At 33.7% G+C, this 57,671-nt stretch carries 40 protein-coding genes (1 of these 40 only partly in view); 17 read left to right on the top strand and 23 right to left on the bottom strand.

What is annotated here, in order from left to right:
* Nucleotides 1-4: 4 nt before the first annotated feature.
* The 9 genes from BLV91_RS14015 to BLV91_RS13975 all read right to left on the bottom strand — a co-directional run bounded on the left by BLV91_RS14015 (nucleotide 5) and on the right by BLV91_RS13975 (nucleotide 14,682).
* Nucleotides 5-997: a hypothetical protein gene (locus BLV91_RS14015; protein WP_091434375.1), complete on the bottom strand. Its 993-nt coding sequence runs from the start codon at nucleotides 995-997 to the stop codon at nucleotides 5-7.
* Between the two features lie 238 nt (nucleotides 998-1,235).
* Nucleotides 1,236-2,402: an RES family NAD+ phosphorylase gene (locus BLV91_RS14010; RefSeq protein ID WP_091434373.1), complete on the bottom strand. Its 1,167-nt coding sequence runs from the start codon at nucleotides 2,400-2,402 to the stop codon at nucleotides 1,236-1,238.
* A 195-nt stretch (nucleotides 2,403-2,597) separates the two neighbouring features.
* Nucleotides 2,598-3,347 carry a DUF2971 domain-containing protein gene (locus BLV91_RS14005; protein WP_091434370.1) on the bottom strand — a complete coding sequence of 250 codons (750 nt, stop codon included), beginning with the start codon at nucleotides 3,345-3,347 and terminating at the stop codon, nucleotides 2,598-2,600.
* Nucleotides 3,348-3,722: 375 nt separating this feature from the next.
* Nucleotides 3,723-4,322, bottom strand: coding sequence for an REP-associated tyrosine transposase (locus BLV91_RS14000; protein WP_091434368.1), 600 nt, complete (start codon nucleotides 4,320-4,322; stop codon nucleotides 3,723-3,725).
* A 111-nt stretch (nucleotides 4,323-4,433) separates the two neighbouring features.
* Entirely contained in the window at nucleotides 4,434-7,646 is a 3,213-nt protein-coding gene (locus tag BLV91_RS13995) for a hypothetical protein (RefSeq protein WP_091434366.1), read from the bottom strand.
* A 408-nt stretch (nucleotides 7,647-8,054) separates the two neighbouring features.
* A complete protein-coding gene (locus tag BLV91_RS13990) occupies nucleotides 8,055-8,552 on the bottom strand; it encodes an endonuclease V (protein ID WP_091434363.1) in 498 nt (165 codons plus the stop codon).
* Nucleotides 8,553-8,554: 2 nt separating this feature from the next.
* On the bottom strand, nucleotides 8,555-8,914 hold the full coding sequence (locus tag BLV91_RS13985; RefSeq protein WP_091434361.1) for a hypothetical protein: 360 nt from the start codon (nucleotides 8,912-8,914) through the stop codon (nucleotides 8,555-8,557).
* 14 nt (nucleotides 8,915-8,928) lie between these two features.
* A complete protein-coding gene (locus BLV91_RS13980; protein WP_091434359.1) occupies nucleotides 8,929-12,501 on the bottom strand; it encodes a hypothetical protein in 3,573 nt (1,190 codons plus the stop codon).
* Nucleotides 12,502-14,682, bottom strand: a complete 2,181-nt coding sequence (locus BLV91_RS13975; RefSeq protein ID WP_091434358.1) for a hypothetical protein — start codon at nucleotides 14,680-14,682, stop codon at nucleotides 12,502-12,504.
* Nucleotides 14,683-15,269: 587 nt separating this feature from the next.
* Between BLV91_RS13975 and BLV91_RS13970 the strand changes: the two genes are divergently transcribed.
* Nucleotides 15,270-16,139, top strand: coding sequence for a leucine-rich repeat domain-containing protein (locus BLV91_RS13970; RefSeq protein ID WP_091434356.1), 870 nt, complete (start codon nucleotides 15,270-15,272; stop codon nucleotides 16,137-16,139).
* A 56-nt stretch (nucleotides 16,140-16,195) separates the two neighbouring features.
* Here the strand turns inward: BLV91_RS13970 and BLV91_RS13965 are convergent, their stop codons facing one another.
* The 10 genes from BLV91_RS13965 to BLV91_RS17045 all read right to left on the bottom strand — a co-directional run bounded on the left by BLV91_RS13965 (nucleotide 16,196) and on the right by BLV91_RS17045 (nucleotide 27,552).
* The gene (locus tag BLV91_RS13965; protein ID WP_091434354.1) at nucleotides 16,196-18,037 is read right to left on the bottom strand and encodes a hypothetical protein; all 1,842 of its coding nucleotides are present in this window, start codon (nucleotides 18,035-18,037) and stop codon (nucleotides 16,196-16,198) included.
* Nucleotides 18,038-18,040: 3 nt separating this feature from the next.
* Nucleotides 18,041-18,214, bottom strand: coding sequence for a hypothetical protein (locus BLV91_RS17050; protein ID WP_175514016.1), 174 nt, complete (start codon nucleotides 18,212-18,214; stop codon nucleotides 18,041-18,043).
* A 227-nt stretch (nucleotides 18,215-18,441) separates the two neighbouring features.
* The gene (locus BLV91_RS13955; protein ID WP_091434350.1) at nucleotides 18,442-19,389 is read right to left on the bottom strand and encodes an NAD(P)H-dependent oxidoreductase; all 948 of its coding nucleotides are present in this window, start codon (nucleotides 19,387-19,389) and stop codon (nucleotides 18,442-18,444) included.
* A 67-nt stretch (nucleotides 19,390-19,456) separates the two neighbouring features.
* Nucleotides 19,457-20,047, bottom strand: a complete 591-nt coding sequence (locus tag BLV91_RS13950; RefSeq protein WP_091434349.1) for a Crp/Fnr family transcriptional regulator — start codon at nucleotides 20,045-20,047, stop codon at nucleotides 19,457-19,459.
* A 355-nt stretch (nucleotides 20,048-20,402) separates the two neighbouring features.
* Nucleotides 20,403-21,614 carry a putative phage abortive infection protein gene (locus tag BLV91_RS13945; RefSeq protein WP_091434346.1) on the bottom strand — a complete coding sequence of 404 codons (1,212 nt, stop codon included), beginning with the start codon at nucleotides 21,612-21,614 and terminating at the stop codon, nucleotides 20,403-20,405.
* Between the two features lie 48 nt (nucleotides 21,615-21,662).
* A complete protein-coding gene (locus BLV91_RS13940) occupies nucleotides 21,663-22,316 on the bottom strand; it encodes a hypothetical protein (protein WP_091434344.1) in 654 nt (217 codons plus the stop codon).
* Nucleotides 22,317-22,538: 222 nt separating this feature from the next.
* Nucleotides 22,539-23,468, bottom strand: coding sequence for a hypothetical protein (locus tag BLV91_RS13935; RefSeq protein WP_139262344.1), 930 nt, complete (start codon nucleotides 23,466-23,468; stop codon nucleotides 22,539-22,541).
* Between the two features lie 280 nt (nucleotides 23,469-23,748).
* Nucleotides 23,749-25,014, bottom strand: coding sequence for a hypothetical protein (locus BLV91_RS13930; RefSeq protein ID WP_091434340.1), 1,266 nt, complete (start codon nucleotides 25,012-25,014; stop codon nucleotides 23,749-23,751).
* Between the two features lie 395 nt (nucleotides 25,015-25,409).
* The gene (locus tag BLV91_RS13925; protein WP_091434338.1) at nucleotides 25,410-26,615 is read right to left on the bottom strand and encodes a hypothetical protein; all 1,206 of its coding nucleotides are present in this window, start codon (nucleotides 26,613-26,615) and stop codon (nucleotides 25,410-25,412) included.
* Between the two features lie 721 nt (nucleotides 26,616-27,336).
* The gene (locus tag BLV91_RS17045) at nucleotides 27,337-27,552 is read right to left on the bottom strand and encodes a transcriptional regulator (RefSeq protein ID WP_175514015.1); all 216 of its coding nucleotides are present in this window, start codon (nucleotides 27,550-27,552) and stop codon (nucleotides 27,337-27,339) included.
* Between the two features lie 699 nt (nucleotides 27,553-28,251).
* Here BLV91_RS17045 and BLV91_RS13910 point away from each other — a divergent pair.
* From BLV91_RS13910 to BLV91_RS13895, 4 genes are all read left to right on the top strand, one after another.
* On the top strand, nucleotides 28,252-31,275 hold the full coding sequence (locus BLV91_RS13910) for a SusC/RagA family TonB-linked outer membrane protein (RefSeq protein ID WP_091434334.1): 3,024 nt from the start codon (nucleotides 28,252-28,254) through the stop codon (nucleotides 31,273-31,275).
* 10 nt (nucleotides 31,276-31,285) lie between these two features.
* A complete protein-coding gene (locus tag BLV91_RS13905) occupies nucleotides 31,286-32,695 on the top strand; it encodes a RagB/SusD family nutrient uptake outer membrane protein (RefSeq protein ID WP_091434333.1) in 1,410 nt (469 codons plus the stop codon).
* 383 nt (nucleotides 32,696-33,078) lie between these two features.
* The gene (locus BLV91_RS13900) at nucleotides 33,079-35,754 is read left to right on the top strand and encodes a S9 family peptidase (RefSeq protein ID WP_091434331.1); all 2,676 of its coding nucleotides are present in this window, start codon (nucleotides 33,079-33,081) and stop codon (nucleotides 35,752-35,754) included.
* A gap of 351 nt (nucleotides 35,755-36,105) precedes the next feature.
* Nucleotides 36,106-36,549, top strand: a complete 444-nt coding sequence (locus BLV91_RS13895; RefSeq protein WP_091434329.1) for a hypothetical protein — start codon at nucleotides 36,106-36,108, stop codon at nucleotides 36,547-36,549.
* A 281-nt stretch (nucleotides 36,550-36,830) separates the two neighbouring features.
* Here the strand turns inward: BLV91_RS13895 and BLV91_RS13890 are convergent, their stop codons facing one another.
* From BLV91_RS13890 to BLV91_RS13875, 4 genes are all read right to left on the bottom strand, one after another.
* Nucleotides 36,831-37,100 carry a DUF6520 family protein gene (locus BLV91_RS13890; RefSeq protein ID WP_091434327.1) on the bottom strand — a complete coding sequence of 90 codons (270 nt, stop codon included), beginning with the start codon at nucleotides 37,098-37,100 and terminating at the stop codon, nucleotides 36,831-36,833.
* An 88-nt stretch (nucleotides 37,101-37,188) separates the two neighbouring features.
* The gene (locus BLV91_RS13885) at nucleotides 37,189-38,721 is read right to left on the bottom strand and encodes a MauE/DoxX family redox-associated membrane protein (RefSeq protein WP_091434326.1); all 1,533 of its coding nucleotides are present in this window, start codon (nucleotides 38,719-38,721) and stop codon (nucleotides 37,189-37,191) included.
* A gap of 652 nt (nucleotides 38,722-39,373) precedes the next feature.
* Entirely contained in the window at nucleotides 39,374-40,294 is a 921-nt protein-coding gene (locus BLV91_RS13880; protein ID WP_091434324.1) for a helix-turn-helix domain-containing protein, read from the bottom strand.
* Between the two features lie 53 nt (nucleotides 40,295-40,347).
* A complete protein-coding gene (locus BLV91_RS13875; protein WP_091434323.1) occupies nucleotides 40,348-40,731 on the bottom strand; it encodes a DUF7793 family protein in 384 nt (127 codons plus the stop codon).
* 223 nt (nucleotides 40,732-40,954) lie between these two features.
* Here BLV91_RS13875 and BLV91_RS13870 point away from each other — a divergent pair, with 223 nt between their 5' ends.
* The 12 genes from BLV91_RS13870 to BLV91_RS13815 form a co-directional block, all read left to right on the top strand.
* Nucleotides 40,955-43,486, top strand: a complete 2,532-nt coding sequence (locus BLV91_RS13870; protein ID WP_091434322.1) for an aminotransferase class I/II-fold pyridoxal phosphate-dependent enzyme — start codon at nucleotides 40,955-40,957, stop codon at nucleotides 43,484-43,486.
* Nucleotides 43,487-43,729: 243 nt separating this feature from the next.
* Nucleotides 43,730-44,563 carry an RteC domain-containing protein gene (locus BLV91_RS13865; protein WP_091434320.1) on the top strand — a complete coding sequence of 278 codons (834 nt, stop codon included), beginning with the start codon at nucleotides 43,730-43,732 and terminating at the stop codon, nucleotides 44,561-44,563.
* Between the two features lie 376 nt (nucleotides 44,564-44,939).
* Complete coding sequence (locus BLV91_RS13860) at nucleotides 44,940-45,218, top strand: helix-turn-helix domain-containing protein (RefSeq protein ID WP_091434394.1); 279 nt, start codon at nucleotides 44,940-44,942, stop codon at nucleotides 45,216-45,218.
* A 113-nt stretch (nucleotides 45,219-45,331) separates the two neighbouring features.
* A complete protein-coding gene (locus tag BLV91_RS13855) occupies nucleotides 45,332-46,270 on the top strand; it encodes a hypothetical protein (protein WP_091434318.1) in 939 nt (312 codons plus the stop codon).
* Entirely contained in the window at nucleotides 46,254-46,913 is a 660-nt protein-coding gene (locus BLV91_RS13850; RefSeq protein WP_091434316.1) for a P-loop NTPase family protein, read from the top strand. Before BLV91_RS13855 ends, BLV91_RS13850 begins: the two co-directional genes overlap by 17 nt.
* Before the next feature lie 175 nt (nucleotides 46,914-47,088).
* A complete protein-coding gene (locus tag BLV91_RS13845) occupies nucleotides 47,089-47,742 on the top strand; it encodes a hypothetical protein (RefSeq protein ID WP_091434392.1) in 654 nt (217 codons plus the stop codon).
* Between the two features lie 246 nt (nucleotides 47,743-47,988).
* Nucleotides 47,989-50,700 (top strand): class I SAM-dependent DNA methyltransferase, encoded by a 2,712-nt coding sequence (locus BLV91_RS13840; RefSeq protein ID WP_091434315.1) that lies wholly within the window; start codon nucleotides 47,989-47,991, stop codon nucleotides 50,698-50,700.
* A gap of 70 nt (nucleotides 50,701-50,770) precedes the next feature.
* Nucleotides 50,771-51,694: a hypothetical protein gene (locus BLV91_RS13835; RefSeq protein WP_091434313.1), complete on the top strand. Its 924-nt coding sequence runs from the start codon at nucleotides 50,771-50,773 to the stop codon at nucleotides 51,692-51,694.
* Nucleotides 51,695-51,753: 59 nt separating this feature from the next.
* Entirely contained in the window at nucleotides 51,754-52,578 is an 825-nt protein-coding gene (locus tag BLV91_RS13830; protein ID WP_091434312.1) for a BRO family protein, read from the top strand.
* Nucleotides 52,579-52,746: 168 nt separating this feature from the next.
* Entirely contained in the window at nucleotides 52,747-54,687 is a 1,941-nt protein-coding gene (locus BLV91_RS13825; RefSeq protein ID WP_091434311.1) for a DEAD/DEAH box helicase, read from the top strand.
* On the top strand, nucleotides 54,680-55,873 hold the full coding sequence (locus BLV91_RS13820) for a GIY-YIG nuclease family protein (RefSeq protein ID WP_091434309.1): 1,194 nt from the start codon (nucleotides 54,680-54,682) through the stop codon (nucleotides 55,871-55,873). The genes BLV91_RS13825 and BLV91_RS13820 overlap by 8 nt, the downstream gene beginning before the upstream one ends.
* Nucleotides 55,874-55,939: 66 nt before the next feature.
* Nucleotides 55,940-57,671, top strand: partial view of an SIR2 family protein gene (locus tag BLV91_RS13815; RefSeq protein ID WP_091434307.1) — the 5' portion only. 1,343 nt of this gene lie beyond the right edge of the window; only the first 1,732 of its 3,075 coding nucleotides appear in the window; its start codon is at nucleotides 55,940-55,942; the stop codon falls past the right edge of the window.

Below are 57,671 nucleotides of genomic sequence, written 5' to 3'. Positions count from 1 at the left end.
AATCCTAATTAGGAACATATACTGAAATACCATCATTTATAATTTGCAAATTATAATTGGCAGCTAATAAATTCTTCTCCGTAATTTCTTCAACTGGGAAGAATGTATTAAGTCGTCTATATGTGGAAGCACCTCTTACTTTTTCTCCTGTGTATATAATATGATCTTGACCATTAATTTGAAAAGCAATTGTATTTATAGATTTTCCGTATAAAAGATTTGAATCACCTATTATTGATAAAATCTCTTTAATCTGAGTACTTAGGATACGTGGTTTAAACATCTCGTAATGAAAAGATTTTCTCGTATCAAATTGTTTTAGAACTTGTGCATAATGCCTGTTTAAAATATGAATTAAACTATATTCATTGAATTCTATTTCTGTACCGTTAATTTCTGAAATGAAGTCTTCCGAATTTAAAGCTTCAAAAATTTCAAGTGCTACACAATATAACCACTTTGAATGTAAAACTATTGCATTTTCTTTTGCAATATAATTTGCGGAATAAATTCCTTGAATGTCATTCTTATACCTTGGTAATTTTCTAAGCTCTTTTAATTCTTCTCTTGCTTCTTTTGCAGATTGATGAAGTAATTCTTGTGCATGAACAGTCGTCCTAACAACAGCTTTCCATTCATTCGCTTTCCTATTCAAATAAAATAAGTCCTTTTTGATTTCTTTTCTTTTTACCTGATACTCAATATTCCTTACAGGCTTATACATTTTACTTTTTTTAAATCCATGTATATCTCTAGCGTAAACTAAATACAGAAACTTGAATTTTGGATTATCACAACATTCATAATCTTCTATAATTCCATCATCTAATATGGAATATTTAACGCCCATATAGAAAAATTCCTTTTCATGTTCTGAAAGAAATTCTCCCCCAATCGCTCTAGTTTTTAAAACTTCAAATATTTGTCTTGTTCTAATTTGCTCCGCTATTGGATTTGCGTTTGGATTAATTTCAAGTTCATTTATTAGAAAAGCCATATATGTTTATTGTTATTACGCAATGTTGGAAATGCTTGTTGCAACGTCAGTTCATCTCAAAACCTCCAAACAAACTTTATTTTGTTAACTAGAAAGTAAATATATATGATTTAAACTACAATTATTTCTCTTTTTACAACTAACTCCCGTTCCGTTCAACATAGGTTTCATTGTTCATGCTGCGCACGCAACGAAACCCTTGCTGTTACCTGCAGTACTTTTTTTATCTTTATCTTTTTCATTTTTCATTTTTAAAATCTAGAAAATTATCAGTTTCATATTCAACTTCTTTACATTCAAAATTTATTGATGTTATTTTTAGTAATTTTGAACTATCGTCTACATAAGCAAATTTGCTTGGCTCAAAGGCTACCAAATTGTAACCATTTGAAACGGAACTATTGAATAAAATTCCATCAAAACCAATTTGTCGTATGATATCAGAAATAAATTGGGTAACTAAATAATTTTCTTTTTCTTCAGGAAGAATTGGAATAGAAAGTTCTTCGGATAAGTCTTTTAATATTTTAAATAATTGTAGTTGTTTATTATCATTAAAATATTTTACTAAATCGACAAATCTTAAATCTGCAAGCATTAAGTTTTCAATATTTTGAAATTCACCAACCGATACATAATGACCTGGATGCGGTCTGATTTCACCCATTGCAGTTTCCTGATTAGATGCTAGATATAAAAAAGCGACTCCTTGTCTGTTAGCTCTGCCTGCAGTAGTTTTTAAAATTGGGGGAGAAGAAAGTTGCTCTTTAGAATATGGAATTTTAGTACTAAATGAATTTAAACCAAAACCAATTTCTTCAATTTTTTCACTGTAGCCAATTCTTGCTCTATTAAAAGTTTGTCGGATATTAAGATTAAATTTTAAATCTTCTAGAAGTCTAGTGAAAGTTTTTTTTGCTTCTTCTTCTAAATGATAATAATTTTTATTGAGTAATTCTTTTTTATAATGTCTCCAAGTGTGTGATTTTTCATTTTTTATTGCTTCAGCAAACAAATTTCTTTCACCATCATAATGACCACAGTAAATATCAATTTCACTTTCAAAATTATTTAAATCAAATAGATCATATAAAAAATTTTCTATTTCAAATTCTCTCTCATTTTGCTTTTCGAATTTATTAGAAATTATATAGTTCTCTGAGTAGAAAAGTAAAGGCAATTCTTCACCACCCCAATGAGAATTATATTCATATTCTGGATAATGATATCGTATTAAAAATCTACATAAATCATTTATGATAGTTCCTTCTGTAACATTTATGGTTTTATTTTCTAATGTACAAATTGAACAAATCTCATCAGAATCAGAATTGTTTTCAATATAAAATTTTAAATATTTATCTACTGCACAATTTGAACATAAATAATGTGTTTTTTCAACCATAAACTGTATTTTTATTTTGATGTTTACTTTTTTATTTTCGAGGATTATTGCAGGTACGTTCCTCTGGCTTTAAGCAGGTGGGATAGTTCCTAACCAAATGTATTGATTAAAGACTGAACAAACAAAACAAAACAAAACCAATACTAAATTAAGCCTTAAATCCCCACTTGCTTAAAACCCATATTAGTAACAGTATTAAAACTGTGTTTTAATTATGAACTTGGGCATATCATAAAGTTTTGATTTTACGATTCTTTTTTTGAAATGAAGCTTTCGTAGTTCTGTTTTGTAATTCTGAAATTCTTCATAATTAATTCTTGGATCAAAAACGACATCATCAATTATATCTAATGGATTAAAACGATATGGATATAAACTTTCACCCCTCTCAGTTTTAAATTTTGTGTTTATGAGCAATCTTACTTCATTTTCGTGTTTGAAAGGTATTCTTTTGAATAAAAGAGACTGAGTTAAACCTTGACCGCTTGGTTCAATTAGCCAATGTAGAGCATTTTTATCTAAATGTTCTCGCAGTTTGGTTGTAGTATAGTAATTTACTTTCCCTAAGAAGCAACTATAATCATTTATGTCATTTCCAGTGTCCATAAACAATGATTGTAAAAGCTTTCTTGGAGTCGTAGTTATTCTTGCACCGTTATATTTTGGCGAATATATTCTCCACATAGCATCACTTTCTCTAGTCTGCGTCCAGCATTGACCATAAAAATTATCTCTAAAGCCTACACAAATATCTTTTTCATCTTCCATTTTTTGCTGAATGAAAGAAGTCATTATATGATTTTCAAATGGATCATCCCACAATTTTGGGCTTACTAGGACATTACTATGAGTTTTGAATATTTGAAAAAGACGTTCTACAGTTAAGAATCTAAATATTGGACGATCTATATCTTCAGCTTTAAAATTCAAGAAATTTTTTTCCATGATAAATGGTGGCTTTTTGTTTGTTCAGTCTATTTCCTATACTTGTCGTAATCCTTGTCTTTAAATAAGTCGTTATGATACTTTTCTGTTAAGATTTGAATGCTCTTTAAAGACTCCTGATTTTTGAAGAAAAAATCTTTGTCCAAACCGAGTAAATTCATTGTTTCGACACCGATAAATGTACAAAAAGTAAAAACATCACTTAATAATCTTAAATAGTGAGTGAAATAGGCCAATACTTTATCTTCAAACGGTCTACTATTTCTTTCCCCCGCTCTTCGAAGTCTTCTTGAAAGCACGATTGTTGTCGATTATGCTGTGCGAAGTCTCCTGACTTCGTACCCACTCCTATAAGCAGTTCCAATTTTTTCAAAGTCAATATTCATTGTATTTAGTAAAATTATTCAAATTCAAAACATCAACAATAGGAATATCTGCTTTCTCTATTTTTAATAAACCTGTATCAGAAACATAATTACTGGCGCTAGAATAAATGTAATGTGATGCTTTCTCAACAATTCCTGCACGAACAGGATTTAAATGGATGTAATCCAACTTTGACCACATGAATTTATTGCTATAAATTTCTTCAGGATGATTGCCATACTGCCAAAACTGATAATTTTTGTTTCGAGAATGACTTTCGGTTGCTAGTTTAAAGCGTTCCAACATCCATTCTCTTCGACTCTCTGGGTCTGATTTTATCTTTTCGATAATTTTTGTAGCTGTAAATTTCTTAAAATCTCGCAACAAATCCGATAACTCTCCATCGCCAGATTGTACCACCATATGTATGTGATTGCTCATAATCACATATCCATACAAAACCATGGCTTTGTTTGTAATACAGAAATCCAAACATTCAACAACTGTGTCTCTGTAGCTTTTTCTTGTAAAAACATCAATCCAATCAACAACAGTAGCTGTCACAAAATGTGGCAAAGCCTGATCTCTTATTTTATATCCATCTGACATAGCTTTTTATTCAAATATAGCAATTTTTACTACAAATAATTATATGACTTCTCTATTGGAACGGGTACGAAGTCGGGAGACTTCGTACAGCACACCTATATTTAAGAACGTTTAGTTTTCAAAGAACACTTCGGAGAGCGGGGGCATATAAGCTCCCATTTGTGGACGTTTGAAAGAGATTTGTCCACCTAATTCTATATAAGCCCATAAATGAATTTTAGCTGGTCCAAAACTTTTGTTTAAGTCATAATCTAATCTTGCTCCAGCTTGAATTCCTTGCGCCGAAAGCATAATAAATGATTTGGCATTAAAAAGTGTTAATACTCTTGCTGTAATAGGATCTTGCTGCGTACCTAAATTAACATACCACGGTTTTTGATTCTTAAAGAAAAATCCTGCTTCTAATTTAGCATGCAATTTAAAGATGGAACCATTGTCTTTAGGGATACTAAAATCTGCTCCAGCCCCTAATTCCAATGAATTATCTCCAAAGGCAAAAAAGGCAAAAAACGGAGGGTTAGTAGGGTCATCTTCAGCTAGACCCAACTGTTTACTTATGATATTCAAACCTGCTTCAATGTAGAAAACACTAGGTAATGACAACAACATCATGGCTCTCATGGATAAAACATGACCATTATCTGCCGATGTACCAAAAGTGGCTCCTGCTCCTATTGAAAAAGGATTCCCATAATTTAATGATTCTGGTGGTCCACTAAACTTTCTAATATTGACTCCTTTTTTAGGTTTCATGTAATAGTCATACCAACTGTCATCAGCTTTTAATCCTGCGGCTTCTTTGGTTGCTATATATCTGAATCCTAATAATCCTCTGAAGGCTGAAATTGAAATTGGACCTACTGGTATCGGTGTAGGCAAATCAATAGTCGCATCTAATAAAAAAGCTGGATATTTTGGAGCAAATCGCATGCCTACACTACCAGACAAATTAAATCTTGGTAATTTTAGAGACACCTCTCCAGTAAATTCAGGAGAGTTTCCAGGATCTGGTAATGAAATCATTCCATGTATAATAGCTAATGCAGTTTTAGGCGTCGCTGTTCCAGGAATCATCAAATCTACTTCGATAGTTTGTATGCGCAAGAATGAATCTTCATGTCCATCCTCAGTACAATAGTAATACTTTACCCCTTCTCCACGAGCATCCAGTCCTAATGGATTGATACTAATAGCTCCATCAAATCCCCAGAAGTTGTATTTGCGACCATTAATTTGAGTTGCACCAAAGCGAACATTAGACACCGCCATCTTAACCGGCCCAAGATCCAACAATATACTTACTGGCAACGGAATATCCCCACCAACTAGTTCAATATTACCATCACTGTAAATACGTAGTTTTTCGATAATGATTTTTTGGTCTTTGAGCAGCTTTTGCATGATTCCGTTAGTAAACGAAATCTCGCAAGCAGTTCCTATATAAAAATCATCGTCTTGTTTCCCTAACTCAATACTGTTGAATTTAAAATCTACTACGTTAAATAAACTGGCTTCTAGCTCACTCCCTTTGGCAAAGGAAGCCGTGAGATTAAAATCGCCATCTTCATACAAATGTCCTTCGATGCCTATTTCCAAAGGGCCTGTTTTGGCTTTGTTTTTAAACTTTGGGATTTCTAATAGCCCTTTTATATTAGAACCTACAACCTTGTTTTGCTTGAATGTAATATCAAATTTGTTGAAACCTATCCTAAACCCTTTTTCGGCAGAGCCAATTTTTTTCCAAAGTGTGGGAACGCTATCGACAACGTTGTCATTAGGAAAACTGTTGAGATATAATTGATATTCGCTAGCTGAATTAAATGTTTTTACTCCTCCACTTAAAGGGGATAGCTCCGTTACGCTTAAAGGGAACTTGAATGAATAAGGCGGTATTTCTTTAGTTGAAGTTACAGGAAACAATTTCAATTTCAAATCAGCAATACCCAATACTTCAACTTCTTCAATTTTTGACGTTTCTGCATTTTTTTGTAATAAGGTAACAGGGAAAATAATATCAAATTTATCCTCAAAATAATAAACAGGACCTCCCACAACCAATACGGGAATCGTTTCTAGCATAAATGTTCCTGAAATACCACCTGTTCCTATCAATAGATCATAGCCACCTAATCGTAATGTGGTTGATGATGTTCCTTGTACCGCATCATCATGAAACCATCTGGATGGTAAGGTTACGGATAGTGCACGGGCATACACCCCAACAAAATCATTAGGTCTGCCATCGGCATCTGCCTCGGCAATATTTGTTTTTTTACTTAAATCAATTTTTAAAGTATCTAACTGAAGAATCAATCCTGTTTTGCCAATCATAGCATAAGTAGAAGGCATTAATGATCCTCCCATTTCCAATTGGTAGCCAATTCCAGCCTCCGTATCGGCATACAATTGGGCTTGCGCAAATACAAACATGGATTTAGCTGTTGGATCTGCTAAACCTGTTGCTGTATTAATATAATCTGAACCATCTGATTCAACTGGTCTTAAAATATTTTGAGGAAACTCAATACCAGCACTCAATGCCAATGTTGCTTTGGCTTTTGGCGTAATAATTCTTTTAATATGGGCCTCGATACCATCAGGAGCAATGATGTTGTAAAATTCCTGTAGTCGCTGTTTGGTTTCACTTAGATCTGATCTTAAAATGTAAACGGTAAATAATAACAGCGGGATTGAATTGGTAATCCCTGGATTATTATTGATAAGTGCGACAACACTATCAATAGATTGTTCCACACCAGCAGGAAATTCTAATTCCTGATAAGACGGATCCTGCGTAATTTGCTGTAAATCATTAATATCAGCTAAAAGTTGCTCATATTTTGTAATACTATCTCCCGCTTCTACAAAAATATTTAGCATGTGTGCAATAACTTGTTCCTCGCTAATGCGAAAAACATCTAGTCCCACTTTATAAAAATCTTCTATTGAAAAAGAAAAACTGCTGGAGCTAAAGGTTTTTATAAACGCCAAGATCTCCCATTGGTACTCCAGTGTAATAGGAAATGAGGATATAGTAGAATCCCCTCCTGTGATGTCCGGATTCAACACTAATGACAAATCAAACGGTAAAGGAATTTCTAATCTTTTACTCGTAACAATATCAAGGCTATAAAAGGCTGAGTCTCCTCGAACTCCCTTAGAGTATTGCAGGTTTTTATAATGGATATTTTCAAAAATGGCATTCAATCCATTTTCTACAAAGGATAAAAACTCTGGTAAATCATCTACAGTGACGATCTCCGATAGTCGAGGGTAATATCTCGCTGTAGATACTGGAACCGCTGGAATTGGATTAGTTGGCATATTCTATTTGTTTTGACTTTATTATTTTATGATTTGCATGATTAAATTGTAGTCGTATTTATCCTAATTGAGGGAATAAAATAAATAGTCCAATTTGTTTTTCTTAACGATTCATCCTTTGAAAGGACAAATATTAGCAGTAAATTATTCTTTAAAAAATTACTGCTTGGTGGTTTGACTATTGTGTTCTAATATTGTACAGCCTTGTAAAGCAAGGGGATTGCTTTATTTAATATGACTCTTTTAAGAACTTATTAGGCAATAGTATGCTAGAAGAACTTATGGGGTAAGTTCCGGACTGGGGATAAAATGTATGTTTTTTTGGGGAGTAGCTTCACTAAATTTAGGCAAAGCTTTCTTGATAATTGGCTCAAAATTGGGGATTTGAGCCTTAATATTTAATTATTTTTACTCTTTTGTAATTCTGTCCAGTTCTTTTAAAACGGTGGGAATTCTATAGTCGCCTTTCATCTTTTTTATTAAGTTGGTGGCAATATCTAAATCAATACCAATTGATGATACATAAAGAGGCTTTTTACTTTCGCCTCTGAATACTTCTTTGACTGTGTTTTTATTTCTGAAAAAGGAGTTTTTTGCAACACCAATAACTGGTATTTTTTTATCTAAACTTTCCCAGGTATGTCCTCCTAAACCAAAAGTACCACCATCATCAACATATATATGTCCATCGATAATTACTGCTTCAATATCCTTTAAATTAATTTTTTGAAGGATGCTTTCAATGCATGGTAACTCTCTTTTATAAAACTCACCAGATACATAATCCTCGATACCTGTTATTTGATCAACAACTATACTTTGTGGAGTTTCATCTTCGCTATTAAACACAACAGCTACAACTTTAGCTTCGTTTTCTTTGTAATAGACATCTATTGCTAATAACATTTTTAATCTAATTTATACTTAGATACCATTTTCTGGTAATATCCATCGTCTGTTAATTTTCCACCTGCTACTTGATTACCATTGATGTCATATTCATAAAAAGCTAAACTAGTTTCTCCAACAGTTAAGGTTGTTCTAATAAGCTTTTCTTCTTGATTATATTCATTATCCCAACCAATATGACTTCCATTTTTATATTCTTTTTCAAACGCCACACTACCATCAGGATTTCTATCTAGTACCAAATATCCACTATAAAAAACTCCATTATACAAGATTTTACGATAACCATCATCATCCCATCCACCATATTGTACTTGAGTATCATTTAATCTTAACTTTTCAGATTGTTTTAAGCTCATAACCTATTTTTTTTTTAATTTGACATTATCATTTTAAAATCTTTAGTAATAAAGAAACAGTCACCACATCTAGGCATTATTGCTATAGTACTATAATTTTTGTTATAACCTAAAATATCATTAACAATATCATCAGTTATAATTAATCCTTTTTCATTCTGTAATCTCCATAACAATTCGTTTAAAGCTCGTATTTCTGCATGAGTTCCAGGAATATGACCTGTTCTTGATATACTTTCAATATCAATTTTCCATGTATTTGAAATTCGTTTTTCCAAATGTATATTAATTCGTTTTTCTAACCAAGGATGAATTGTTCGAAAGTCTTCTTCTATTTCAAATTTGGCATAAATTGATTTAATTTTATCAATATCAAATAAATTATTTGATATAATAGAATTATCTGTTCTAAACCAATTTTTTTCTTTGATAAAATCATCCATCATTGTTTTATGAATATTATCCCTCAAAATAATTAAATCAGGATAGTCCTTATGAGAAAATCCAGATTTTAAAGTAATTTTCTCTAAATATTTTTTTGACAGACCGCTACTTTTTGTAACTAAAAAATCTTCTTCTACTTTTAAATACAATTTTTTACCATGCTCGTTATAAATAGCAAAAACTTCATCTAAATTAGTATTAAATAAATAATTCCCTTTCGAAATCTGTACATACGCTTTTATATAATTTCTTTCAATTACAAGAAGAGATGGATCCGTTTTAAATTTATTAAAGCTTACAATATTGGTATGAGGATAATCTTTAAAGAAAATTAACTGTTCTTCCTTCGTATATTTATTTAATTCTGCTAATAAATCAGCCTCATCACTATATTTACTCCATGAAAGTATTGCGTCTGGATTGGCTTTTAGATACTGATTGTATAAATCAGTAGATAAATCCCCATATTTACCTAACCATTTTATCTTCTTTGCATTTGATAATGACACAAAATTAGGTCTTAAAATTAAATCGTCATAATACCTTCCCCAATAAGAAACTAACTTTGGTTCATCAACAAATTTAGCAAAATTGGTTGCATCAACATCTCCAAATGTATCCAAAAAATTAAGCTTTCTTTCATAACTTAAAGTTCCCAACACAGGTTTAATACTTGCTTCATCAACAAAACGAATTATATTATTCGTTCTGTTTTGAACACAAATATAGTCTGTAAACTTTGCTTCTGTTAAACCTCTTTCACTTAAACTAATCCAATTCTCAATATACTTACCATTAAGTATATTATCAACTCCTTTACCGCTATTTAATAATTTCCAAAATGCAGGATCATCAATACCCTGAAAATCGTTCCAGAATTTTAATTTTTGTGCATCAGTAAAAAGGGTATTGTATTTTGAAATAATAGTATTAGTTGCTCCACCAAGGTCTAAAGTATTCAATTTATTGCCAAATGTTGTTAATGCAACCGTTTTTTCTCCTTTTAATGTCGTTAAAAGGTTCATCGCATCCAAACTAAGCCCATGAGCTACACCTGAGGGTAACGCCTCAATTGAAGCCAAAACTCTCTCCGCTTCACGAACTGCATGTGCTCTTGCAGCAATTGATACTCCTGCCCCTAAAAAGAGTAGAGGCAATAATACTTTTTGATAGCCTTCTAATATTTTTCTTTTATCTTCATTGTTTTCGGTAGTAATTAAATAAGTATTAATTTGCACTAAAGAACCCGCTGTAAGCGTAAAAACTTCACTACCTACTTCCAGTCCTCTCCATACTTCAACGGCTTTTGTGGCTTCAAGTCCTCCTGTTAAAGCCCTTCCTAGTTGAGTAGTATATTTGAGGTAATGTAAATCAGCCAAAACTCCAGCTCCTCCTGTAAAGTAAGCCAATAGTACATCAGTAGTTAAATCAATTGCTAAAGAAATAGCTGCGTCAAAATCGGCTATGCGGTCAAATTCTTCTATAAAATGAAACAAGAAAGCTGGAATCGTTGCCGTTTTCGGGATTTTTAAATCAAGATTAGCTTCAAAACCTGAAAACAATACCTGCTGGTATAAATGAAAGGAACCAAATAACGTACTTGTTCTGTTATGAATATGGTCTAAATTTGAATCTTCAGTAGTTATTTTATTTATTTTTATGTTTTTACCATTAATCGTAGATTCAAAAAATACTTGTTTACTAAGAAAAGAACTTTCTGAAGAAGAGAATGTTAAATAATTATTTTTATTAAACTCATTTTCATTAAGTACAAAATACCCATTCGGATCAACCCCTTGAAAATTTGCAGTTGCACCTATAGGCGTAACCCCAGGTGGTATATGTCCTAGATTATACTTAGATACTTTCCAAAGTTCAAATACTGCAAAGGCAAAATACTTTCTATTGGTTTGTTCATTAACAAACCAATTCACAAAAGTGTATCTTTCCAATCTTCCATCTGTCAAAGACTCGTATATTGTTTCAAAGTTGGTTTGAGCTCCATTTCCCTTTTCAAGTAAAAAATCTAAAAAATCATTTGCATATGAAGCAGTTATAGACAATACTAATCTTACTAAAAATCGTTGATCATCTTCTTCTAGTTTTCTCCTTAATAACCCTGTAATAGCATTTATAATATAACTGTAAGGTAAAATGCCTAAAGCTGAAGGAGGTAATATTTCTAATAAAAACTGTAATTTTTTGTCTTCAGAACGAAATGCAAGATTTTTTTCTATATAACACCTTTCATAAAAATTGACCAAGCCATTATAATACAAAAGATAATCATTGTAAGTAGAAAATGATGAGAATATTGCATCAAAATCATCTTTGTAGGGGCGTGGATAACCTTCTAATGGTGTATCATAATAATATCCCCAGCTTCTTTTTAAATCAAAAAAAAACTTTTCAAAATCTGGAAGTCCATTATAATCTAAATTACCATTTGATACATCAGTCTCTCTGTTAAATAAATTTGTATTAGTTGCAATTATTGGAATAATATCTTTGTTAATTTCCTTAATTTTAAAAACAATCAAAGTCATTAGTTTTTTAAAATCACTTTTTTGTAGATCACTTATTAGCCAAGAATTTACAAAATCTCCAAAATTCTTTTTATAGAAATAACCACTCGGTAAAGCTGATTCATTATGGAGTTCAACAATACCGTTAACTTCATCAGTATTAATTTTATAACCAATGATTTTTAAATTTTCAAAAATTGTTTTTAAATATTTCCTAACCCCTTTTTGATCTAATGTCCTTTGTAAGTTGAAGGTATATTTTTTATAATTAAAAAAATTTTCAAAAGGTTCATTAAAATCTACTGTACTTACCGTTATTTCTTCATTCTCTGTAGCCAAATTTCTTTCAAAATCATACTTAACTAACAGCTTCATTGTAGGAACAGGCTCAATATTTTGAATATAGTTTAAAAATATAGCTTCATTGTAATAACCTGACAAATCAGGTTTTTTCCTATCTTCCGCTTTAAATTCAGAATGGTGAAAATATCTATAAACCTCATGAGATAAATCAGGAGTTGTAAATTGAACTAAAAACCCATCAACATCAAATATTGGATTATCAAATAAATGTATTCTAATGGGAGTTCCATCTTTTAAAATTGCGATAGTTGTCATCTATAAAACTGTATTAATGTTGAAATAATTTGTACTAAAATCTAAATCTGGCATATACTCACTATACCCTTTACTAAAATGATATTTCCTATCCAAAGAATACACCATAACATCAAGAGTTGGAGTCGCTAGTTCTAGGTTTCCATCTGTATTTTCAGCCACAATGCCTAGTCGGTATTTCTGGTAAGCTATGTTTTCGGGTGAGAGTAACTCATTGCCATCTTCAAAGAGGTCAATCAAAAACAGGCGAGGATTTTTAAATCCTTCGGTAATCAAGGCTTTGATGCTGTTGTTTTCGGCTTTAGTGATTCCTAAAATAATTTTGTTGGGCGTGCTGCCATCCAGCGTTTTTAGTTCCAGTCCCGTTATGGTTTGGATACTGTCTGTAAACAATTTCAGTCCATAATAATACGGCTCTGGTAAGTCGTAAGTTTTGCTTTTGGTCACAGCACCACTGGCTGAAGGACTGGTTTTAGTATCGGGCGTAGTACTTCCTGTGGCAGAGACCGCATTGTTCATCACATCACTAGCTTCAGTAAGATAGGTCACACGGGCTACTGTAGATGTTTCCTCGATTCCTGTTTCAATCACATCATTTACAGTAAGGGTTTGCACTACTGAGAGGCCTTGTTGTTTCTTGTCGTAATACTGGTTAATCAAGTTGAGCTTTCCGTCAGTCATTTTAGAGAAATCGCTACCGCCATTTACTTTTAATAAAGGTTGGGCATTTATTAAGCTAAACACATCATCAAAAAAGTTGGCTTGTCCTTTTTGGATAATCGGTATTCCGTTTTCGTCCAGTAATGTATTGGCTTCATATTCATCACTTACCCCTTGATAGAGTAACAAACTAAGGTTGGCGATGTTTTTACCATCAGCTGTGGCTGGAGTCGTAAGCTGTACCGTGGTAGTTAGTCGGCTGTAATTACCCTCAGCATCGGCAGCTTGTCGCAGTCCATCGGCATTAAAGAAATTATCTTTTTGTGCGTTGGCTATGTTCGCAATTTGTCCGTATAAAGCGGTGTTGTTGTTATTGTCAGTTACCAGTTGTAAATACAAATTATTGTTTGCAATAGGTGTTGATTGTGTTTGGGTATTAATCAAAATCGGCCAGCCATTAGTTCCATAGGTTGCTTCTGTTACTGTATCTACCAACAATCCCGTTTTGAGATTAGTAGTTCCTGTTCCTTCAACTATTTTGTAGTTTCCATAAAAATCATAACTGCGCGTACGGTCTCCTTGCAGGTAGATGTACCAATTGTTTTTTGTCGCAAAATTGTTTATGACATCAGTGTATATTTCCGACCCCTTTTTATCAGTTTTAGTAGCTGCGGCATCAGATACTTTTACTTTGCCATCATTAACATACAAACCATAAAAGGCGGCAATATCAATAAACTGGGTACTTTGTTCGCGTTGCCGTTTTTGTTCATGCACATCTGTAGTGACAATGGTAATTGTAGCTTCGGTGGCACGGGCATACCCCAAATCGAAAACAAATTCACTGTTATCAAAATCCTGTTTATAATCACCATAATCAAGGACAACATCGATGCCGCAATCTCCAGAGGCAAAACTCCCCAATGATTTGCCCATAGCAATTAACGGCAATTCGAAGTCGTCTTTTTCTTCAAAAACTCCTACACCACCTACTGTGGCCTCCACAAATTCCGATTCTTTAAAAAAGAAACTGGAAAGCAGGATTGTCTCATCAATTAATAAAGGATCATATCCTATGTATTTGGCTGTAAAATCAGGTATTGGTCGTATAAGATTACCTTCTTTGTCTTTACGATCGTCATGAAACGCATGAAAATCGGTATTGATTTTATTGATAAAATCGGAAGTCGTTGAGTTTGGTTCGATGATTTTAGGATCAGATTCAACTGTGAAGAAATCACTTCTTTGGAGACCTCTGTATACAAAATACTTAACATTCAATCCTGGAAAAGGTTGTCTGTAGGGACGAAGGATAACGTTTACTTTAGTTGAGCTTCCTGTTTGCGGTTGTATTAAAACCAATCCTTTACAAATAGCAAAGGCTTTTTTTGTTGTATTTTCAGATAAAGTAAAACTTGAAGTTAACCTAAATTCATCAGGCGATTTAGGTCCAAATGATTGTGGTGCGTTTTGTGAAGGAAATCCTCCTGATTCTATGAAAAAATGAGATTGTGTGGCCATATATTGTAGTATGAAATGGTTTGAAAAAAACTTGAGAAAATGTATTATGCCAACCTTATTCTTTTCTTTGGTTGGACAAATATTAACAGTAAATTATTCTTTAAAAAATTACTGCTTAGTGGTTTAACTATTGTGTTCTATTATTGTACAGCGTTGTAAAGAAAGAGGATCTCTTTTTTTTAGATGCGTTTTAGAACATAAATGCTAGGGGACTTATGGGGGTAAGTGTTCCGTACTGGGTATAAAATGTTTTTTTTTTGTGGGGATGATTAGCTTACAACGAGCTATTACTTAGAAGTTTTATAACTTCTTGGTAAATACTGCTTTATTATTATATGACCAACTCCCTTTTGTGAGCATGAATTGTATATCCGAGCTATTGAATAACTGAATAAAACCTCCTACCTCTAGACTTTTTCTTTTGAAAATATTTAGAGATATTTTTGGTAAAAACTAATTTAATTTATAAACTTACATCATAAACTATACTCTTTTTGAGTTTCAAAATAAAATATTCTAAATCACATTAAAGACCAAAAATCTAATTCTCTCAAAATCAGAAAAAACATTCTTACTCTTAATAAAAAATGAAAAACAATACATTCGCAAATAAAAAAAATAGAATTATAATACGATTCGTGATACTTTTTACAGCACTAATAATTAGTCACATAAGCTATAGTTGTTTTAAAGAAAACAATACTCCTCCTGTTTATAGTGAAATACCCGATGCAAACTTTAAGACGTATTTAAAAACAATAGTGCCATTGGCTTTTACTCCCGATAATAAATTCATTTCAAATCATCCTTCTGTTGTTTCTTATGATGAAAGGATAACTGTTGTGGGGAAAAAAATTACTTCTTTGTCTGGTATAGAACATTTTCTTTCTTTGAAAGAACTTGATTGTAAAGAAAATAAACTCACTACTCTTGATGTAAGCAAAAACAAGGCTTTGACAGATCTTTTCTGTGGCTATAACCAACTTACCACCCTTGATGTAAGCAAGAACATGAATTTGACAATAATTGGTTGTTCCTATAACCAACTCACTACCCTTGATATAAGTAAAAACACGAATTTAAAAGAACTTAATTGCGCTATGAATCAGCTCATTACTATTAATTTAGGAAAAAATACTATTTTGAGAAACATTTTCTGCTACAATAACCAACTCACCAATCTTGATATCAGTAAAAACACGAATTTGACAGGGCTTGAATGCTACAAGAACAAACTCACTACTCTTGATGTAAGTAAAAACAAGAGTTTAACAATGCTTTATTGTTACTATAACAAACTCACTTGTCTGGATGTAAGCAATAACAATGGTTTAGTATTCCTTGCCATAGATGGTACTGTCATATGTTGTCATCCTAGTATAAAAGCTTTTAGTAACAGAAGAGGTGAGTTACTCGACCCTTTTTTAATGCGAATAGGCCCATTTACTTGTCCTTAATTCTATATCTCTCCAAAATCTATAACTTCAAAACAATGTTAAATTAAGAAGATGTACTATTTTTTTTCTTTATAAAATTGAAATCTGCTAATATCCGTATCAAGTAGATTCATTTCATTCTTAATAATGTTTAATGAATCTAAATTCTCGTCAGGTTGCTCTTCCATAAAAGCATTAAAATCAATTATAGTTCCCCTAATACCCCATAACGTTTCAAATTCACCAAATACTTTAATTTTTTCCTTAATGCCATTAGCCTTTCCTATAGCTGTTCCTAGGTTAATCCCTCCATATATTGCTGAAATTAAATAATATATATCTAAAAAATCTTGTCCTTTTGTGTAGGGATGGCCAAGAATATTTGATTGATGAGCATCAAATCGTTGTATCTGATCTGCTAAACCCGCACCTAATGTATTACCTGTCAAAGTAAAACCCATACCTATAGCATTATAAATTACACTGAGTACACTTACTCCCTCAATTATTTTAATAATAGGAAAGACTACACCTGCAAAAGTGACTGCTTTTTCTATTAGATCAAAGATATCTTCTGTACTCTCATTTCGGTCAACTAACCAGGGTAATGCAAAAGCCGGGATTGGTATAATACTACCATGAGGTATATTCAACCCCTTAATCTCTTCATTAGCCAAATAAGGTGATACAAATAAAATATCATCAAAGTTCCATTCCTCATCATGCCCTATGGAATTAAATACTTTATATTCTACTCTCGTTAAATAGGGATTATATCGATACTGAATAGCTGATTTAATTTTTATTTTCAAGTTACTTCCATTTATTGTCTCAATTACATATTTGACACCTCTTGTGAAATAACCTGTTCCATTTTCATACTCTGCATCAAGATCATAATACGTCTTTAATGGAATTGTCCATGGTCCAAGCATCTCAAGACCTATTGGATAAAACTGAGATACGGTAAGGCTATCCTTAAATTGCACAACTGTTTTTGTAGAATAAAAGAAATTCATTAATGTTCGTATTAACTCATCATAAAGTTTAGTAGGTAATTTATCTTTGTAAACTTGTAGATTAGTCTTTCCTGTTGATATAGTTGATGTATCTGTAGCAAACATATAATTATATAATGCAGCACCATCATCTTTACTTGTATTATCAATTAGGGAAATAAATAATTCATACTTGTCAGATAAAAAATCAAAAGTTAAATACCAATTTGTTGTAGTAACTAATTTATCTAATATGATTTTTCTATCTTCAAAAGAAAGAGCATATTTATAAATCTTAGGGTCATATAAATTAAACCAATCAAAATTTTCTGCTTTAGCTAGTTCTCTGGCAGTAATAAATCTAGATTCCCAGTCAGAATATGATTCATTTAAAAAACTATTAAAAGAATCATAACTGGAAGCTTCTACTAAAATAGTCATCGAACGAGAACGACTGTAATTTTGATCAATATCAATATTATTGATTGTACTATGCCAATCATTATAAGTTGTAAATTCCTGACTATAAGTATTATCTTGATTGGAAGGAAAAATATATCTCTTAAAAGATTCACTGTCTTCAACATAATCCTGAATAATTGCTGGCGTCATTAATCCCTCAGGATCAATAACTATTTCGTATTTACGATCTGGTCCGGTACCGATCACATCTCCTATTTCAGGATGTTTTCCAAAATATATTTTTATTTCTTTTTTTTCTTTAGATTCAGAATAGTCATTTCCATAGTCATTTACGATACTCTTAATATTAAAACTATGATTACCTGACAATTGTATATATTTCTCTTCTATTGCTTCAATTTTTTCTACATTAGCATCTACTGAAAATTTCACGGTAAATTTTCTCAATGTTAGATACTTAATCCATTCTAATAATTTTGCTACTTCTTTTGCTTTCATAGTTTATAATAAATTAGCTTCGTTAACGATATTTCCTAAAATCGATTTTTCCTCATATTCTGCATATTCTTTAGTAGCCAAGAATTTATGACTAGATCCATATACATAAATGGGAATAGTAGGCATTAAAACAGAAAGTACTCCATCACTATTTTCATAAATAACTGAGCTGCTCAAAATCTAATCCTTTGCTATCAATACTGAAGACTTTACTTGGCCAAGACATATTGCAAGGGTAGCTATATTTGTAATCGCATTCATTGGTGAAAAAATCACCTTGTAAACCAATATATTTCCAAAATTCAAATAGGTGATTTATGGTGTAGTTATTCATAGAATTGTATTTTTAATAGAAGGAGTAATAGTCAAAACTTAATGCTAACTATTACTCCACTTCATAAGATTTATAATGTAGAAGCTGCTATAAATGCTGCTGAATCTTCATAAAATCGATATTCCTTTATTTTTTCATCCTCTATGATACAGAGCTGAACCCATGTACTATTGAAAAGCTTACCAGTGGCCTTGATTTCATGGGAAAAAGTGCCATTAGCCATTACTAGATTGTCTCCAGCAGATGATATATGTTTCAGAGTGAAATCTTTTGTATTGAACAAAGAGGTGATGTTATTCAAAAATTGTTTGGCCCCATCTTTTGTTCTATAAATGCCGTGCAATTGTTCTTTTGGACGTTCTTCTTCTTTGACACTAACGATATAACAATCTGAATGAAATGAGTTTATAACTTGTTCCATATTCCCATTTTGAAATGAGTTGAAGTAATCTTGCACCACTTCCACATTCTGCTTTTTTGTTAGAGGCTGTCCAATAATTAAGGCTTGCATAGCTTTTTTCAACTTAATATTTTCCTGTTGATTTGTGATGACCAAGCCACTCTTGTCAAAATTTTGATCAAAACTGCCTAATGAATATTGTTCCACAAAAAGACCTCCCCATTGTAATACTAGTTTTTCTAAAATTTGAAGATGAGTTTTACCACCTGTTGGGCCGGGAGAAGTACTCAAAAGCAAAACAGGTTTTCCATCAATGAATTTTTGATTGATTCTGGAAAGCCAATCAATTGTGTTTTTTAGAAATGCTGATGGAAGTCCATTGTGTTCAGGTGAAGCTATTATAAACGCATCAGCTTCAGTGAACAATTGAAAGAGCTTCTTTATTGGTTTTGGAATTCCATTTTGTTCAATATCTTGGCTGTAAATAGGGACATCGAATCTTTTTAAATCGATAAACTCAATATTTTGATTAGGGTATTTTCTAATTATCGATTGAACCAGTTTTTCATTAATTGAATTTGGATTATTACTTCCTGTAAATGCTATTATTTTTTTCATTTGTACAATTATTTTAATTTAATAGTACAAACTTAGTCCAGAGGGAAAGTTTAAATCTTAATGTACCTTAAGAAAGGTTTGTTAATACTTTTTTTCTAAGTGAACTCAAAAATTCAGGAGTTATTCCTAAGTAGGAAGCTACCATATATTGAGGAACACGCTGTTCTATATCTCTATAATTTGAGCGAAATTCAATGTAACGTTCCTCTGCCGTTTTACTCATAGTATTAATAGTTCGTTCCTGTAATGAAACATAGGCTTTTTCAAATTTGAATCTAAAAAAACGTTCTATTGCAGGCACACTATTATACAACTCATTTAATTTGTTTTTATGAATTTGGAGCACCTTGCAATTCTCAACAGCTTGAATAAATTGCTTTGCCGGAGTATTAGTTAGGTAGCTGTATAAATCGTTAATCCACCAATCTTCTATTCCGAATTGAATGACATGTTCTTTTGCCTCTCCATCCATATAATAACTTCTGATACAGCCTTCCGAAATAAATCTCATATGCGATGAATGATCGCCCACGAATAAAAGAATTTCTTTCTTTTTTAATTCCACGATAGTAAAACATCCACCAACTATTTCCGCTTCATCGTCTGTAAGTGTTATACTTTTTCTAAAATGCACTATGAGTTTATCAATTGGAGTCATTTCTTTCTCAACTATATTTTAATGTGTTACAACTTGCATATACCAGCCATAAAGTGGCTACAATCCATCCAAATTAGGTCAGCATTGTGCCATAAATGGTTTTTTATTAGGCTATATCAAACTTACAAAATCATTTCTATTATCCTTTACGGTTTGCCGCATTATCAGAAAAAAAATAAAATCTAAATTAAAAAAAATACCTCACAGCATTTTTTCCTACATAGTATTATTCCAGTCTTCAAATCCCAAATCTTAAACACAGTATTTTTTAAACTGCCCCCAGTTCCGTTCAATACAGGTTTCATTGTTCTTATTACTCACGCAAAGAAACTCTTGCTGCTACCAGCTGGCTTTTCTACCAATCTTCAAATTCAAATAATACATCTTTTTCTCTACCATCTTCTGTTCTATATTTTGGAGGTTGTGAAATTAAATCGAAAATCTTGATAAGTTTGAAATCAATAATTATAAGGTCATTATAAATATTGTGGATCATTCTATAATCTGTAAAAAAATGATTTGTTGAATTCTCCCAATTTTTTCCGAAATTTGATTTCCAATTATAAAAAAGCATTGCCTGTTCTTGATTTGAAAGTTGTGCTCGTAGAATTCTCAGATATTTTCTTTTTTCGTTGTAACTTATAAAATTTTCATTCTGTTCTGCAACAAATTTCACAGTTTGGTATAAATGCCTATAGTAATGTGCCAAATATGAAGAATGACCCTGTCCTAATAGAAAGTTTAGATTTATTGCTTTTTTAAAACCTATATGTTTTTCAATTATTGATTTTAATTGTATTAAGTCAGTTGATTTATGCTCATCATTAATATCAATTATAATATTTATAAATTTACTATATTCTTCTTCATCTGGTTTTTTTGAGGTAATCTTTTCATCAAAGCGTAATCCGTGAAAAAATAAGCCATATGCAATATTTATAAGTGAGTCTGGTTTTGATTTTATGTTATATGTTTTTTTAGCAATGAAATAAAGTATTTTTATTTCTTCTAGTAAATATTTAAAAACTTCTCTTCCATTTATTTTAATAACATTAATATGTTTTTCTTTATCAATATAGTAAGAAGTTGTGAGGTTTATCGAGATCTCGCTAACATTTTCTTTATGTAATTTTACCATCTCGTAAAATTGGTTCTCAAATCGCTCTATTTTCCAAATTCTTTCTTGCTCTTTTCTTTCTTCAATTTGTTTCTCAAAAGTTGTAGCAAACTGTTCTCTTTGTTCTTTTGCCTCCTCTTCCTGTTTTCTAAATGTCTTATTAAATTGAATTCTTTGCTCAAGGTTTGCCTTATATTGAATATAAAAAGCTAGAAATGTTAGAATTGCAGCGGCGAGTGCAATGAATGGACCCGCAATTCCATTTATAGTATCTCCAATTGCTCCAGTTAATTTATAATCAATAAATGATATACTTTCTCTTGTCAATAACCAAGGCAAGATTACAATTGAAATAAATCCAATTATCAAGATAATGTTAAGTCCAAATTTTAAATAAATCTTTTCTTTTGGCTCAAGATGGTTCCAAATTTCTTTAATTACTTTGTACATTTAAGTTTTTATTTTGCTCTTTTTTTTGTAAGCTAGGCGGATATTTCATTAATGAGTTTTATTTATGGTGCTAGTAGTCCAATATAATCCTGCAATTAAGGCAATTTGTATCATGAAGTTTATTATGTAATTCCAAATCCAACTTCCAAAAAGCATATCAGGTATGATTTTGTCAAATAACCAATAATTAAACCACGATGTAAAAAACATCACTATACCAAAGATTATTAAAGTTGCTATAAGTTTTAAAAATGGTGTTGTTTTATCTGTTAAAAGTAAAATAGGAATTAAAAGAAGAGTTACTAATATATAAATTCCAGATGTTGATAACAAAAACCAAACATCATTTCTTGGGGGCATTTTTGCAGTGTTCGTTACATTAGAATTACTTTCGTTGTTTGTAGATCTCATGTACTTTATAAACGACAAAGAATGGTCAACTAAATTTTTTCTATTAAATGTTTCTTTTTGTAATGAGATAAGTTCCAATCTCGTTAGCTTAGCTAGCGTTGTATCTTTAAGTAAAACAGATATTGATTTCAGTTGCTCAAGTTGCCTTTCTTTGTTGTAGTAATGAGAAAATCCAGTTATGTTGTCTATTAATAGAATTGAAAAGATAAACAAAACAATGACAGTTGCTCTTGTAGAAAGTCTTTTGTTGCTATCCGTTATAAAGCCTAATATATTTTCTGAAAAACTCATTTTGTTATTTTAATTATATTCCGTTTTTTGGTATGCTTGCTGCCAAAGTCAGTTCATCTAAAAACCTCTGGACGAACTTTATTTTATTAATTAGAATGTAAATATATGGGATTAAAACTACAGTTATTTTTCTTTTTACAACTACCTCTTTTTCCGTTCAATACAGGTTTCATTGTTCTTATTACTCACGCAACGAACTCTTGCTGTTAGCTATAGTACACATTACCAATCTTCATACAGAAAACTTGCAATCTCTTTTGTTATTGAATGCTTTAGCTTAGCTATATATTCTAAACTAATACCTGGCAAAATCACTTCCAATGCATTCAGTCTTAAATTATGGCTGACAAGTTTCTCAAAATTTTCAAATTTATCTGTCACAGTTATAGAAATAGATTGCTTTGTGCTTGAATCAATAGCAGATAAACCATTTTCGCTAATATGTAAATCTTCTAAAGTTAGAATTAAAGCGTTTGGCAAATCTGAAGATTCGTTGATTTCTTTATTGCCAGTAATAGGAATAAAAACCCAAAGAGATTTACTTGAATTTTTCATTATCCCAGTTGTATAGGGTCTTGCTGAACAAATTAGAATTTTTCTATTCCCATCATCTAAAATGAATAGACCATTTACTAAATGCTCACATTGTTGTAAAAGCATTTTATGCTGATTTTCTTTTTCGTGAATTGTTGAAACTTCAAGAAACAAAGAGTTAATCATATTTAGATTGTGCTTCAAGGCATTTATAAGTATAATACCCATCAGAACTCCAGCTTCTCTATGTGCAAAACTATTTCTCCATTCTTTGGCTTCTAACCATTGTTGATGCAAATCTTTTGAACAATATTTTTCCAGACGTTTAAGTTTAGAATGTAAACTTTCAAATCCTTCTTTTTTCTTAAGTCCTACAACTTCAAGTTTTAGTGTAACGCTTGCTTCAAATATCCGAGTCGATTTTGAAAATGCTTCATCCAATAAAGGATAATGAAAATAACTATAAAACAGAAGCCTTTCAACAAGTTTATAATCTTCAACAATTTTTTCTGGCACTAAACAATGAAATTTTCCTTTCAACACAAATTTCTCGATAAAATCTGTATCTGATATCACACCAAAACTTTTCCAAATATTATCAGGTTGAAGATAATTCATCTTTTGCATAGCAGTTAACATCAGTTCATCTAAAAACCTCCAGACGAATTTTATTTTATTAATTAGAAAGTAAATATATGCGATTTAAACCACAATTATTTTTCTTTTTAAAACTACCTCCGGTTCCGTTCAACGCAGGTTTCATCGTTGGCTTTGCAAGCCCAACGAACCCTTAGCTGTTGGCAGTAGTTTTTATTTAGAATATCATTCAAAACCAATTTTAAGTATTTGGAAGAAGTTGAATGATTGGTCTGAGTTATAAATATAATCTATTAAGCTTTTATTCAAAAAATTCATATATCTCTAATTTACCAATTTGATTTTTAAAAGTGAGTGTGTTTTTATTAAAAGAGAAATCAGCTGTCGTGGTATAATTTGTGATTTTTCCTGTTTTTCTATCTGTCCATTTCTTTATTTCAATTATCTTTTTTAAATGTTTGGCTGTATCATATTCGTATGTACATTGTTTTTCAGAATTAGTGAAAGGATCTATTTCATTATATTCCATTAACTTTCCGTCGGCATAATTATAGGTTTTTGAGCCAATAGTTTTAACAGGAACACTATTATAATAGGTCTTAATTTCTTTTGTCAATAGTTTATTTTCATAAACATATTCAATTTTCATACGTTCTTTTTCATTTTCATACTTAGAAGATTCTACAAGGTTGTTATTATTATCATATTTATAAGTTATAAAATTTTTATTCTGATCTCTGTTCATAGGCACATAAGGTCCTTTATCATATGCCCAAATTAAGTTGTTTTTATTATCATAAACTGCCGAATCCTTTACTTTACTGTTTTGAACAACTTTTCCTTTATAATTTTCTTCGCCATTATCCCTAATTGCAATTAAATTATTGTTATTGTCATAGGAGTAACTTGTATAGTATCGACTTAAAATATCATTAGTCAAATATTCTACTTTGACAAGATGATTATTATTGTACAAGTAATGCTTTTTCTCAGTATTGTTCGTGTTAATTTCAATAATTTTGTCTTTATCATATTTTATATTTACTTGCTTAATTTCATTAATCGGCCTATAATCGCCGGTTTCTTTCCGCTCAGAGATATAAGAGACAACACGATTCTTTTTGTCTAAAGTAGCTTTGTAAGTATTCTTTTTACTTACATCATCAAATACAGCTAGAGCAATGCTTTCTTCACCTCTTTTTTGACTTTCTTCTATGAGGAGGGCATTATCTGTCTTATTCCTTTTCACTATTTCAGCATCAGATATGGTGGTTAAGGTTTTCTCAACTAAAACATTGTTTTTATAAGCGTAAAGAGTTGTTGTTTTCGAAGAAATTCCAGAATTTGTTTCTTTGATGATATTGCCATTTAAATCATATTCAGTAACGGTCTCATCAATGATTGATTTTTTTAAATTTTTATTATATGATTTTGCATAGTCGTTTTTTTGATTTTCTGGATGAATAACTTCAGGACGAATTATTGTTGGTTCAGGATCTTTAAATTGTCCAAAACTTGTTATATATTGAAAAAAGACAGTGAAAAATAATGTTGTCTTAAGAGTCATTTTTTTATAAAATTTATTGTTATTATTTATAATAAAGGGTTTCGTTTATAAAATTCTCTAGGAAAATATTCTTCGATAATCGAGATCGGTTAAATAGTTATATTTAGATATAATTCAACTATTCGATTAAAAAAATATTCCCATTTTAGCTTTGTTTGTAATATTAATTCTTTCGTATTAAGATGTTGAATTCCCACTTTTTCAGTAAAATTACTGCCAACGTCAGTTCGTCTAAAAACCTTCAAACGAACTTCATTTTTATTAAGTAGAAAGTAAATATACAGGATTTAAACTACAATTATTTCTCTTTTTAAAACTACCTCCAGTTCCTTTCAACACAGGTTCCTATGTTAGTACTGCGCACACAACGAAACTCTAGCTGTTGGCAGTAGTTATTAGTATTCTAAAACTTCCATTTTACCTTTATTTTGGTATATTACTATATTGAAATCAATAAAATATGCTGTGTCAAAATCCCTTTTCAATTTTTCTTTCACTTTTCCAATCACTAAATCATAAATTATTAAATCGCAGTTTCTTACAATACATAATAATATTTCTGTAATATAATGAGTATTTAGATTAGCAAATTCCCAATATCTAAAATTGGTTTTAAATATTTTTAAAGGTTTTTTATTGTTTGTGACTGAATATTCGCAAATTGAAAAATAATCATTATGAGATTCGTCTCTTTCGTAAAGAAGTACAGTGAATTTATCTCCGCTAGAATTAAAGGCAAGATTATGAAAAGCACCATCAAAATCCAAATCATCTAAATCATACATTAAATTCAGATTATTTGAATTATCAAACTCAAATATTTTTACTCCTTGAGCCCCATAATTTGCGTGAGTGCATATAAAAGCAAATTGATTAGGTTTATTTGTTTTAGTTACACATTCAATATATTCAAATTCACACCAATCTTTTTCAGAATACAAACTTTCATCTAATAAATCAACTTTTATTATTTCTTCATTGAATTTTGAGAATATAGAAATTGGTTTGTAACTAAATTGAACATGATTTGATATTGAATTTAAGATACTTTCATTATGTCTTACTAAAACAATTTCTTCTTTTTCCTCTGAAATATGTTTTTGATAAACAATTGTACCTTTTAAATTAAACTCATAATAGTTAATCCCGTAATTATTTATGTAATTTACAATTATTAATTCCTCTCCTTCATTTTCAATTATTGTGAAGTAACTAATTTTATTACTATAGGAATTATATGTTAATTTTAAATTTATTTCTTGTAAAAGATTTAGATTAATATCATATAGAGATAAAAGATACAAATTATCTAAAGAATTTAAAATTAATATCTTTTTGTTTCCTTTATCGAAATGGATGTGGTGTATTTCCTTTTTTTTATAATCATCACCATCGCTCATATTTTGGGCTATTACCATTTGTTTTTCAAAGTTTTGGTTAAATGATAATTCAGTTACAATCTTTTTTCCTTCTGATTTTTGTGAAAAATCATATTTTTTAATAAGTATATCTTTTTTGTTTGGATTACCATTATTTTTTATAATATAAATGATGGCATTTATAATAATTATAGGTACTATGATAGTAAAATAGATATTCATTCCTTTTTTTTAATGATGTTTTTAAAATTTATTCTCATTTTTACTGTATACCTTTAGTTAAAGGAATCAATTTGGTGTGAAATGAGGAATTACTGCCACCTTGTATATAGGTCTGATAAAAGAAGACCAATCCACCCTGTTTGGGGTGGATTGGTCTGACAGCAATCAGACTTTATTAGCAATCAAATATATTGCTTTATTTCTTACAAATCATCAAGTGAGCTTTTTATTTGTCGCATACTTTTCGTACTTACGTGGGTCTGAATTTCTGTAGTTTTACTGCTGCTATGCCCTAATAATTCTAGTATATATTTAAGATCGGTACCGCTTTCTAGTAAATGATGTATCAACCAATGCAAAGTAGCCAGTTTTGTAATTTGTGCCACCATAAAACAAAAAAAGACACCTCATCAGCATCTTTTCACCCCTTCCTCCTACTCCTCCAACTATCATTTTTATCATAATCCCTCTTGAAGTCATAGATCTTCCCTCTTATATATGCTCCCAGTGGGACAATCACAATCACTATTAGTATCTCATACCATTCCATACCTCTAATATAGAAGGTATAAGATTTCCTCTTTTATGTTGAAGTCAATTACTCCTTTTTTGACAACTAATAATCCCGAATTGACAAGTGCTCCGTTTAGTTATAAAATAGAAAAAGATGCTTCTCAGCATCTACATTTCAATATTCTTCACCAATCTTGTTTGCCGTTAATTACTTAAAGACGGTTTCAAAGTTATCATTTAACTCGCCATATGTTTCTTCTATTAATTTAAAAAACTCTGACAATTTCATCCCTTTATAGAAACATATAGTAGTAAGTGTAGATACCGGTATCTTATATCCGTCTACTTCTTTTATTTTTCTAACAATTCCTTCATGTATACCATGAGATTTTCCAAAAGACCTATTAGATACATCATCACTCATCCACTTCTCGCATATAAAATTACAAACATACCTGTCTATAAGAAAAACCTTTACAGGCTTCTTATCTTTAGATTTGTTACTTTGTGAGTTATCATTAGTCATTAGAGCAAAAGAATATAATATCTACGGTTATTTTGCACACGATAGTGCGCAATTCGAATATTTGTTTTATATTTGTTTTTGAATTTATATATTTGCGTTTCTTCATTTAAAATATTTGAAGCATTCGCTTAGAATCTCGTATCAGAAAACTGGTAATTTATAGGAACGAGAAGATAAGTAAGATGCTCACGTCCCATGGCGTGGGCTCACTTATTGTTCCCCGGTATACCAGTACCTCTGATACGATAAGCTGAGTTCCATGCCATTTTTTATGCCAATTATTTAGGCAAAACTCAACTTCTATTCTTAGCACTGCCTCTTCTTATTAGTCTCGCAATACCATTAATTATTGAATTAGTTGGGAAAGGCACTACCTGCGTTTGGCTGCAACAAACAGCGGTAGTACGCTTTTCTTAAATAACCTTTAAAACCAATTGCCTATGCTATAAAAAACACAATCTCATGTCGGAAATAGTCACTTTTCGACACCAAGATTTAAACTTTAAATCAAAAAAAAAGGCCCTCTAACTCTTCTTGGCGGACGAATAGAGGACCATCGCTAACAAAACTAACGTTTCAATTAACTAACCCAATATTATGAAAAAAAATTCATTTTACAAGGGTGGATCGGCATTTTGGTACCTGATTATTATCGGGTTCTCACTATCCTATACCCCTACTCTAGCAAACAAGCTACTGAGGCAAAACCACTCCTTACCGCAACAAACACAAATAAGCGGTACCATTACAGATGGACTCAACCCCTTAACTGGTGTTACTATTTCCATAAAAGGAAAAGCAAAATCAACCGCTATTACAGATTTCAATGGCCAATACACCATAGAAGCGGCACCTAGTGATACTTTAGTGGTCACATTCATAGGATTCAAAACGGCAATAATCCCCATAGGTGGGCGAAAAACAATCAACATCCGGTTGCAAGAGGACATTACCTCCCTGCAAGAAGTCCGTGTCAACGCAGGCTACTATTCCGTAAAAGAAAGCGAACGCACGGGTAGTATCTCCAAAATAACATCCAAAAACATCGAAATCCAGCCCGTTACCAATGTCCTTGCAGCCATGCAGGGTCGTATGGCCGGGGTAAGCATCACCCAAACTACGGGTGTCCCAGGAGGAGGATTTGAGGTAAAAATCCGTGGGCAGAATAGCCTTCGCCCAGGGGCTAATGCGCCTTTGTATGTGATTGACGGGGTACCCTATTCCTCCGACCCCATAGGATACAATCAAACTTCGACCATATTCCCCACTGTTACAAGCCCACTGAACAGCATTAACCCCGATAACATTGAAAGCATTGAGGTGCTAAAAGATGCCGATGCCACTTCCATTTACGGCTCAAGAGGTGCCAATGGTGTTGTCTTGGTAACTACCAAAAAAGGAAAAGCGGGTAAAACAAAATTTAGCGTTATTGCATCGACCGGAAGTGGTCAAGTCACCAGTTTTATGAAACTAATGAACACCCAACAGTATCTGTCCATGCGAGCAAAAGCATTTATCAATGATGGGCTAACCGAATATCAGGCATGGGATTATGATACCAACGGGACTTGGGATCAAAACCGCTATACCAATTGGCAAGAAGAACTCATAGGAGGTACTGCCGAAATTTCAAAACTACAAGGTACCGTTTCAGGAGGATCGGAAACGACTCAATTCCTTTTCAGCGGAAATTACCATACCGAGTCAACGGTGTTTCCTGGGGATTTTCTATACAAACTGGGTGGGGCTCAATTTAGCCTGAACCACCGCTCCGAGGATACTAAATTCAAAATGACATTCTCGGCCAATTATAACGCCCAAGATAATGATCAACCCGCATTTGACTTCACCTACGATGCTCGTGCCCTTCCTCCCAATGCCCCGGCTTTATACGATGACGCTGGTAATCTCAACTGGGAAAATGGCACTTGGGACAATCCATTACGGAATCTTGCAGCCAAATTCGAATCCAAAACCAACGATTTGCTTGCCAATACCGTACTGTCTTATGAAATAGCCCCGGCATTGGTTATCAAAAGCAGTTTTGGCTATACAGACCTGCGCCACACCGAAAGCCGTATTTCTCCCTCGACTATGTACAATCCTTCCTATGGCATTGGCAGTGCCTATTCAGGTATATACCTGAACAACACTAGTCGCAGTTCTTGGATTGTCGAGCCACAAATCAACTGGGAAAAGGAATTAGGCAAAGGCAAACTCAATATGCTGTTCGGTGGGACATTCCAAAATCAGGGTACTAGCCGTCTTTTTCAATCTGGTACAGGATTTAGTTCGAACAGCCTAATTTATGATTTGGCATCGGCCGCCAACGTGCGGGTAAAGCTGAGCGATGAAACTTTATACAAGTATCAGGCTTTTTTTACGAGGATTAATTACAATTGGCAAGAACGTTACATCCTGAATCTTACCGGAAGACGGGACGGATCCAGCCGTTTTGGTCCAGGCAACCAATTTGCCTATTTTGGGGCAGTGGGTGCAGCTTGGTTATTTTCCAATGAAACCTTTCTTAAAAATAATTCTTGGTTTAGTTTTGGTAAACTTCGTGCCAGCTACGGAACTACAGGCAATGATCAGATTGGTGACTATCAATTTTTGGATACCTATTCCTCATCGGGCACTCCTTATGATGGCGTTATTGGGCTACAGCCAACACGTCTTTTCAATCCTGATTTTGGTTGGGAAACCAATAAAAAAATGGAAGTGGCTATGGAAGCGGGCTTCTTGCACGATAACCTTTTTCTAACGGCCGCTTGGTATCGCAATAGATCTTCCAATCAATTGGTAGGCGTTCCGCTAGCGGGCACAACAGGATTTTCGGTATTGCAATCCAATTTGGATGCTACTGTCGAAAATACGGGATTCGAATTTACGTTGCGCACCCTCAATTTTAGCACTAAAAACTTCAACTGGTCAACGAGCCTGAATTTGACGATAGATCGTAACAAACTGCTACGTTTTCCAGGATTGGAAGCATCATCTTATAAAGAGCAATACCGCATCAACCAACCGCTGAATATTCAGTTGCTTTATAAGTACACGGGTCTTGATCCGCAAACAGGCGTGTACCAGTTTGAAGACGTTAACAACGATGGAAAAATAGCATTTCCTGATGACAGACAAACCGTCGTTGATCTCAATCCGGAATATTTTGGAGGACTCCAAAACCAGTTGGGTTATAAGCGTTGGAAACTCGACTTTTTGTTTCAATTCGTAAAACAAAAAAACCGCAATTATCCAACGGGTTTTGCGGGTCAAATGTCCAATCAGCCTGTAAAAATGTTGAACAGTTGGCAACAGCCAGGAGATAATGGACCGTATCAGATCTATACCATCGGATACAACGATGCTGCCGTTACAGCCGACTACTTATACAGTGAAAGTGATGCCGCTATTAGCGACGCTTCTTTTATTCGACTCAAAAATATTGCATTGTCCTATGACCTTCCGCTGAATGTAAAAAACACCCAATGCAAGATTATGCTGCAAAGTCAAAACCTGCTGACTTTTACCAAGTATGAAGATGGTGATCCTGAATTTACCAATTATGGATACTTACCCCCATTGAAAGTCATTACTGCTGGAATTCAACTAACCTTTTAATTGTACAAAAATGAAAACGATATCAATTCAAACCATTTTCACCTCCCGCCCCCTACTGCTAACCTTGTTTTTAGGTTTGGCAATGGGCATTAATTCCTGTGATTCTTTCGTGGAAGTGGATCTTCCTAAGGCACAACTGACTAGCGTTACCGTTTTTCAGGATGTCGCCACTGCAAATGCTGCCCTATCAGACATCTACTCGAATATTAGAGACAAGGGACTCTTGACAGGTACTGCCTACGGCATTTCGAACCAACTGGGGAACTATGCAGATGAACTTACCTCTTACGGTGCTCCTGGCGATCCAGCATTGGATTTCCATAAAAATTCACTATTGCCGTCCAATACGGCTGTAGCTTCATTTTGGAACACAACCTACAATCAAATATATGCGACAAATGCAATAATTGAAGGGGTTCAGGCATCAACTGCACTTACTGCCAACGATAAAAAACATTTGGAGGGAGAAGCCCTTTTTATACGGGCATTGCTCCATTTCTATCTGGGGAATCTATTTGGGGACATTCCCTACATCACAACTACCGATTACAAAAGTAATGGTGTTGTAAGCAGAATGCCAACCGATGAAGTCTATAAGCATATTATAGCCGATTTAGAAGCCTCGACAAGCCTACTGCCTGAAGAATATACCAATCCTGATCGAATACGCCCCAATAAATATGTTCCAAAAGCTTTATTGGCAAGAACCTTTTTGTATCAGGGAAAATGGGCTGAGGCTGCGAATGCCGCTTCCGCTGTGTTAAACAATACCGGACTCTATGTTTGGGAAGAGGATTTAGACAATGTCTTTTTGAAAGAGAGCACAGAAACCATTTGGCAATTAATGCCTGCAGCATCAGGAAAAAACACAGACGAGGCAGCCACCTTTATCTTCTTTTCAGGACCACCGCCTTTGGTTGCCTTGAGCGAGGATCTTGTCAATTCCTTTGAATCCAATGACCTGCGCAAAACCCATTGGATCGCCAGTGTGACGGACGGAACGGCAACTTGGTACCACGCCTATAAGTACAAGCAATTCAATTTTACCGCTTCCTCACAAGAGTATTCCATTGTGCTTCGTCTTGCAGAACAATACCTCATCAGGGCAGAAGCACGGGCGCAACAGGGCGATCTTATCGGTGCAAAAGAAGACCTGAATAAAATCAGACAACGTGCTGGATTAGGCGAAACGGTTGCAGTCAGCCAACAACAAATCATTGAAGCGATTGGACAGGAAAGAAGATGGGAACTTTTTACCGAGTACGGACATCGTTTTTTTGACCTGAAACGCTCTGGCACGATCAACAATACCTTAACAGGTCTAAAACCGGGATGGAACAATACAGATATTCTTTTCCCGCTACCACAAAGTGAACTAAGTGCAAATCCAAACCTACGTCCGCAGAATCCCGGTTATTAAATAATCAACTTATTCATTTAAAAATAACTAAAGGTAAAATGTTAACGGAGTCGAATTCCCCTGTCATCCTATGTTTGTATAAACTAAGTGCAAATTCGAACCTACATCCACAAAATCCCGGATATTAATTAATCAATTTATTTAAAAACAACTAAAAGTTAAATGTTAACGGAGTCGGATTCCCCTCTTGAAATCGAAGATTCAACGACTCCAAGACAAATGTAAACTGGAGTTATAGGGGTTAGGGGTGTGTTTATTTCTCATAAATAAAAAAATCCGTTTCGTTAACTAGTTTAAAAAATTCACAGTCGCTAAAAAAATCACCAAGTTAGAGTTCATTAGACTTGACGTTGGTATTTAGGCAAGTAACTCAATTAAAAACGATGATGATACAAAAAAAATATAAAATCAATAGAGTCCAAATAAGGACTCTTGATATGTTACGCTTACAATTAATCCCATTTTTATTATTTATTTTGCCATTAGTGACCTGCCCCACATGGGGGCAGCTGGGGAAAAAAAAGCAACTCACTCCATCCGATTATCATTTATGGGGCGAATTACAATTCGATAAATTAGCAGCCGATGGCAAATGGGCCAGTTATAGAATGGGGTATCAAAGCGGTGAAGACACCTTGTTTGTCAGGAATACGGAATCACTGAAAACCTATGCTTTTCCAGCAGCAAACAATACCGCTTTCTCTGGCAATAAATGGTTTGCCTGTCAGATAGATCAAGAATTGAGATTATTAAATCTAATAACCGGAAAACTGGAAACCATCGCTGATGTTTCCCAATACGCTTTTTCCGCTGATGCAAGTAAACTGGTACTGCTTAAAAAACCAAACACGGGAGAAAGCACTTTAGTGATCAGACAACCCGAGGGCAATGTAATTGAAAAAATTAACGGGGTATCTTATTTTAAAATAAGTCCCACTGCAAAAGAACTGGTCTACTCGGAAAATCGAGACAACAAAAATGCAGTAGGCCTTTTGAGCCTTGGAAAAGTGTGTCGAAATACATTTATAATTAAAAATAGTGACGCTAATTTTCATGATTTTACGTGGCAGGATTCGGGAAGAGCATTTGCTTTTTTTAGTCGTTCTGCTCCTGACGCTCCTATTGATGGAATTTTTTATTACAACCTCGACAATAAAACAGTACTCTCTTTGGATCCTAAAACACAATCGGGCTTTCCAACTGATGCCAATATAGTGAACAATTCAAGCTATAGATTGTCCATTTCGGACGATTTGCAAAAGGTATTTTTTGCTATCAAATCGGATCCCACCCAACAGCAGACCAAAACGGATTCAGATGTAGAGTTGTGGAATGGCAATGCCAAATGGATTTACCCGATGCAGCAGAAATGGGGACAATTCCAAGAATATCCGCACCTTGCAGTTTGGTATCCCATGGAACATCGTTTTGAACCTATTTCAACTACCGCACTCCCAAAAGTGATACTTACCGGAAACCAGCAGTATGCCATTCTATCAAACCCTCAGGATTACGAACCTCAATTTGAATATGAAGGCCCGCGTGACTATTACATTGTTGATCTTGCAACGGGAGAGAAAAATCTTTTACTACGAAAACACTCCACTTATTCATCCGATATCCTGCCGTCTCCCTGCGGAAAATACATCACTTACTTTAAGGAAAAAAATTGGTGGGTTTATGATATAGCCACTAAAACGCACACCAATATCACCCTAAATGTAATGGAAAAGTTCGAAGGAAAAATACAAAAATTGTATGATGATTCGGCTTTTGGAAACCCAGGATGGAGTAACAATGACAACGAAATACTGATTTATGATCAATTCGATATTTGGGCCATAAAACCCGATGGTACTTCCTACAAAAGATTGACTCATGGACGAGAAAAACAAATTCAGTTCAGAATCCCTCAAACCTATAACGGTGTAGGGTTAAAAGAAAATTTTGATGGTTGGAAAAGCAACTTTATCAATCTGGAAAAAGAGTTGGTGTTAAAGGCGGAAGGAAGCGATGGACAGTCTGGATATTTCAAATGGAAAAGCGGGTATGAAGAAAAACCCATTGTTTATGGCCCTCATCACATTGACCAATTCACCTATTCCGAAAAAGAACAGAATTTCATCTATCAGGAACAGAATTTTGACCGTTCTCCACAGCTGATGTTTCAAAAAGGCACTGTTACTCCAAAGCTATTGTTTCAAAGTAATCCTCATCAAAAAAAATACAGTTGGGGGAAATCGGAGTTGATTGAATACCGTAATTCAAAAGGGATTCATTTAAAAGGAGCATTGTTCTACCCCGCGGATTATAACCCGCAAAAAAAGTATCCGATGATTGTACATATATATGAAAAACAGTCTAATGAACTTCATCACTATGTCAATCCTTCACAATTTACCGAAGACGGTTTCAATGCTACAGCTTTTACAACACAAGGGTATTTTGTTTTGTATCCCGATATTCAACTGGAAATTGGAAACCCTGGAATAGCAGCGGCAGATTGCGTAGTATCGGCAACAAAGGAAATTATTTCGCGTGGTTTGGTCAATCCTGAAAAAATCGGTCTAATAGGACATTCCTTTGGAGGCTATGAAACTTCCTTTATCATTACACAAACGGGGCTTTTTGCAGCCGCTGTAGCTGGAGCAGGCATTACGGATATCAACAGCTTCTATCTGACTGTTGGATGGGATACTGGAAAACCGGATATGTGGCGTTTCCAAAATCTACAATGGCAAATGAACAAAAGCCCTTTTGAAGATCCACAAGCCTTTAATCGTAATTCTCCGGTGGTAGGTGCCGATAAAATAACCACACCTCTACTGTTGTGGGCTGGAAAAGAAGACAGACATGTCGATTGGCATCAAAGTGTTGAATTCTATTTGGCATTACGTAGATTAAATAAAAAACATATGATGTTACTTTATCCAAACGAACGACATGCCATTATGAAACAAACCAATCAAAAAGATCTCTTTGAAAGGGTACAGCAATGGTTTAGGTATTACCTTAAGGACGAACTGCCTTCCTCATGGATTAGTCAAGGAATAAAATGATAATGGATCACATTAAAACAAAAAACAAAATGCAGTTCCGCTTTGGAACTGCATTAAATTAATATTCAGTAAAAGATTAATTTTTGAACAGCGAGAAGGTGCACAGGTCGAAGTAACAGGATAGCCAAGTAAAAAAAAAAAGCAACTCGAACCATTTCCTCATAGTTCTTATTTTGAGTTAATACACGGACATTCGTAACCATTCATCGTTTTGCCCGTTCTTTTTTTTTAAGCATTATAAAACTGTCTTTTTTTCTGGGAGAGTGGCTCTTAGATTCAACTTTACCAATCCATTAACAGAAATGTTAATACAAACAAAAATCAATCGATATAAGTTGCAACACAAAACCAATGCAGAAATCAATTTCAGTAGTATTAAAATCAATATTTGGAAAGTCAAAAAAAACTCCAAAGCCTATAACATGGGAAATTAAGACCAAAAAAACAGGTTTTAATACCTATGAAATCCATATTATCGCTTTCGTATCTCATCCTTGGTGGATTTACCCTCAAGAATCAACACGAGATGGGATATTCCCTACTGCCATAAAATTTGAAGAAAATACCTTTCTAAGTCTAATTGGTAAACCACAAGAAATTGGTGTTTTAAAAGAAGTTTATGATGAAACTTCTAAGACAAAAATTCGCTTTTACGCCTCGGCAGTCATTTTTGTACAGGAAATTATTGTCTACAGACAACCAGAATTACTAACAGCTAAAATTATTTTTACGGCCTGTACAGCCAAAGGCTGTCTAAACCCACAGGAAATGGAATTTAAAATTGAGTTAGATTAAGTATCTTCTATTTATTAATGCTTCAAAATTTTGGCGTGGTTGCCACCCAGCTTAATAAGAATAACAAATGGAAACATAAAAAAATAAGGAATTGAAAAAATTGTGCATACTAAATCAAAGAAAGGATGTTTTTTGTGTACTGAAACAAAAGACAATCGAACTAACGAAAATTTAATACCAAAACTAATTTCATCTAACTGGTTAATGTATCCATTAAAACAAAAAAACAATGCAGTCCCCTAGCGGAACTGCATTGCCTTTTGTTTGTCCCAAAAAAAAATTTACGGACGATAAAGAAGCTCTACACAATTGTTTTGGCTGTCTTTACCAAAAGCTTGTTGCCCTGTGGCTCCATTGGCGCGGCAAACTTGCCCAGGAATGTCACTACAATTTACGGGTACACTACAAGCACCTTGTGGACCATTAATGTATCCTGTACGAGGGCTAGCACTATTCGAATCACTTTGCATGGAAGTGGTCAAAAAGGCTCCTGAAATTCCCATCACTACAACTGCGAAGGGCATCATCTTTTTTAAAAATGTTGTTTTCATAATTCTAAATATTAAATTAAACTTGATCTACTATTTTCTACAGGTGTTCGATCTTTTTCCTGACACTGGCCGGTATATTTTGAGTGCATTAGGTTTTTTCCCTTTCTACACTTTTTATTTCGTTTTGAAGAATCGCATTCAATTCATAAATTACAAGTTGCGTACCTATTAAAGCATACAAATGGGTAGAAGTAACAAATAGAGATTGAAGTTCTTTATTATCAATTTTGTAAACAGGGAAGCTCATCACATATGCATTTTTTTTCAGGTCATATACATCAATAATGGAAGCTTGCTTCCAGAGTGTATTATTTTCGTAACGTCCAGGGACTTTGGAATGCACGAAAAGCAGATTATTGCAAATGGCTGTATGAGCATTGACTGTGAGAGGTGGTGCCGCCATTTTTCGTTCGGTTTTCCCTTTTAGGTAAGCTATTTTTATTTTAGCGTGCGCAACAGTATCTATTGTGTTGCCCCTATAATCAAGTGTTGCATTTTTATCAGCTACAATAAACTGGTTGCGATAAAAATAGACATACACAATCCTGTTGAGTTCCTTACTGTATTGGAGCATGCCATCGGTATCAAAAATCCCATCGATTTGTTTTTGCAAAAGTTGTGGGGCACAGTGAATTTTCGAAGGTCTTCCCGAGCTAAAAAAACCAAGAACATGCGCTCCATTTTTACTACTGTTGGATCTAAATGCTATAGTGATACTATCTATTGGTTCCGCTAGAGTAAAATTAGGACAGCCCTTTAGCTCCTTCCTTACCTTCCAGTCTGTAATATCCCCTCTAAAAATGGTCGGTACAGTACCATCCATCAAATAGAAATAGGGCGCTCTTACTAAAACTTTTGCCATCCGGAATGGGATATCTGTGCGGTCAAACGCTATTTTTAATATTTGTCGATGCTGTAAAGTGGTATCCATGGACAAGACATGCAAAGGATCAGTATAATTCCCGAGATAGACTCTGTCATTGGCATAGCCCGCAAAATAATACGAATTGAATTTTAAATCAGCCGTATGGGTTAATGCTATAGGATGATGTGGATAGCGTCTAATAAATGGGTTTTCATGGTGCATAATCTCTTCCGAGGAAACAAATAAAACAACAACAGCTCCTACACTGAATAGCAAGCTGAAAAGAATAGTTAAAAAATAAAATGACGGCTTCATTCTTCCCATAAAACTGTTGTTTTGATGGGTGCCTAACAATAGTCCCAAAACAGCAAGCAGTACAAAAAACAGATTGAATATCAGATGTTCGGTCCAACCCAGCTTCTCAAGAATACCACCACAGGAACAGGGAACAAAAGAGCTGTAATTCAATAGGATGAAAATATAAGCAGTAAACATAGTCATCAAACTTAAAGCTGAAAAAAGACCGAAAATGCGCCATTTAGGAAAAATTAGAAGTAAGCAAATAAACAGTTCAACTATCGGAACTCCCCAAGAAATCCAACCGGCAAAAGCACTTAACAGTGGAGATTGACCCAACTGAACCCGGAAGTTTTCAAAATCCAGCAATTTGCTAATAGCAGCATAGACAAACAATAAAATATAGAGCGAACAGATAAGCTCAAAAAGCACATTTTGGATTTTAGTATTCAGTCTCATAACTTCATAGATTTAAGTTCCACAAAGTAAAATTCTGAATTTCAAAATAAAAACGCTTGTCATTTTGGGAGCAAAAGGTAGCCAAAACGGATTATGATTTATGCATTAAGTAGTAGCAGAGGCGAATTCCACTCTTGAAATCGAAGATTCACATTACCATCCTCTAGTCGCCTTTATATTTTCTAATTTAAAAATAGTCAGGCTTGGTCTTTTTGTTGCTTTTTTTCATCAAGGGAAATCGAAGATTCAGAGAACACCTTTGATAATAAAATTTCAGTGAGCTAAAAAAAAACTCTCCGTCTCCCGATCGCAGTCGAGGGACAATTCACATTATTCATAATGGCAGTACACTATTTTCTAAAAATTCAATATACAATTTCCAAAACTCACTTCGCACCACTCTTCACCCCGCCCTTAAATTAAAAACGTCAAAAAAACAACGAAAAAACGATGTGGCAGCAGTCCGCGAGATGAGCCTGAAAGGCGAACGGCTCGGGCTGCGGAACAGTGTTTTGAGGTAGTTTTTAAGTTTTTAATTTTCAGGCTTGATCTTTTGTTTCTTTTGCATCAAGGCAAAAGAAAAAATTCACTGAACACCACTTATAATAAAAGTTAAGTGAGTTAAAAAAGTGAAGATTTTCTTCAAGAAAATTTAATTTTCCGGTAGAAAAGTAAAATCAGATTCATTGCGTTTCAATTCATAAGGCGAAAAACCAAATCGCTTTTTAAACGATTTAGAAAAATTGGGATAATTATTAAAACCATTCATCACTGATATATTTTTCAAAGGTATCGCAGTATGTTCAATCATAAAATAAGCTCTTTTCAATCGTTCATCATTATAAAACTGGTAAATACTGGTTTTAAAAAAATGACGAAAGCCATCTTTTAATTTATGTTCATTAGTTCCAAATTTACTTGAAAGCACTTTTAGTGATGGAAGCGGTTCTTCAAGATGGGCTAAGATATAATCATAGAGTTTCTGTATCAATAGGGCATCTGCTTTTCGGGTTTTAATTTGTCTGTCGTTTTCATTTTGGTAAACCATAGAATTATAAGAATCTTTACGAACAGGAGTAACAAGATTTAATATAATTTCCGAGCGATTGATTAATTTTCCTACACTACAAGAAACAGAAACTGGTAAATGTTCTTTAGGCATAAAATCTAATGCAATAGTTGTTGGCAATGAAACACTTTCATCAAGTACTTTTTGTAGTTCTTCCATAGATGATGAAGTTAAAATGCCAGCCAAAGACTGGCCTATCAACTCAGATTCTGAATAACCTAAAAAGGAAGTAACTTCCGGAGTAAAACTTTTGATAAAAAAAGAGACATCCAAAACAAAAGTCGTTTGGGCTATAAATTGATTTGTCTTATGAGTGTTAACGTAGCCAACATGAAAAATCGACTCTTTCATTTCTTCAGCAACCATATTAATTAAAACAACAAGAGTTTCCAATTCGTCATCATAAGAGCTTAAGGGAATACGACTATTAAAATTACCGCGTGCCATCTCAAATAGCATTTGATGCATCGTAACAATACGTTTTTGGTTATGCGGTCTTTCCATAGTAATTCTATCTTTTCTCTATGCTCGTTCTTCTTTTTTCTAGATACCCAAACCTAAATAAAACCGTTCAAATAAATCAAAGCATCTTCTTCCTTAGTAAAAATTTGTGTCGGCACAGAGGGCTTACTAATCTGTAAATAAAAATTGCTAATAGTTAAGGATACTTTTTCATGTACTATAAGACCAACGGCTTGTGTCAATATGGATCCAGATCGAGCCAAATAATCTCTTCCGGCTTTCTCAGTTGTAACAATACCTCGTATATCACACAAAACGGGATAGGCCCTTTCGTTTTGGAAATGAATTCGATCAGTCACAACACGTTGAGCAACTCTAATATCAATAGTTGTATTAGGCTTATATTTAAAAAAGAGAATACCGTCGATTATCCAAAATCGAGCATAGTCATTCTCATAAAGATCATGGGCTGCAATCATGTTCTATAAATTTAATAGGATAGTAATTTAACAAAAATATAAACATTTATAATTACAACAGTTGTTAATTTGGAATTATTTGTTGCCTTTTGGTGTTTTTGTTGTCAATTCGGGAATTTGAGTTGTCATATTGGGAGTAATAAAGAATAACATGAAAACCATTTCATTTTTTATAGTGAATTTTAGAAATCTATTTTTTCGATAACTACTAATAAATATACAAATGGCAAAAATCAAACACAACAATTTCATTGATACAGTCGATGAAGTAATCTCAGGAGCAAAAAAAGAAGGAGTGCTTCATCTTTATGCAGAGGGTAGAAATCTAACTGGAAGAACACTACAAATAGATGGGCAAAAAATGTTTCATTTTGGCACAACGGGATATCTTGGACTCGAACAAGACATCCGGTTAAAAGAGGCGGCAATAGGAGCCATACAAAATTATGGCACGCAATTTCCTCTTTCAAAATCATACATTTCACATCCACTATACTATGAATTAGAAAGTAAAATCGAACAAATGTATGGTATTCCGCCAATAATAACTAAAAACAGTACACTCGGTCATCTCGCAGTAATACCAACAGTGGTTAGGGATGAAGATGGTGTAATTCTAGACCATCAAGTGCATTGGAGTGTTCAAAATGCCTGTCAATTACTAAAGATAAGAGGCATCCCGGTAGAAATGATTCGACACAGCAATTTAGACATGCTAGAAGATAAAATCAAGTACCTTACCACACGATGCAATAAAATATGGTATATGGCAGACGGCGTATATTCCATGTTTGGCGATTTCGCACCCATATCAGATTTGATGGAACTCTGCAAAAAATACCCGCAGTTACATCTTTATTTTGATGATGTCCACGGTATGAGTTGGAGAGGGAAAAATGGTACTGGATATGTGCTGGACATTTTAAAAAATTTACCCGACAATGTTTTACTGTTCGGTACTTTGAGTAAAACATTCGGTGCCAGTGGAGCGACTTTACTATGCACCGATAACCGACTGCGCGAGAAAATAAAAAACTTTGGTGGACCACTTACTTTTTCAGCGCAACTGGAACCGGCTTCTGTGGCAGCTGCAATTGCATCGGCGGACATCCACCTTTCGCCTGAAATCACGAGCTTACAATACGATTTATCAGAAAAAATAGAATATTTCAAATCATTATTGGAAAAAACTGCCCTTCCAATGATTGATCTGAATAACTCACCAGTATTTTTCTTAGGCACCGCCATGCCTTTAACCGCCTATAAAATGGTACAACGACTCTTTAACGAAGGCTTCTATGTAAATCCCGCTATTTATCCGGCAGTCCCAATCAAAAACACGGGTATTCGAATCACCCTTTCCCGACACAATCAAAAACAAGAAATAAAAGGCTTAGTCGAAGCAATGGAATACCACTTCCCAAAAGCCTTGGAAGAATCGGGTAACAGTATAAACAAAGTAAGAAAAGCTTTTGGTATAGTCGAGACAATTCCGCAAATAGAAACCCACAAGAAGAAAAATTTTCCTTCCGATGAAATGAAAAAGTGGGTTCCTGACGACCTTAGGCAAACAATAACTTTTTCGGAAGAAAATGTCGAACTAAAAACGATCTTGGCATTACAGTATGAAACAACCATAGATAAAATAAACAAGCAAAACTGGAACGAACTTTTAGGAAAACAAAGCACTTTCGACTGGGAAGGCTTGCAATTTATGGAAAATGCGTTTAAGAATTCTGATAATCCTGAAAACAATTGGGACTTTCATTATTATGTAATAACCGATAAAAAAGGAACTCCGTTAGTTGCTACTTTCTTTACTTTCGGACTCTGGAAAGACGATATGTTGGCATCTGAATCGATCTCATTACAACTGGAAGAAAAAAGAAAACAAAATCCATTATACCTCACATCAAAAGTCTTGGGAATGGGTTCCCTATTTACCGAAGGGAATCATTGTTACATCAACAAAACACATCCGCTGGCAGAACAAGCCATAATGCTTTTACTGGAACAAGTGGAGACCCTTTACCATCATTTAAAAGCCGATATGCTCGTGCTAAGAGATTTCGAGGAAGACGAACAATTGAATAATATATTCCACAATCAAGGTTTCTTGAAAATAAACATGCCTGAAACCTGCATCATACAAAACACGAAATGGGATAGTATCGAAGAATTTTCTGCTTCGCTTTCTCCTCGTTCTAGAAAACACTTTCAAAAAGAGATCCTTCCTTTTGAACAAGCTTTTGATATTATAATCAAAGACAAACTGACAAAAGAGGAATCAGAACATGGGTATAAATTGTATCAGAATGTAAAAAACAACAATCACGCCATAAATACATTTACCTACCCAATAGAAGTATTCCAAAAAATGGAGAGTAGGCCGCAATGGGAATTTATATTGTTATATCTCAAAAATCAAGAAAAAGAAGAAATCACAAACCCATTGGTCGGAATTCTATTTTGCTATAAAAACACAGCACATACCTATGTTCCATCTCTGATAGGAATGGATTATTCTTATGCAAAAGAATTCCAACTCTACCGACAACTCCTTTTTCAGGCAATCAAACGGGCTAGATGTTTAAACTTGAATAAAATTGATTTTGGGGTATCTGCCACTTTCGAGAAAAGAAAACTGGGAGCCACGGTAATTCCAAAAGTAGCCTATATTCAAGCCCGAGATAATTTTTCCATGGAATTAATGGGTACAATTCAAAACGAAGAAAGAACGCGCTCTGGCAATTAACTCAATAGCCTGCTTTGAGCCATTATCAAAGGGTCAGTTCGAATATTTTTCATGGAATAAAATGGAATGAAAAATGTATTGAGAACCTCTTTAGTTTTTCTCTGTTTTGTCATCCCGACGAAGGAGGGATCTCAACAGTCAAACCATTACCATTAAAACAACAAACATCATAAAAACATAAACTAATCAAGTCTTTGCTCCCTCTCCTTCGGAGGGGCTGAGGAGAAGATAAACCAAAAACCTATGCTAAAAATTACTGTAGAAGAGTTTGATGAAAAACTTAGATTGATAATTAATTCTGACGAAAATCATCTTAAAAAAGCAACTGATGGTATTCATTTATGCAACAAAACCCTAGCCGACATGAAAGAGAGAGTCGAGCAAAACGATTTTGAAACGACACCAGACGAGATTGATTTTTTTAAAAACATCAAACCCCTTCCAATGAGTTACCTTATCTATTTTACAGAACTGCGTTCTTGCGAACTACGCAAACCTAAAGCGGGCATATCCTATCAAATTGAATTTTTCGAAAAGGAAATGCGGAAAATCAATAAGTTCTTTTCTCGCAATTTGGATTTCGTGAATTACATGGAGCAAGGATACACTTATATTGATCATCAATTTTTTACAAGAAACCCAGGCAATAGTTTTCCTTTCACTCCAATGACGGATTATTACCAATATCCTGAATTTTCCTCCTCACACGATATGCTTTGGGCGAAAATAAAGGCAATGTACCGCTTTATCCATTATATCCGAGAAGCAATGCAAAAACTCAATGCCGGAAATACAATTCTATTTGACGAAAAAAAACACAAAGTGCTGCTTTGGACAGCTCCAAAAACGGCACTAACAGAATTAATTTATGCCTTATATTCTAATGGAGCTTTGAATCACGGAGGGGCCGACATAAATACTATTGCCTCTTCCTTTGAAGATTTTTTCAATATCAAAATTGACAATATCTACAAAACCTACTCAGAGATTAAGGAACGCAAGAGTAGTAAAACAAAATTCCTGGAAGAACTGATGATGAACCTGCAACAAAAAATCCACAAAGAAGACGAATTTTAAAAATCGGTACCCTATCGGTAGTACGAAAAATACAGTAAGGAAATACAGCCCCAGAATTGTATGTAACCCTTCTATATATGGGCATTCATATATTCGTTAGCTAACACCAAAAATAAAAATCGCTCCCGTTTTGCGTTTAATGCTCCAGTAGATTGGGGCATTTTTCATTAGAAAAAATGCTTCGGGAAATAATAAACTTTAACAGCGAAAAAAAAACAGCTAGAAAACACCAATACCCCCCAAAACAGGCTTTAAATAATATTGAAATGTTAAATTTCTTCGGTACTACGAAGTGTATGGGGATAGAAAGCAAATAAAAGCAGTCAATTTTGTATCACTAAAAAACACAATAGATACAAACTCAAATTACTTTCAAATGGCAGCAACAATTATCACAGTCGAAGATCTTAGAGACTTCAAAATTGATTTATTAGAGGAAATCAAAAAAATATTTCAATCGCAAACTACTACGCAAACCAAAAAGTGGCTAAAATCCACAGAGGTTCGCAAATTGCTTAATATTTCTCCTGGAACACTCCAAAACCTCCGCATCAACGGAACACTTTCCTATACCAAAATCGGTGGCACTATCTATTACCCCAATCAAGACATTGACAAAGTACTGGAAAATAACAAAGTCAACGCCAATCCCTAACTATTCAAATAGTCGCGGCTATTGTCTTCCCGCCCACAGTCAAGGGGACCTTCTCTCTATTCACTATTCACCGTCATCTCGAGCGCAGTCGAGAGACACAATTCACTAAAAATATGAACTACATCAAACACCTCACCGGATTTTTTAATAAAATCAATTACGAAACCAACCTCAACCCAACCCACATTTCACTCTATTTAGCACTTTTCCAATGTTGGAACGTAAACCGCTTCAAGAATCCAACAGGCATTTCCCGGGAAGAAATTATGAAAGCTAGCAAGATTAATTCAAAAGCGACCTATCATAAGTGCATGAAAGAGTTAGAACTTTTGGGATTTATGGTATACAATCCAACATTCAATCCCCACTCCTGCTCCAACATCATTATGACAAATTTCTCTGAAGAAGTAAAAACAATTTCAAAAATACCACAACCAACCCATTCAAAAAATGAACCCGTTCACAATTTGACCAAAACAAAAAATGAACAAGTCATTGAACAGGTAAATGAACAGCTCTATATATATAATAAAAAACAAACAGTTAAAAACAATTTAAACAATACAAAAATAGATATAGAAAAAATTTTAAGAAACGAACCAGTTCAAAATTTGAATCCTATAGTAATTCCAAAAGAGAAAGAAATAAAAGCAGATTGCGCTCGGCAAAAACTTCCAGAATTCGCTGACACCAATAAAAAACAAAATGAAAGCGGTCAGCAAAAAGAAAAAAGTTGCGCCAAAAAAGAAAAAACAATTGAACTCGATTTAATTTTTGACACCACACCCCCATCACTCGAAATGATACTGGAATACTTCTCTTTCAAGGAAAGTTCCCAAATGGAAGCCAATAAATTTTTCAATTACTACTCCAGCATCGGTTGGCTCATAGGCGGCAAAACAAAAATGAAAGATTGGAAAGCAGCAGCAAGAAACTGGATGCTCAACACAGCTAAGTTTGCAACAAACACCTCAAAAACAGATTACAACTCCCAACCAAAACCGATGCACCTGCACACGGCAACCCAAAAAAACTATGACGAACCATTGTAAAACAGTCGGCGAAACCTTCGTGGTCCACAAAGGTTTCAAAGTGTATGATTTCCAAAAATGTCTGGAATACCTAGAAATTCAAGGAAAAACTACCTATGGAAGTTCGTTTAAAATCAGTAAAATGGATCATCCTACCATCTACAAATTGCTGATTTATATGATAAAAGACGAGAAAGCAGCCATGAACCTAAAAATAGACTTATCAAAAGGCATTTTACTCTCAGGTGCTATTGGTTACGGAAAAACATCCCTAATGAACTTAGTACGCCCTTTTGCCTATCAGACCTCCGAATACAAAATCAAAACATGCAGGGAAGTATCTTTTGAATTTGCCAAAAACGGCTTTGAAGCCCTCAACTGCTACACGCTAAAGCAAGCCAATCAATCAAAACTAACTGGCTATTGCTTTGACGATTTGGGTGCCGAACAACAAATAAAACACTTCGGAAACGATTGCAACGTCATGGCTGAGGTACTCATTAGCCGCTACGAACAGTTTGTCGAAAACAAATCCGTCACGCACATCACCACCAACCTTTCCGCCTCTGAAATCGAAAACAACTACGGCAACCGACTCCGTTCCAGGATGAGAGCCATGTTCAACCTGATCACATTCGACAAAAACACAACTGACAAAAGATAATCAACAAATGAACCCTGAAAAGACCTTGGCGAATTTTGCGCTTCCTTCGTGCCCTTTGCGATTAAAAACATAAACAATCCCTAAAAACCTTTGCTAACCTTGCGCTTCCTTAGTGCCCTTTGCGGTTAAAAAAACACAACTCATAACTCACTATTCACCACTCACTACAAAAAAAATGAGAAAAATCAACACCTTTTGGAACTGGTTCCAAGACAACAACCAAACCATCAAAAGCCTCTTCTATGAAACCCCTAAAAACCAAATTCATATCATCTACTGGTTATCAAAAAACCTCAGCTACTACTGCGAAGAGCTCGACTTTATAATTCTATTCCCTAAAAACAATGCCGATAAAACGGAACTCATCATAACCGCAAACGGTAATGTCGAATACTTCGGCCAAGTAATTAATTTAGTCGATAATGCGCCACTATTAAGAAAATGGAAATTCACGGCATTCTTACAATCAACCGAAAAAATTAATAAGATAATCAACGGATTGGACCAACCCTACATCATTCAGGAACTTACTTTACAATCTAATGAATCTAAATTTCTACCCATAGATTATAATCCAATAACAGCAAAAATCGACATTATCATTTTCCTGAAAGACTACAATTTGTACTGTGATACAAAGACTTTAAAGCAAGCCATTTTTATTATACTACATAACATTGCAGGAAAAAATATACTATCCCAAAATATTAGTTTAATTCAACTACCATGTGTAAGCTATACCAAATCATCTAAAGAAAACGAGGAGTTGATTCATTTATACGAATTAGAAAACTATTTGGATAGATACAATCAAAATTCTAATTTGTAAGATATATATAGTTTTACATCTATTTAATTATCGAACCAATATCACCAAAAGTGGGTATAGTAAATTCCTTAAATTTATTGTTCTTTTACACCATAAAGAATCAAAACAAATCAATCGAAAGTAGAAAAGCAAGCCATTTACGGTTTCACTCATTTATTCTAATTAAATATTCGATACTTTAGCAAATGAATTGTTAGAATTTAATTCTAAAGTCGAATTGCATTAAAATGGTAATATAATAAGTCTATGAACATTGCTCAAATAGAAGAAAACCTTCAAAACCTTATATTAAACTACACCCAAGAAACCTTCATTTATGAATTATTATTGGCTTACGGTTTACCCAAAGCATCCATCACCAGGTTACAAAAAGGAAATTTAAACCTGTCAAAAGTAGAAGGGGAAATTTCTTGGAAGAAAAAGTTGTTTTTTAAACCAGTATTCAATCAGGATTTGCATCTTGCTATTTCCGAAATAAAAAACACACTCAAACAAGACCAGCGCTTTGTTATCGTGACTGATTATAAAACCCTATTGGCAATAGATACAAAAACAGGCGATAGCTTAGACATTGATTTTACTGCTTTGCCCAAGCACTTTGATTTCTTTTTGCCCTGGGCAGGAATGGAAAAAGCCCAACATCAAAATGAGAATCCAGCCGATGTAAAAGCAGCCGAAAAAATGGCACGGCTTTTTGACGAAATCAAAAAAGACAATCCAAATAATTCACCGGAATTCATTCATGGACTCAATGTGTTCTTATCCCGATTGCTATTTTGCTTCTTTGCTGAAGATACCGGTATTTTCGAATTAGGACAGTTTACTAATGCACTCGCCAGCCACACACAAACAGACGGAAGCGATTTGACGGATTATTTAGATAAACTATTCGCCGTCTTAAACACTCCACGCAGTAATGATGCGAGAGACGCATTGCAATGTGACACGAAGGCACAATATTTACAAAATTTCCCGTACGTAAATGGCGGTTTATTTAGAGAGCAACAACCCACGCCCTTGTTTACCCGCCGTTCCCGCCAAGCCATTATCGATGCGGGACAAATGGATTGGGCTGCCATAAATCCCGATATTTTTGGTTCGATGTTTCAGGCTGTTATTTCAGTAGATCAACGGGGCAGTTTAGGGCAGCACTACACCTCCGTGCCCAATATAATGAAAGTCATAGAGCCTTTGTTCTTGAATGATTTATATGCGGAATTCGAAAACGCCAAAGGCAATAAAAACAAACTCGAAGCGGCACTTAAACGCATCTGGAACATCAAACTATTTGATCCCGCTTGTGGAAGCGGAAACTTCTTAATTATTGCCTACAAAGAATTGCGAAAACTGGAAATGGGTATCTTCAAGGAAATAGACACGGCGAACAAAACCTACTCTACTCAATATTCTGGCATATCTTTAAACCATTTTTACGGAATTGAGATTGATGATTTTGCACACGAAATTGCCATACTATCGCTTTGGCTGGCAGAACACCAGATGAACCAAGAGTTTTTTAAAGCCTTTGGACGAACCAAACCCGCTTTGCCACTAGAACAAACAGGTTCTATCGTTCATGGTAATGCCACTAGAGTAGATTGGGATATCGTTTGCCCGAAAAACGAAGGGGATGAGATTTATATTATGGGAAATCCGCCGTTCTTAGGTTCAAAAAACCAAAATGAACAACAAAAGGAAGATATGAAATTTGTATTTTCAACATTTGAGAACTATGCAAAGCTTGACTATATCGCATGTTGGTTTAAAATTGCTTCAGATTATTTTAGCGACATAAATGGAAGTTTTGCTTTTGTCTCAACAAATTCGATTTGTCAAGGTGAGCAAGTTTCAATTATTTGGCCTTTTATCTTGAATAATAAGCAAGAAATTAATTTCGCATATCCATCCTTTAATTGGACTAACAATGCTAAAGACAAAGCAGGCGTTACTTGTGTAATTGTAGGAGTTGCCCTTTCAAATTTAATAAAAGAGAGAAAACTATTTAACAACAATAATATTCTTTCTGTTAAAAGTATAAGCCCTTACTTAGTAGCAGGTAATCCGCTTTGTGTTTTTCCTAGAACTAAACCAATTTCTAAAATCCCATTGATGGTTCGTGGAAGTCAACCAACAGATAATGGAAATTTATTACTATCCGAAGAAGAAAAAAACAATCTAATCATCGAATATCCTGATTCAAAACAGTTTATAAAAGAGTACATGGGGGCTGATGATTTTATAAATGACAAAAAAAGATGGTGTCTCTGGATTTCAGATGATCTAAAGGAAGTGGCCGAAAAAATATTGCCAATCAAAGAACGTATAGAAAAGTGTAAAATATTCAGATTAGATAGTAAAAAACAAGCAACAAGAAAAAAATCTGAAACGTCTCATAAATTTGACGAAAATAAACATCAAGACTCACCGTCCATTATCTTTCCTGTAATTTCTTCAAGCAGGAGGAAATACGTCCCAATTGGATTCCTAGATAGCAATACAATAATTAGTAACAAAGGTCAAGTAGTCTACGATTCCCAACCATTTATTTTTGGAATCCTTACTTCTATAATGCACATGTTATGGTTGAGTATTACTAGCTCAAGAATGAGGAATGATTACCAATATTCAAATACCCTTAGCTATAACACCTTCCCATTCCCTCCAATTACCGAATCCCAAAAAGAAGAATTGACCCAATGTGTATTTAGAATTCTGGAAGAGCGGGAAAACCATTCCGAGAAAACCTTGGCGCAAATGTACGACCCGGACAAAATGCCCGAGGGTTTACGTCAAGCACATCGTTTAAATGATTTGGCAGTAGAACGTTGTTACCGCTCTAAACCTTTTGAGAGCGACGAAGAACGACTGGAATATTTGTTTAAGTTGTATGAGAAAATGATAGCGGAGGAAAAAGATACGTTATCCGTGAAAGTGAAGAAAGCTAAAAAGCAAAAGTAGCTTCATTGAGGGATTGAGGTCTTTCTGTTAAAAAATTTCCATACATAAAACTCGTGGATAATTGAAAATAATGATAGAAAATATATTCGAAGAAATAAGAGAAATATGCAATCATCCTTGGAAAAGAGAATTGTTGCTACAAGATAAAATCATCTGGAATAGATTGTGGGCTTCTCTAGATGTAATCGAAGATTCACAAATTGCAATTAACGATTATACTAACTTATCGGAATTCAGCTCCAATACAAACGGATATTTATATGTTTATGGGATTCTTCAGGCATTAAATTTACAGCAAGATGCTCTTGTAAACCTTAATAAAGCTTTATTTGAACAAGACATAAATTTCAAAGAAGAATATCCGGAATTATACAATATAAGAGAAAATAGAAATAATTCAATTGGACATCCAACCGACAGAGGGAAAGGAAAATCATTTCATCATATAACTAGAGGTTCTATCAAAAAAGAAGGATTTGAAATGATTTCCCTATTTCCAAAATCTAAAGGAGACACCAAGTTTGAGGAAGTTAATATTTTAAGCTGTATTGAAATCCAAAATAAATTATTGAATGAAATTTTAAATAATACAATGGAAAAACTTAAATCTGAATTTGATAGCCATATGAACAAGTTTAAAGAAAAAAAACTAATAGACATCGTACCTAGAACGATTGACTATCATTTTTCAAAACTTTATGAGGATTGTAGCGATTATTTCCCTCTTGTTAAGATTAATTTTGATATGATTTTCAAAATATATAATTCTATAAAACAAGGCATTATCGACAGATATTCTAGTTTAGCCGCATTACCTGGAATTGAACTAAACACAAAAATGCTTGATTATTTATTTGATAGATTAAACCGAGATTTGATAAAAGATAGAATTGAAGATGAAATGGAATTACAAATATTTATCGATGCATTGAAATCTCATTTTGATGAATTAAAATCGATGATAATAGAAATTGATGAAGAATTTAGTACTTAGAAATAGCATTGAACGACAGGAATAATTATTTAAACTTTGCCAAAAAATATTAAATAGATATGGAAAATGAAATCAAACTATTTGAAGATAAAAAAGTACGAAGCCATTATGATGCCGAAAAGGAAATTTGGTATTTTTCGGTTATTGATGTCATTGCTATTCTAACAGGAAGCTCAGTGCCAAAAAGATATTGGAGCGATTTAAAAAAGAAGTTGACCAAAGAAGGAAGTGAAGTGTACGATAAAATCGTACGGTTGAAAATGCTTGCTGATGATGGTAAAAATAGAATTACTGATACCGCTGATACCGAAGCACTGCTAAGATTAATTCAATCTATTCCGTCGCCAAAAGCCGAACCTTTCAAACAATGGTTGGCTAAAGTAGGCTATGAAAGAATAAAAGAAATTGCCGATCCCGAACAAAGTATAGACCGAGCCAGAGAAAACTGGAAACAATACGGCAGAAGCGAAAAATGGATTCAGCAAAGAATGATGGGTCAAGAAACCCGAAACAAATTAACCGATTATTGGAAAGAAAGCGGTGTGGAAGAAAAAAAAGATTTCGCCATACTAACCAATATCATTCATAAGGAATGGACGGGTTTAACAGTAAAAAATCACAAAGAAGTAAAAGGATTAAAATCTCAAAATTTGAGAGATCATATGAGCGAAGCCGAATTAATCTTTACGGCCCTTGCAGAACTATCCACAAGACAAATAGCCGAAAATGATAAAGCTAAAGGAGTGCCCGAAAATGCAAAAGCAGGTAAAAAAGGTGGCGCTATTGCTAAAAATGCTAGAATAGCTCTAGAGGACAAAACAGGAAAAAGCGTGGTAACTGGAGAAAATTTTTTACCGCCAGAGAAGCAAGAAAAAATTGATTGAGGGATGAAAATCCAACTATTTTAGATCTACCTAATTAGCTAAAATTACAAGAGATAAAGCCCTTATATAAAAGAACCAACAGAAAACCTATTTGGAAAAAGTTTGTCTAAAATAGGTATAGATAAAAAACACTTTAGACGAACTTAGACAAACTTCAAGAAACAAGCCATGCCAGATATAGTAAATGTAAACTACCAGAAAACAGGAAATAGCACTAAAATTAATACGATGGGAATGCGAGAAATGCAAACTCGTGCTTTTGAATCACGTGATGCACAGTATTTATTATTAAAAGCACCTCCAGCTTCGGGAAAATCCCGTGCTCTGATGTTCTTGGCATTAGATAAATTAGTAAATCAAGGCATCAAAAAAGTAATTGTAGCCGTTCCTGAACGATCTATTGGTAGTTCATTTTCTAAAACTGATTTGAAAAAAAATGGCTTTTTTGCCAACTGGGAACCAAACGACAATTACAATCTTTGTACGCCTGGTGATGATGGTAGCAAGAGTAAAGTAAAAGCATTCCATAAATTTATGGATAGTGAGGAGCAACTTTTAATCTGTACGCACGCCACTTTACGCTTTGCTTGTGAGGAATTGGACGACGCAAAATTCAACAACACACTTTTGGCCATAGATGAATTTCATCACGTTTCTGCCGATGCTAATAACAGATTGGGGGCATTATTAAAATCGATAATGAGCAAATCTTCGGCTCATATTGTAGCGATGACCGGTTCTTATTTTAGAGGAGACAGCGTACCTATTTTAACGCCCGAAAACGAAGCCAAGTTTACCAAAGTAACCTACAATTATTACGAACAGTTGAACGGCTACAACTTCCTGAAATCATTGGGAATTGGTTATCATTTCTATACTGGAAAATATACTTCGGCGATATTGAATGTACTCGATACCGATAAAAAAACAATTCTCCATATTCCAAATGTAAATTCAGGAGAATCTACCAAAGACAAGCACAATGAAGTCAATTTCATTTTAGATGCCATTGGGGATGTAATCAAGCAAGATTCCGATACCGGTGTCATTCATATCAAACGACACAGTGATGGTAAACTATTAAAAGTAGCTGATTTAGTCGAAGACAGTTCCAGAGAACGAGACAAGATTGTAAACTACCTGCGAAATAGCAAAGAAGTTGATGATATGGATTTAATCATTGCGCTAGGTATGGCAAAAGAGGGTTTTGACTGGCCTTTTTGCGAGCACGCTTTAACGGTGGGGTATCGAGGTTCATTAACAGAGATAATCCAAATAATTGGTCGTTGCACCAGAGATAGCAACAATAAAACACATGCCCAATTCACCAATCTTATTGCCAGTCCAGAAGCCATTCAGGATGATGTAAAAGTGGCCACCAATAATATGCTGAAAGCTATTACAGCATCCTTGTTGATGGAGCAGGTATTGGCTCCCAACTTCAAATTCAAAACAAGATTGGATAATGATGACGAAGAGGCTAAGCCAGGTGAAATAAAAATAAGAGGATTTAAAGCGCCAAGCTCAAAGAGGGTAAAAGATATTGTAGAATCGGATTTGAATGATTTGAAAGCATCCATTTTACAAGACGATTCCATGCTGAAAGCGATGCCGGGAAACATAGATCCCGCAGTAATTAACAAAGTTTTGATTCCAAAAATTATCAGAATTAAATACCCGGAATTATCAGACGAAGAAATTGAGGAAATCCGTCAATATGTGGTAGTGGATTCAGTCATCAAATCGGGTGAAATAAAAGAAGTAGGAGACCAAAGATTTATCAGAATGGCAGATAAATTTGTAAACATAGAGGATTTACATATCGACCTGATTGACACGATTAATCCATTCCAAAAAGCTTTTGAAATCCTTTCGAAATCCGTAACGACAAAAGTGTTGAAAATTATTCAGGACACCATTGAAGCCACAAGAATAAAAATGGACTTTGAAGAAGCTAAAATTTTATGGCCAAAGATTATAGAGTTCAAGAAAATGTATGACAAAGAACCAAGTCTAAATGCAAACGACCCTTTAGAAAGAAGAATGGCAGAATGTATTATTTACTTGAAAGAGGAAAAAAGAAAACGAATGGCCAATACAAATGGATAAATTTCAAACCTTAGAGGATATTTTTGCAAACGATCAATTTGACATTCTAAATGTCAAACCTAAAGTTTCAACTATACGAAATGCAGACGAACGGCTATCTGCTTCTTTCAGTGAAGTGAATGATTTCTTTGTGCAATACAATCGAGAACCTCAACCCAATCCGGCTAATATATCAGAATTTCAACTCTATTCTAGATTAAAAAGCATTCGATCCGATATAGAAAAAATGGAATCTTTAGAAGAGCAGGATATTCATGGTTTATTAAAATTGGAACCAAAAGAAATTAATTCAATTGATGATATTTTTAATGATGATAGTTTTGATTTGTTGGAGGACGATACTGATCTGTTTGATTTCAAACACACACCAAAAACAGAGGAAAGAATGGCGACAGATTTTGTTGCGAAACGAAAGCCTGTAAAAGATTTTGATAAATATGAATCATTATTTAAAGAAATTCAATCTGATTTAGCCACTGGAAAGAGAAAACTCGTGGATTTCAAAATGGGTAATCTTCGAGAAGAAACCTATTATGTTCATAATGGAGTTTTATTTTTACTAGAAGAAATTAACATTGACAGGAAAGACCATTACAAGAAAGACGGTACTAGAGTTCGGGAAGATGGACGAACCAAATGTATTTTTGAAAATGGCACCCATTCCAATATGCTGAAGCGTTCTGTTGAAAAGATATTGTATGCCAATGGTAAAGTAGTGTCGGAGAACATAGAAAAAGTAAACGAAAGCTTCATTGAAAAATTTAGTGCGATTACCGAAGAAGATGAAGCTGCAGGTTATATTTATGTCCTTCGTTCCAAAAGCAGAGACGATAGAATAACCGAAATTGATAATTTATACAAAATTGGATATTCTAAAGTGGAAGTAGAAGAAAGAATCAAAAATGCAGAAAAAGACCCCACCTATTTAATGGCGCAGGTAAAAATTATAACTTCTTGGAAATGTTACAATATGAATCCACAAAAACTGGAACAATTACTTCATAATTTCTTCGGCAAATCCTGTTTGAACGTTGATATTTTTGACGAGAAAAAAAGACGACACACACCCAGAGAATGGTTCATAGCACCTATTGATGTTATAGAACAAGCTATTGAATTGATTATTAGCGGAGAGGTTGTGAAGTATAGTTATGATGAGGTAAGTTGTATCATTTCAAAAAAATAGCTTTAACAAATCAATAAATACCAGTAAAACAAACGATTAAATTAATTTATAATAATAAAAGTTATCATGAACAATAAAGAAATTATAAATAAAATTGCTTTTCTAAAGGAAGCCATGATTAACGATAAATTAGTTGTCTTTGCAGGTTCTGGTATTTCTGTCGAATCGGGGCTTCCCATTTGGGATGATTTATTGAAAGGCATAAAATCAAAGTTGAATTTTGATGCTTCAAAAGAAACAGATTCATTGAAAATTGCTCAATTGCTGTACAATGAAAAAGGCGAAAAAGAGTATTATGACATAATCAAAAGTCTTATCTACGATAATAGCTCCAACAAATACAATCCGTTACACGAGCTGATTTTTCAATTGAATCCGCAACATATAGTTACAACAAACTATGATAATTTTTTCGAACAATATATAGAAAATGAAGGTCTCCCTTTTTCATTGGTTGTAAAAGACGAGGATTTGCCTTATGCAAAATATAAAAATCTGATTATTAAATACCATGGCGATTTTGAAAATCATAATATTGTATTAAAAGAAACCGATTATTTAGAATTTTCAAAGACGAATACTCTCAAAGAGATTTTTGTAAAATCGCTGTTCAGTAATAAAGTAATACTTTTTGTAGGTTATAGTTTTTCGGATATAAACCTCAAATTGTTAAGTCGTGATGTACAGTATATCTTGAAAAAACACCATCAAAGAGCTTACTTATTAGATTTAACAAACTTAATCTCAGAATCTGAGAAAATGTACTACAAAAACCTAGGAATCAATATCATTAATTATGGTCAGGCAGAAAAGGAAATACCGAATTTGGAAAGCTTTTTTGACGATAAACAGATAAATCTAAGGCCCTATAGTTCTAGAGCATATAAATTATTAAATTACCTGAATGAATTCAATTTAGACAAATACAAAAACAATCTTGGTGTTGTTTTAACAGAAAATCAAGTTATTGATGAAATATATAATACTTTTAAAAAGTTTCATCACTTCAGAGTATTGCCCAAAAATTTTTTATCCAACTTATATCCGTTAAACAAAAATACAAAATCAACAATGAACATTAGAGACAACATATTTATTTGTTTTAATGATGAGTTGTATAATCTTATTCATAAGTTTCAGGGAAAAGAAGACGCTTTTTTTAATGAAATTCAAAAAGAGAAAATTGTTTATTGTTTAAAAAGATTAATGTATTCGGGAGTTTATCATATTGCGGTACCAAAACTAAATTCTGATTCCTTTGGGAATTATAGTTACTTAGAGGGTAGTTTAATTTCTTTAGAATCAAAAATACAATTAGATTTCGATTGTGACTGTATGAGTTGTAATCTTAACAATTACAAATATTCAGAAGTAATAAGTAAAATTGAAAAATATGTAATTACAATATCAACCGATTTATTCGACGACTTAAACTACGCAAACTCCCTTTATAAATTAAACTACAATTTTAAGTCGTTTTTAGCTTATCAGCAAATCTATTATAAAGCTAATAAACAAAAAAAATTCGAAGTCAGCTTTATAGCTATTTACAATGTATATTGGCTGGGCAAATGGTCAAATTTTTTTTATGAAGATTATGTTAAGGAAAAAGAATATGAGATTGTAAAAAAATTCATAAGAAACATAGATTTAGATAAGGAATTATACAAAGTTAAATACTTGGTAGATGAAAAAGTATATGAACTTCTAAGAGAAATTAGAAGCGGAATCTATATGCAAAATTTATGTGATGAAATAGATGAAAATTATCAGAAAATACCTGAAACTAAAAAATTAA

Origin of the sequence: Flavobacterium degerlachei, from assembly GCF_900106645.1 — a bacterium.
GTDB lineage: Bacteria > Bacteroidota > Bacteroidia > Flavobacteriales > Flavobacteriaceae > Flavobacterium > Flavobacterium degerlachei.
The sequence above is the reverse complement of the archived record's forward strand: the minus strand, read 5'-3'. Positions and strand labels throughout refer to the sequence as shown.

What these genes read in the sequence shown, in the direction of transcription:
- BLV91_RS13850 (WP_091434316.1), top strand. Translation starts at nt 46,254, where the DNA reads ATGACGAACCATTGTAAAACAGTCGGCGAAACCTTCGTGGTCCACAAA.
- BLV91_RS13905 (WP_091434333.1), top strand. Translation starts at nt 31,286, where the DNA reads ATGAAAACGATATCAATTCAAACCATTTTCACCTCCCGCCCCCTACTG.
- BLV91_RS13985 (WP_091434361.1), bottom strand. Translation starts at nt 8,914, where the DNA reads ATGAGCTTAAAACAATCTGAAAAGTTAAGATTAAATGATACTCAAGTA.
- BLV91_RS13910 (WP_091434334.1), top strand. Translation starts at nt 28,252, where the DNA reads ATGAAAAAAAATTCATTTTACAAGGGTGGATCGGCATTTTGGTACCTG.
- BLV91_RS13875 (WP_091434323.1), bottom strand. Translation starts at nt 40,731, where the DNA reads ATGATTGCAGCCCATGATCTTTATGAGAATGACTATGCTCGATTTTGG.
- BLV91_RS13840 (WP_091434315.1), top strand. Translation starts at nt 47,989, where the DNA reads ATGAACATTGCTCAAATAGAAGAAAACCTTCAAAACCTTATATTAAAC.
- BLV91_RS13825 (WP_091434311.1), top strand. Translation starts at nt 52,747, where the DNA reads ATGCCAGATATAGTAAATGTAAACTACCAGAAAACAGGAAATAGCACT.
- BLV91_RS14015 (WP_091434375.1), bottom strand. Translation starts at nt 997, where the DNA reads ATGGCTTTTCTAATAAATGAACTTGAAATTAATCCAAACGCAAATCCA.
- BLV91_RS13950 (WP_091434349.1), bottom strand. Translation starts at nt 20,047, where the DNA reads ATGACTCCAATTGATAAACTCATAGTGCATTTTAGAAAAAGTATAACA.
- BLV91_RS13925 (WP_091434338.1), bottom strand. Translation starts at nt 26,615, where the DNA reads ATGAATATCTATTTTACTATCATAGTACCTATAATTATTATAAATGCC.
- BLV91_RS13845 (WP_091434392.1), top strand. Translation starts at nt 47,089, where the DNA reads ATGAGAAAAATCAACACCTTTTGGAACTGGTTCCAAGACAACAACCAA.
- BLV91_RS13820 (WP_091434309.1), top strand. Translation starts at nt 54,680, where the DNA reads ATGGATAAATTTCAAACCTTAGAGGATATTTTTGCAAACGATCAATTT.
- BLV91_RS13880 (WP_091434324.1), bottom strand. Translation starts at nt 40,294, where the DNA reads ATGGAAAGACCGCATAACCAAAAACGTATTGTTACGATGCATCAAATG.
- BLV91_RS13835 (WP_091434313.1), top strand. Translation starts at nt 50,771, where the DNA reads ATGATAGAAAATATATTCGAAGAAATAAGAGAAATATGCAATCATCCT.
- BLV91_RS13885 (WP_091434326.1), bottom strand. Translation starts at nt 38,721, where the DNA reads ATGAGACTGAATACTAAAATCCAAAATGTGCTTTTTGAGCTTATCTGT.
- BLV91_RS13990 (WP_091434363.1), bottom strand. Translation starts at nt 8,552, where the DNA reads ATGTTATTAGCAATAGATGTCTATTACAAAGAAAACGAAGCTAAAGTT.
- BLV91_RS13955 (WP_091434350.1), bottom strand. Translation starts at nt 19,389, where the DNA reads ATGAAAAAAATAATAGCATTTACAGGAAGTAATAATCCAAATTCAATT.
- BLV91_RS14000 (WP_091434368.1), bottom strand. Translation starts at nt 4,322, where the DNA reads ATGTCAGATGGATATAAAATAAGAGATCAGGCTTTGCCACATTTTGTG.
- BLV91_RS14005 (WP_091434370.1), bottom strand. Translation starts at nt 3,347, where the DNA reads ATGGAAAAAAATTTCTTGAATTTTAAAGCTGAAGATATAGATCGTCCA.
- BLV91_RS13975 (WP_091434358.1), bottom strand. Translation starts at nt 14,682, where the DNA reads ATGGCCACACAATCTCATTTTTTCATAGAATCAGGAGGATTTCCTTCA.
- BLV91_RS13965 (WP_091434354.1), bottom strand. Translation starts at nt 18,037, where the DNA reads ATGAAAGCAAAAGAAGTAGCAAAATTATTAGAATGGATTAAGTATCTA.
- BLV91_RS13935 (WP_139262344.1), bottom strand. Translation starts at nt 23,468, where the DNA reads ATGAATTATCTTCAACCTGATAATATTTGGAAAAGTTTTGGTGTGATA.
- BLV91_RS13895 (WP_091434329.1), top strand. Translation starts at nt 36,106, where the DNA reads ATGCAGAAATCAATTTCAGTAGTATTAAAATCAATATTTGGAAAGTCA.
- BLV91_RS13900 (WP_091434331.1), top strand. Translation starts at nt 33,079, where the DNA reads ATGATGATACAAAAAAAATATAAAATCAATAGAGTCCAAATAAGGACT.
- BLV91_RS13865 (WP_091434320.1), top strand. Translation starts at nt 43,730, where the DNA reads ATGCTAAAAATTACTGTAGAAGAGTTTGATGAAAAACTTAGATTGATA.
- BLV91_RS13860 (WP_091434394.1), top strand. Translation starts at nt 44,940, where the DNA reads ATGGCAGCAACAATTATCACAGTCGAAGATCTTAGAGACTTCAAAATT.
- BLV91_RS13970 (WP_091434356.1), top strand. Translation starts at nt 15,270, where the DNA reads ATGAAAAACAATACATTCGCAAATAAAAAAAATAGAATTATAATACGA.
- BLV91_RS17045 (WP_175514015.1), bottom strand. Translation starts at nt 27,552, where the DNA reads ATGAGTGATGATGTATCTAATAGGTCTTTTGGAAAATCTCATGGTATA.
- BLV91_RS13995 (WP_091434366.1), bottom strand. Translation starts at nt 7,646, where the DNA reads ATGCCAACTAATCCAATTCCAGCGGTTCCAGTATCTACAGCGAGATAT.
- BLV91_RS13945 (WP_091434346.1), bottom strand. Translation starts at nt 21,614, where the DNA reads ATGTACAAAGTAATTAAAGAAATTTGGAACCATCTTGAGCCAAAAGAA.
- BLV91_RS14010 (WP_091434373.1), bottom strand. Translation starts at nt 2,402, where the DNA reads ATGGTTGAAAAAACACATTATTTATGTTCAAATTGTGCAGTAGATAAA.
- BLV91_RS13855 (WP_091434318.1), top strand. Translation starts at nt 45,332, where the DNA reads ATGAACTACATCAAACACCTCACCGGATTTTTTAATAAAATCAATTAC.
- BLV91_RS13890 (WP_091434327.1), bottom strand. Translation starts at nt 37,100, where the DNA reads ATGAAAACAACATTTTTAAAAAAGATGATGCCCTTCGCAGTTGTAGTG.
- BLV91_RS13830 (WP_091434312.1), top strand. Translation starts at nt 51,754, where the DNA reads ATGGAAAATGAAATCAAACTATTTGAAGATAAAAAAGTACGAAGCCAT.
- BLV91_RS13940 (WP_091434344.1), bottom strand. Translation starts at nt 22,316, where the DNA reads ATGAGTTTTTCAGAAAATATATTAGGCTTTATAACGGATAGCAACAAA.
- BLV91_RS13980 (WP_091434359.1), bottom strand. Translation starts at nt 12,501, where the DNA reads ATGACAACTATCGCAATTTTAAAAGATGGAACTCCCATTAGAATACAT.
- BLV91_RS13870 (WP_091434322.1), top strand. Translation starts at nt 40,955, where the DNA reads ATGGCAAAAATCAAACACAACAATTTCATTGATACAGTCGATGAAGTA.
- BLV91_RS13930 (WP_091434340.1), bottom strand. Translation starts at nt 25,014, where the DNA reads ATGACTCTTAAGACAACATTATTTTTCACTGTCTTTTTTCAATATATA.